Source organism: Pseudovibrio exalbescens DSM 16456 (genome assembly GCF_000422785.1).
Taxonomy (GTDB): domain Bacteria; phylum Pseudomonadota; class Alphaproteobacteria; order Rhizobiales; family Stappiaceae; genus Pseudovibrio; species Pseudovibrio exalbescens.
The window spans coordinates 288,357-346,027 of the sequence record NZ_AUGS01000005.1 but is presented as its reverse complement, the minus strand read 5'-3'; the positions used below and the strand labels follow the sequence as shown (position 1 = coordinate 346,027).

The 57,671-nt window shown below is 54.3% G+C and carries 50 protein-coding genes and 1 tRNA gene (2 of these 51 cut by a window edge); 16 read left to right on the top strand and 35 right to left on the bottom strand.

Annotated elements, in window-relative coordinates; translation table 11 throughout:
- On the bottom strand, positions 1-40 hold the beginning of the coding sequence (gene coaD, locus G512_RS0106470) for a pantetheine-phosphate adenylyltransferase (protein ID WP_028481008.1). The gene continues 461 nt to the left of window position 1, outside the view; the window shows 40 of its 501 coding nt (coding positions 1-40); it begins with the start codon at positions 38-40; its stop codon lies off the left edge, out of view.
- 694 nt (positions 41-734) lie between these two features.
- Here coaD and G512_RS0106465 point away from each other — a divergent pair.
- Positions 735-1,034, top strand: a complete 300-nt coding sequence (locus G512_RS0106465; RefSeq protein ID WP_028481007.1) for a hypothetical protein — start codon at positions 735-737, stop codon at positions 1,032-1,034.
- A 91-nt stretch (positions 1,035-1,125) separates the two neighbouring features.
- Here G512_RS0106465 and gyrA read toward each other — a convergent pair whose 3' ends face one another.
- Complete coding sequence (gyrA, locus tag G512_RS20230) at positions 1,126-3,807, bottom strand: DNA gyrase subunit A (RefSeq protein ID WP_407636262.1); 2,682 nt, start codon at positions 3,805-3,807, stop codon at positions 1,126-1,128.
- A gap of 342 nt (positions 3,808-4,149) precedes the next feature.
- Here gyrA and G512_RS0106455 point away from each other — a divergent pair, with 342 nt between their 5' ends.
- Both G512_RS0106455 and galE read left to right on the top strand, forming a co-directional pair.
- The gene (locus G512_RS0106455) at positions 4,150-4,779 is read left to right on the top strand and encodes a MarC family protein (RefSeq protein ID WP_028481006.1); all 630 of its coding nucleotides are present in this window, start codon (positions 4,150-4,152) and stop codon (positions 4,777-4,779) included.
- A gap of 98 nt (positions 4,780-4,877) precedes the next feature.
- Positions 4,878-5,870 carry a UDP-glucose 4-epimerase GalE gene (gene galE, locus G512_RS0106450; RefSeq protein WP_028481005.1) on the top strand — a complete coding sequence of 331 codons (993 nt, stop codon included), beginning with the start codon at positions 4,878-4,880 and terminating at the stop codon, positions 5,868-5,870.
- A 133-nt stretch (positions 5,871-6,003) separates the two neighbouring features.
- On the opposite strand, the gene G512_RS0106445 is transcribed toward galE, so the two are convergent.
- Complete coding sequence (locus tag G512_RS0106445; protein WP_228130478.1) at positions 6,004-6,333, bottom strand: DUF192 domain-containing protein; 330 nt, start codon at positions 6,331-6,333, stop codon at positions 6,004-6,006.
- Between the two features lie 250 nt (positions 6,334-6,583).
- On the bottom strand, positions 6,584-7,165 hold the full coding sequence (locus G512_RS0106440; protein WP_028481003.1) for a cold-shock protein: 582 nt from the start codon (positions 7,163-7,165) through the stop codon (positions 6,584-6,586).
- Positions 7,166-7,604: 439 nt separating this feature from the next.
- Between G512_RS0106440 and gloA the strand changes: the two genes are divergently transcribed.
- Together gloA and G512_RS0106430 are read left to right on the top strand one after the other, a co-directional pair.
- Positions 7,605-8,045, top strand: coding sequence for a lactoylglutathione lyase (gene gloA / locus G512_RS0106435; protein WP_028481002.1), 441 nt, complete (start codon positions 7,605-7,607; stop codon positions 8,043-8,045).
- A gap of 177 nt (positions 8,046-8,222) precedes the next feature.
- Positions 8,223-8,297: transfer RNA gene (locus tag G512_RS0106430), tRNA-Glu, on the top strand.
- Positions 8,298-8,447: 150 nt separating this feature from the next.
- Here the strand turns inward: G512_RS0106430 and G512_RS0106425 are convergent.
- A complete protein-coding gene (locus tag G512_RS0106425) occupies positions 8,448-8,999 on the bottom strand; it encodes a single-stranded DNA-binding protein (RefSeq protein ID WP_028481001.1) in 552 nt (183 codons plus the stop codon).
- 421 nt (positions 9,000-9,420) lie between these two features.
- On the opposite strand from G512_RS0106425, the gene uvrA reads away from it, so the two are divergent.
- A complete protein-coding gene (gene uvrA / locus G512_RS0106420) occupies positions 9,421-12,357 on the top strand; it encodes an excinuclease ABC subunit UvrA (protein WP_051269042.1) in 2,937 nt (978 codons plus the stop codon).
- Between the two features lie 566 nt (positions 12,358-12,923).
- On the opposite strand, the gene G512_RS20225 is transcribed toward uvrA, so the two are convergent.
- Positions 12,924-13,649 carry a hypothetical protein gene (locus tag G512_RS20225; RefSeq protein ID WP_208974955.1) on the bottom strand — a complete coding sequence of 242 codons (726 nt, stop codon included), beginning with the start codon at positions 13,647-13,649 and terminating at the stop codon, positions 12,924-12,926.
- Positions 13,650-13,783: 134 nt separating this feature from the next.
- Here G512_RS20225 and trmFO point away from each other — a divergent pair, with 134 nt between their 5' ends.
- Positions 13,784-15,187, top strand: a complete 1,404-nt coding sequence (gene trmFO, locus G512_RS0106410) for a methylenetetrahydrofolate--tRNA-(uracil(54)-C(5))-methyltransferase (FADH(2)-oxidizing) TrmFO (RefSeq protein ID WP_028480999.1) — start codon at positions 13,784-13,786, stop codon at positions 15,185-15,187.
- A gap of 77 nt (positions 15,188-15,264) precedes the next feature.
- Here trmFO and G512_RS0106405 read toward each other — a convergent pair whose 3' ends face one another.
- The 5 genes from G512_RS0106405 to yajC form a co-directional block, all read right to left on the bottom strand.
- Positions 15,265-16,125, bottom strand: a complete 861-nt coding sequence (locus tag G512_RS0106405) for a phytoene/squalene synthase family protein (RefSeq protein WP_028480998.1) — start codon at positions 16,123-16,125, stop codon at positions 15,265-15,267.
- 31 nt (positions 16,126-16,156) lie between these two features.
- Complete coding sequence (locus G512_RS0106400; RefSeq protein WP_028480997.1) at positions 16,157-16,555, bottom strand: Mth938-like domain-containing protein; 399 nt, start codon at positions 16,553-16,555, stop codon at positions 16,157-16,159.
- Between the two features lie 12 nt (positions 16,556-16,567).
- Entirely contained in the window at positions 16,568-17,506 is a 939-nt protein-coding gene (secF, locus tag G512_RS22960; protein ID WP_028480996.1) for a protein translocase subunit SecF, read from the bottom strand.
- Positions 17,507-17,521: 15 nt separating this feature from the next.
- Positions 17,522-19,129 carry a protein translocase subunit SecD gene (gene secD, locus G512_RS22955; protein WP_028480995.1) on the bottom strand — a complete coding sequence of 536 codons (1,608 nt, stop codon included), beginning with the start codon at positions 19,127-19,129 and terminating at the stop codon, positions 17,522-17,524.
- 88 nt (positions 19,130-19,217) lie between these two features.
- A complete protein-coding gene (yajC, locus tag G512_RS0106385; RefSeq protein WP_028480994.1) occupies positions 19,218-19,547 on the bottom strand; it encodes a preprotein translocase subunit YajC in 330 nt (109 codons plus the stop codon).
- Positions 19,548-19,828: 281 nt separating this feature from the next.
- Here yajC and G512_RS0106380 point away from each other — a divergent pair, with 281 nt between their 5' ends.
- The gene (locus G512_RS0106380; RefSeq protein ID WP_028480993.1) at positions 19,829-20,716 is read left to right on the top strand and encodes an ATP-binding protein; all 888 of its coding nucleotides are present in this window, start codon (positions 19,829-19,831) and stop codon (positions 20,714-20,716) included.
- A gap of 72 nt (positions 20,717-20,788) precedes the next feature.
- Here the strand turns inward: G512_RS0106380 and G512_RS0106375 are convergent, their stop codons facing one another.
- From G512_RS0106375 to G512_RS0106310, 14 genes are all read right to left on the bottom strand, one after another.
- On the bottom strand, positions 20,789-22,555 hold the full coding sequence (locus G512_RS0106375; protein WP_028480992.1) for a peptidoglycan DD-metalloendopeptidase family protein: 1,767 nt from the start codon (positions 22,553-22,555) through the stop codon (positions 20,789-20,791).
- Positions 22,556-22,645: 90 nt separating this feature from the next.
- The gene (locus G512_RS0106370) at positions 22,646-23,344 is read right to left on the bottom strand and encodes a protein-L-isoaspartate(D-aspartate) O-methyltransferase (RefSeq protein ID WP_036488727.1); all 699 of its coding nucleotides are present in this window, start codon (positions 23,342-23,344) and stop codon (positions 22,646-22,648) included.
- A gap of 41 nt (positions 23,345-23,385) precedes the next feature.
- On the bottom strand, positions 23,386-24,153 hold the full coding sequence (gene surE, locus G512_RS0106365) for a 5'/3'-nucleotidase SurE (RefSeq protein ID WP_028480990.1): 768 nt from the start codon (positions 24,151-24,153) through the stop codon (positions 23,386-23,388).
- Between the two features lie 18 nt (positions 24,154-24,171).
- Positions 24,172-25,446: a serine--tRNA ligase gene (serS, locus tag G512_RS0106360; protein ID WP_028480989.1), complete on the bottom strand. Its 1,275-nt coding sequence runs from the start codon at positions 25,444-25,446 to the stop codon at positions 24,172-24,174.
- 60 nt (positions 25,447-25,506) lie between these two features.
- Positions 25,507-26,298, bottom strand: a complete 792-nt coding sequence (gene tatC, locus G512_RS0106355) for a twin-arginine translocase subunit TatC (RefSeq protein ID WP_028480988.1) — start codon at positions 26,296-26,298, stop codon at positions 25,507-25,509.
- A complete protein-coding gene (tatB, locus tag G512_RS22360; RefSeq protein WP_081657386.1) occupies positions 26,298-26,816 on the bottom strand; it encodes a Sec-independent protein translocase protein TatB in 519 nt (172 codons plus the stop codon). Before tatB ends, tatC begins: the two co-directional genes overlap by 1 nt.
- 84 nt (positions 26,817-26,900) lie before the next feature.
- Positions 26,901-27,158: a twin-arginine translocase TatA/TatE family subunit gene (locus G512_RS0106345; protein ID WP_028480987.1), complete on the bottom strand. Its 258-nt coding sequence runs from the start codon at positions 27,156-27,158 to the stop codon at positions 26,901-26,903.
- Positions 27,159-27,260: 102 nt separating this feature from the next.
- Positions 27,261-28,307 carry an ABC transporter ATP-binding protein gene (locus tag G512_RS0106340; protein ID WP_036488717.1) on the bottom strand — a complete coding sequence of 349 codons (1,047 nt, stop codon included), beginning with the start codon at positions 28,305-28,307 and terminating at the stop codon, positions 27,261-27,263.
- A 93-nt stretch (positions 28,308-28,400) separates the two neighbouring features.
- Positions 28,401-29,144 carry an SMC-Scp complex subunit ScpB gene (gene scpB / locus G512_RS0106335; protein WP_028480985.1) on the bottom strand — a complete coding sequence of 248 codons (744 nt, stop codon included), beginning with the start codon at positions 29,142-29,144 and terminating at the stop codon, positions 28,401-28,403.
- Complete coding sequence (locus G512_RS20215; RefSeq protein WP_051269011.1) at positions 29,137-29,994, bottom strand: segregation and condensation protein A; 858 nt, start codon at positions 29,992-29,994, stop codon at positions 29,137-29,139. The genes scpB and G512_RS20215 overlap by 8 nt, the downstream gene beginning before the upstream one ends.
- A 3-nt stretch (positions 29,995-29,997) precedes the next feature.
- Positions 29,998-31,032, bottom strand: a complete 1,035-nt coding sequence (gene nagZ / locus G512_RS0106325; protein ID WP_228130477.1) for a beta-N-acetylhexosaminidase — start codon at positions 31,030-31,032, stop codon at positions 29,998-30,000.
- 47 nt (positions 31,033-31,079) lie between these two features.
- Positions 31,080-34,064, bottom strand: coding sequence for an SPOR domain-containing protein (locus tag G512_RS0106320; protein WP_028480983.1), 2,985 nt, complete (start codon positions 34,062-34,064; stop codon positions 31,080-31,082).
- An 84-nt stretch (positions 34,065-34,148) separates the two neighbouring features.
- Positions 34,149-35,903 (bottom strand): arginine--tRNA ligase, encoded by a 1,755-nt coding sequence (argS, locus tag G512_RS0106315; protein ID WP_028480982.1) that lies wholly within the window; start codon positions 35,901-35,903, stop codon positions 34,149-34,151.
- A gap of 94 nt (positions 35,904-35,997) precedes the next feature.
- The gene (locus G512_RS0106310) at positions 35,998-37,215 is read right to left on the bottom strand and encodes a deoxyguanosinetriphosphate triphosphohydrolase (RefSeq protein ID WP_028480981.1); all 1,218 of its coding nucleotides are present in this window, start codon (positions 37,213-37,215) and stop codon (positions 35,998-36,000) included.
- A gap of 427 nt (positions 37,216-37,642) precedes the next feature.
- Here G512_RS0106310 and erpA point away from each other — a divergent pair, with 427 nt between their 5' ends.
- From erpA to pflA, 5 genes are all read left to right on the top strand, one after another.
- Positions 37,643-37,975 carry an iron-sulfur cluster insertion protein ErpA gene (erpA, locus tag G512_RS0106305; RefSeq protein ID WP_028480980.1) on the top strand — a complete coding sequence of 111 codons (333 nt, stop codon included), beginning with the start codon at positions 37,643-37,645 and terminating at the stop codon, positions 37,973-37,975.
- A 115-nt stretch (positions 37,976-38,090) separates the two neighbouring features.
- Positions 38,091-38,873 (top strand): exodeoxyribonuclease III, encoded by a 783-nt coding sequence (gene xth, locus G512_RS0106300; protein ID WP_028480979.1) that lies wholly within the window; start codon positions 38,091-38,093, stop codon positions 38,871-38,873.
- Positions 38,874-38,919: 46 nt separating this feature from the next.
- On the top strand, positions 38,920-39,966 hold the full coding sequence (mgrA, locus tag G512_RS0106295; RefSeq protein WP_028480978.1) for an L-glyceraldehyde 3-phosphate reductase: 1,047 nt from the start codon (positions 38,920-38,922) through the stop codon (positions 39,964-39,966).
- A gap of 625 nt (positions 39,967-40,591) precedes the next feature.
- Entirely contained in the window at positions 40,592-42,883 is a 2,292-nt protein-coding gene (gene pflB / locus G512_RS0106290) for a formate C-acetyltransferase (protein ID WP_081657385.1), read from the top strand.
- Positions 42,884-42,978: 95 nt separating this feature from the next.
- Positions 42,979-43,713 (top strand): pyruvate formate-lyase-activating protein, encoded by a 735-nt coding sequence (gene pflA, locus G512_RS0106285; RefSeq protein WP_028480976.1) that lies wholly within the window; start codon positions 42,979-42,981, stop codon positions 43,711-43,713.
- Positions 43,714-43,769: 56 nt separating this feature from the next.
- On the opposite strand, the gene G512_RS0106280 is transcribed toward pflA, so the two are convergent.
- From G512_RS0106280 to G512_RS20210, 3 genes are all read right to left on the bottom strand, one after another.
- A complete protein-coding gene (locus G512_RS0106280; protein ID WP_028480975.1) occupies positions 43,770-44,597 on the bottom strand; it encodes a BKACE family enzyme in 828 nt (275 codons plus the stop codon).
- A complete protein-coding gene (locus tag G512_RS0106275) occupies positions 44,594-45,931 on the bottom strand; it encodes an aspartate aminotransferase family protein (protein WP_028480974.1) in 1,338 nt (445 codons plus the stop codon). Before G512_RS0106275 ends, G512_RS0106280 begins: the two co-directional genes overlap by 4 nt.
- Positions 45,932-46,111: 180 nt before the next feature.
- A complete protein-coding gene (locus G512_RS20210; RefSeq protein WP_036488713.1) occupies positions 46,112-47,470 on the bottom strand; it encodes an MATE family efflux transporter in 1,359 nt (452 codons plus the stop codon).
- Between the two features lie 142 nt (positions 47,471-47,612).
- On the opposite strand from G512_RS20210, the gene G512_RS0106265 reads away from it, so the two are divergent.
- Together G512_RS0106265 and aroQ are read left to right on the top strand one after the other, a co-directional pair.
- Positions 47,613-48,209, top strand: a complete 597-nt coding sequence (locus G512_RS0106265; protein ID WP_028480973.1) for a TetR family transcriptional regulator — start codon at positions 47,613-47,615, stop codon at positions 48,207-48,209.
- Positions 48,210-48,294: 85 nt separating this feature from the next.
- Entirely contained in the window at positions 48,295-48,735 is a 441-nt protein-coding gene (gene aroQ, locus G512_RS0106260; protein ID WP_036488711.1) for a type II 3-dehydroquinate dehydratase, read from the top strand.
- Here the strand turns inward: aroQ and G512_RS0106255 are convergent.
- Together G512_RS0106255 and arfB are read right to left on the bottom strand one after the other, a co-directional pair.
- On the bottom strand, positions 48,719-50,083 hold the full coding sequence (locus G512_RS0106255; protein ID WP_143181406.1) for a hypothetical protein: 1,365 nt from the start codon (positions 50,081-50,083) through the stop codon (positions 48,719-48,721). The two genes, aroQ and G512_RS0106255, sit on opposite strands and share 17 nt — an antisense overlap.
- A 316-nt stretch (positions 50,084-50,399) precedes the next feature.
- On the bottom strand, positions 50,400-50,837 hold the full coding sequence (arfB, locus tag G512_RS0106250) for an alternative ribosome rescue aminoacyl-tRNA hydrolase ArfB (protein WP_081657384.1): 438 nt from the start codon (positions 50,835-50,837) through the stop codon (positions 50,400-50,402).
- 462 nt (positions 50,838-51,299) lie between these two features.
- On the opposite strand from arfB, the gene mazG reads away from it, so the two are divergent.
- Positions 51,300-52,121 (top strand): nucleoside triphosphate pyrophosphohydrolase, encoded by an 822-nt coding sequence (gene mazG / locus G512_RS0106245; RefSeq protein ID WP_028480969.1) that lies wholly within the window; start codon positions 51,300-51,302, stop codon positions 52,119-52,121.
- A 15-nt stretch (positions 52,122-52,136) separates the two neighbouring features.
- Here mazG and hflX read toward each other — a convergent pair whose 3' ends face one another.
- The 5 genes from hflX to ntrX form a co-directional block, all read right to left on the bottom strand.
- Positions 52,137-53,606: a GTPase HflX gene (gene hflX / locus G512_RS20205; RefSeq protein WP_081657383.1), complete on the bottom strand. Its 1,470-nt coding sequence runs from the start codon at positions 53,604-53,606 to the stop codon at positions 52,137-52,139.
- Complete coding sequence (gene hfq, locus G512_RS0106235; RefSeq protein WP_028480968.1) at positions 53,607-53,864, bottom strand: RNA chaperone Hfq; 258 nt, start codon at positions 53,862-53,864, stop codon at positions 53,607-53,609.
- Positions 53,865-54,030: 166 nt separating this feature from the next.
- Positions 54,031-54,903, bottom strand: coding sequence for a D-amino-acid transaminase (locus tag G512_RS0106230; protein WP_028480967.1), 873 nt, complete (start codon positions 54,901-54,903; stop codon positions 54,031-54,033).
- 157 nt (positions 54,904-55,060) lie between these two features.
- The gene (gene trkA, locus G512_RS0106225) at positions 55,061-56,437 is read right to left on the bottom strand and encodes a Trk system potassium transporter TrkA (RefSeq protein WP_028480966.1); all 1,377 of its coding nucleotides are present in this window, start codon (positions 56,435-56,437) and stop codon (positions 55,061-55,063) included.
- A gap of 41 nt (positions 56,438-56,478) precedes the next feature.
- Positions 56,479-57,671 carry the 3' portion of a nitrogen assimilation response regulator NtrX gene (gene ntrX, locus G512_RS0106220; protein WP_028480965.1) on the bottom strand. Its footprint extends 175 nt past the window's final position, so the window shows 1,193 of its 1,368 coding nt (coding positions 176-1,368); the start codon falls outside the window, past its right edge — the gene reads right to left on this strand; it ends in the stop codon at positions 56,479-56,481.

Below are 57,671 nucleotides of genomic sequence, written 5' to 3'. Positions count from 1 at the left end.
TGGGATCGAAAGAGCCGGGGTAAAGAGCAATACGTTTCATTGATAACGCCTTAATTCTTAAAGGGCCACTGGAACCGTTCGCTGGAACATATCAATCAATCACTGGAAATAACAACGGGTAAGCCAACCGGAAATTGTGCGCATGGTGTTTTTCACCAAAGCCCCTATTTGTGACGGTTGTCACAGCAAACTCTTGCCTGTTGTATATAGTCAACACTGCAAGCTGAGAGGTGCCGGTCCGATAAGCCCCTGTTTATCATAGGCGCGGCAAACGCATCCCGATCTTTTAGAGCTGCCCCTAGTCTCTTGAAGATCCCTCGAAGCCAGCTCGTGAGGCGGCGTGATAATTGGAGCCCCCCAATACACGTCAAGGCGCCCTCACAAACGACTGTGACGTTGATGTTGAGCATTCATTCCTGGCGCTTCATCGACAGCTAGTGTCCGAACCCATCGGACCTGTTTAAGAGATAACTTCGCTTTCAGTGAAGTCCCAACCTCCTAAACTCTATTTGTCTGGCGAGGCCTTCGGGCCTCGCTCCCCTTTTTGCACAACGCTCATTCCCGCAAACGGTTTTCCACCATAAATGTGTGCTCTGCAAGCAACACAAATCCAAGCTGATCCGATAGCATCGCATATTTGCGCAGTTTCTAAGGGAAAATGCGGTCTAGGATATGGGGATAAAACCAGTGAGGCGGAAACCGCCCAGAACGGCTAAAAAACGGGGACGCAAGCCATGATCACTGAACGTTCACATCCTCCCTCCTTACGTCATTGCCGCGCATTCAACCGAGCAGTCTGTGCCACAGGCGCAGCACTCAGCTTTGCTGCAAGCGCACAAGCAGCCGATCTGTCTTTGCCGTCAAAAGCACCCCTTTCCGCTCAACCTACAGTCGCGCCAGTTGTAGCCCTTGCAACGAAACAAGACCGTGCGACGGCCCCTCTGGATACCAACACCCGTGATTCATATGTCGTCGAGCTTCGCGATGAAGAGCGCCGCCTGTCGATCCTGATTCAGCATCAGCGCCAAACATAAAAACGGGGCCAGAAGGCCCCGTCCTCCATTCCTCTTCATGTAATCAGGTGGCACTCAGGAGTCCTCTCCCCCCGAGGCAGGCGGGTCCGTTTCAGGAGCCCCCCCCATCGGGACCATCCGGTGCATCACCCTCAACAGCGCCGGGCAGATCGTCGTCGCCGTTGCCTTCCACTTCACTGATCCGTTCCACGGCCACCACTTTTTCGTCAGCGGATGTCTTGAAGACAATAACACCCTGAGTGGAACGCCCAGCCAGCCGAATTCCTGCGACCGGACACCGGATGAGCTGACCACCATTGGTTACCAGCATGATTTCATCGCCCTCTTCACTTTGGAACGATCCAACCAACTGGCCATTGCGCTGATTGACGGCCATTGCCGCGATGCCTTTACCACCACGTCCCGTTGTGCGGTATTCAAACGACGAAGTTCGCTTGCCATACCCACGCTCGGACACTGTCAGAATGATCTGCTCAGCGGCACTCATCTCGATGTAACGCTCCTGACTGATACCTGCCGTGGTATCATAGCCATTCTCGTCTCCCTCCTCAGCTTCACCCCGCATCTGGCGAGACAGCTTGAGGTAGGCAGCACGCTCCTCGGAATCACAGTCGAAGTGACGCAGGATGGTCATGGAAATCACCCGATCATCCTCACCCAGCGCAATTCCGCGAACACCAACGGAGTTACGTCCGGTAAACACGCGCACATCGGTTGTCGGGAAGCGAATACACTGACCAGCTGCGGTGGTGAGCAGTACATCATCCTGCTCTGTACAGGTCGTGACATTCACAATGCCGTCGCCCTCGTCCAGCTTCATGGCGATCTTGCCATTTTTGTTGATCTGTACGAAGTCCGAGAGCTTGTTCCGGCGTACCGTGCCGCGCGTTGTTGCGAACATCACATCCAGTTCGCCCCAGCTTTCCTCATCCTCCGGCAATGGCAGGATGCTGGTGATGTACTCGCCTTGCTCCAACGGCAACAAATTGATCAATGCCTTGCCACGCGCCTGCGGGCTGGAAAGTGGCAAGCGCCAAACCTTGAGCTTGTAGGCAATGCCACGGGAAGAGAAGAACAACACCGGTGTGTGAGTATTGGCAACAAACAGCCGCGTGACGAAATCCTCGTCTTTGGTCTGCATGCCCGACCGGCCCTTGCCACCGCGCCGCTGTGCACGATAAGTATCCAAAGGTACGCGCTTGATGTAACCGCTGTGACTTACGGTTACCACCATGTCTTCGCGCGCAATCAGGTCCTCATCGTCCAGATCGCCACCGCCCTCGGTGATTTCAGTGCGGCGTGGCGTGGCGAAGTCCCGCTTTACCTCTTCCAGCTCCGTACGGATGATCTCCTGTACCCGGGCACGTGATCGCAGAATATCCAGGTAATCCTTGATTTCTTCACCCAGACCGTCGAGTTCGTCGCCAATCTCATCACGGCCGATGGCGGTCAAGCGCTGCAAACGCAAATCCAGGATGGCGCGCGCCTGTTCCTCGGACAGTTTGTAGGTCCCGTCTTCCTGAACGCGGTGCCGCGGATCATCGATCAGCTGGATCAACGGTGTCACGTCCTTGGCAGGCCAATCGCGCTCCATCAATTGAGCCCGCGCTGTTGCAGGATCCGGTGCGGTTCGAATGAGGTGAATAACCTCATCAATGTTGGCGGTTGCAATCGCCAGACCAACCAAAACATGCGCGCGATCACGCGCCTTGGCAAGAAGATAGCGAGTACGCCGGTTGACGACATCTTCCCGGAACCACAGGAATGCCTTCAACATGTCTTGAAGGTTGAGTTGTTCCGGACGGCCACCGTTCAGGGCAACCATGTTACAGCCGAATGACTGTTGAAGCTGAGAAAACCGGTAGAGCTGGTTCAGAATAACGTCAGCAACAGCATCCTTTTTCAGCTCGATGACAACCCGCATGCCTTGCCGATCCGATTCATCCCGGATATCGGATATGCCTTCAATGCGCTTGTCACGAACGAGTTCCGCGATCTTTTCGATCATCGAGGCTTTGTTGACCTGATACGGAATCTCCGTGATCACCAACATTTCGCGGCCACCACGGCCTTCCTCGATATCCACCTTGCCACGCATGACAACGGAGCCACGCCCGGTTTCATAAGCGCTGCGAATACCGCTGCGGCCAAGGATCAAGCCACCGGTCGGGAAATCCGGACCCGGAATGATCTCCATCAGCTCAGGTAAGGTAATATCGGGTCGATCAATCAAGGCAATGGCGCCGTCAACAACCTCACCAAGATTGTGAGGCGGGATATTGGTCGCCATACCCACCGCGATACCGCCTGCTCCGTTCACAAGCAGGTTTGGATAGCGCGCTGGCAGAACTTCCGGCTCTGTCTCGGACTGATCGTAGTTTTCCTGAAAATTGACAGTGTCTTTGTCAATGTCCGCCAGTTGAGCTTGAGCCACCTTTTCCAGACGACACTCGGTGTAACGCATTGCCGCAGCCGGATCGCCATCAACCGACCCGAAGTTGCCCTGTCCATCAACCAGCGGCAGACGCATGGAAAAGTCCTGCGCCATGCGCACAAGCGCGTCATAGATCGCACTGTCGCCATGGGGGTGGTATTTACCCATGACGTCGCCGACTACACGGGCGGACTTGCGATAAGGCTTGTTCCACTCGTAGCCATTTTCATGCATCGAATACAAAATGCGGCGATGCACCGGCTTCAGACCATCTCGTACATCCGGCAGCGCTCGACTCACGATCACACTCATCGCGTAGTCGAGATAGCTGCGCTTCATTTCATCGGAAATGGAAACGGGCTTGATATCGCTGGGGAGCCCACCCTCCGGTGTGCTATTGTCCTGATCTGCCAAGGATTATTCTCGTTAATTTCGTTGAGTTAATTGTGCTCGTTTATAGCCGATTCAAGTCGAATTTCCAAATCAACGCTTGCCCGTAAGGCCAAGTGATCACAGCACAATTCTCCCTCACACCGTTATCCACCGTTTAGAATGTCTCTTCGTGGTTCAGGAAGGGAGCAAAACAGGCAGAATCGGCGCTCTGTATTGCGAGTTTCTTGGGGATTTGCTAGCGAATTGAGACTACTTGGACCCCATCACAAAACACTGAGGAGACAGCACTTGCTGGATTATCTCACCAATGCCTTCGCAATGCTGTTCGTCACAATTGATCCCATCGGCCTGGCCCCCATGTTCCTCGCCGTAACCGCTGGGGCGACTACGGCCCAAAGACGCAGCATTGCTATCAAAACCATTATCATTTCCACCGCGACGCTGCTCGTTTTCTTCGCCGCGGGGCAATCTGTTCTCAGCGTCATGGGTATCTCCCAACCGGCCTTCAAGGTCGCGGGGGGGCTCCTGTTGTTCATAATTGCCGTTGAGATGGTGTTTGAACACAGAACCAAACGGAAAGCCGAGAGCGCCGAGAAGGCAATTGAAGATGATCACGATCTATCTCATGTCGCCGTGTTCCCGCTGTCCATCCCGTTGATCGCCGGTCCTGCCTCCATCTCCGCCTTGATCCTGCTGACGCCGCAGGCGCCGGGCATTTATGGTCTTGTAGGGCTGTTGGGTGTCATGATCGCTGTTTTGATCATCACGTTCATCGTTTTCATTCTGGCGGATAAGATCGAAGCCTACATGGGTGCAACCGTACAAGTCATTTTGACACGGCTTTTTGGTGTGCTGTTGGCGGCCCTCTCGGTTCAATTCGTGGCTGATGGCATTTTTAACCTTATTGCCGTTCACTAAGCGGCCATACTTGACCAACCTTCTGTCTGTTTGAAAAATCTCCGTATTTGAGGTGCCCACGGCACCTTGTGCAATCTAACAATTCAAGGAATTAACCCATGCCCATTCTTGTCACCGGCGGAGCCGGCTACATCGGCAGTCACATGACGTGGCTCCTCAAAGACGCAGGAGAAGACGTCATTGTCCTGGACAATCTTTCCACCGGGTTCGAGTGGGCATTGCCTGGTGATGTACGGCTGGTCAAGGGAGATGTGGGCGATCGCGCGGTGCTGGATGAATTGATGAAAGCCCATGACATAGAGGGCGTGATCCATTTTGCTGGCTCAATAATCGTACCCGAGTCTGTGTCCGACCCGCTCAAGTACTACAAGAACAATACGGCGAACTCTCGCGAGCTTATTGAGGCCTGCGTGCGACACGGCGTGGACAAATTCATCTTTTCGTCTACTGCCGCAGTATACGGCGATCCGGAGACCGTGCCTGTGGCCGAAGACGCGCCTTTAAAGCCGCTGTCGCCCTACGGTACGTCCAAACTCATGACGGAGCTCATGTTGAATGATGTCGCTGCGGCCCATGATTTCCGATATACCGCGCTGCGCTATTTCAATGTGGCCGGGGCTGACCCCAAAGGGCGGACCGGACAATCCACCAAAAACGCAACCCATCTCATCAAGGTGGCTTGCGAAGCCGCTTTGGGCAAGCGTGGTCATCTAGGCGTTTTTGGTACAGATTTTGATACGCCGGACGGCACGGGCGTGCGTGACTATATCCATGTCAGCGACTTGGTTTCCGCGCACTATCTGGCACTCAATCGCCTGCGCGAAGATGGAACGAGTGTGGTGATGAACTGTGGTTACGGAGAAGGGTATTCCGTAAGACAAGTCATTGAGGCCGTCAAAGCAGTTTCAAAGGTGGATTTTGAAGTAAGGGAAGAACCACGCCGCGCAGGTGACAGTCCGAAAGTTGTAGCTCAGAACGCTAAGATACTCACCGAGATAGATTGGAAGCCGCAGTACAATCAGCTCGATTTGATCGTTGAACATGCTTTGAACTGGGAAAAAAACTTGTCAAAGCGCAACAGCCCGAGATAACGGCCAATTGGCAACGCAATCTCCATCGAGGCCTTCGCAGAAGGCCTCGGTTTCCCAGCATTTGAATAAGCCTCGCAAGGATCATCTTGTCAAGGATTGATGCCCCTTCCCGGCATCTGAAACGCAGGCGCACCTACTTTGACGTTGCGTCTCCTAGATCAACTTGATCACCAACACTCAAGCCAATTCGATGAGCGGTACCCGCTTCAAATTCCAGTACATATCGAGCTGGACCGCGCGAGTAGATGACTTTTTCAGAAAAAGGCGTGGCGTGATGATGGATATGGCGCACCGTACCCGTCTCTTGCAAGAAAATGATATCCAACGGCAATGGTGTATTTTTCATCCAAAAATACTGATCTTCGCTGCGTTCGAAGACGAACAACATGCCATGGTTTTTCGGCAGCGAGGGGCGGTTCATTAAACCCTGAGCCCGCGCTTCGGGCGTGGATGCGATCTCCACGGAGAACTCGAAATGCCCCCGGTCTGTTTTCACACCAATGGTTCCGGTTGGCAGATTTTCTGCGATCGCGGAATTCAAACCACCTGCAAGGCAAACCGCGAATGCAAAACATGCCAATAGTGCCGTCAGGCTTGCCTGTTTTTCCGCTCGTAGCCCAAACAAGTCGCTCGATATTCCGCGCAAAGCACTGACGGTCGCTATTAGCCTCTGGACGCCGGTAGCGCACCAGCCTTGATGCGCACCACCAGCTTTAATGCGAGGCCGGGATGTGAGTGCCCGCTCCAACAGGACGCACCTCCGCGGCCATCTTGCCCTTTGGCCCTGAGCCAAATCGCACCTGAACTTTCTGTCCTGGGCGCAGTTCGGTTATGCCGTACCGGCGCAAGGTTTCCATATGGATGAAGATGTCTTCCGTGCCTTCGCCGCGGGTCAAAAAACCAAAGCCCTTGACCCGGTTGAACCACTTGACTTCCGCATCAACAAACCCGCCTTCCGGCACCACCTGCACATGGGTGCGCGACGGTGGCAACTGTGACGGATGAACTGCCGTACTCTCGTCCATGGACAGAATACGCATCGCCTGCAAGCCGCGTGGTCGATTCAGAACTTCGCAGACAACTCGAGCCCCTTCATAAGCTGTCTGATATCCGTCCCGACGCAAGCATGTCACATGCAACAGTACATCCGGCAAGTCATTATCTGGTTTTATGAATCCGAAGCCTTTGCCAACATCGAACCACTTGATTGTTCCGCCGATCTGCAGAACATCCAGTGCGACGTCGTCATTTACATCTTCAACGATACCTGGTGCAGGTGTCGTTTTAATAGTCATGTTAATGCCCCGTAGTCGTTGCCGCATCAAGATCAATCAGACCGTACAGGGAATGCGATCTTGATTGATTCCTCGCTGTCGAGGATATCATCCAGCTACGGTCGCTCCAGACGAAAAATTAAAAAACCCTAAATGATCCCCTGAAGTTTTGTTCATTTTCTGCAAAGTCACACAAGATCCAGTAGGTTTCATGGAGTAGTGATAACAGGACTAGCACATTCTACACCTGAGCTATTGGTGGATAGAACAGGGTAAGTTTGTGGAACAATTAGACCTATCTGCGAACTAATACTCGGATGCCCCAAACGGAACCTTGTGTTTCACTTGGCGTCCCGGTTTTGACCGTCACGTGAACTTTTCCGAGATTGAACTTATATGAACGCCTATTATATTTCCGGAAGCGTAATGCTATCTGCTAATGAAATAAAGGGCTGACTTAATGCGTTATCTTCACACCATGGTCCGCGTTGCTGATCTGGATCAGGCACTCGACTTTTATTGCAACAAGCTCGGCCTCGAAGAAGTGCGTCGCACAGAGAACGAACGGGGTCGCTTCACGCTCGTATTTCTGGCCGCACCCGGCGATAAGGAGCAGGCAGAGCAGACGAAGGCTCCTCTGCTTGAGTTGACCTATAATTGGGATCCGGAAGAGTATGCTGGAGGTCGCAACTTCGGACACCTCGCCTACCTCGTCGACGACATTTACGACACATGTGCCCATCTTCAGGAAAAGGGCGTTACGATTAATCGCCCGCCCCGTGATGGCTACATGGCATTTATCAAATCACCAGACGGCATATCCATTGAGTTGATCCAGAAGGATGGTGCGCTTGAGCCTCGGGAGCCTTGGGCCTCCATGGAAAACACGGGTACCTGGTAATTTAGCTGGGAAGCTCGGTTCTTCTTCCGAGCTTCCCTTTTATATCAAGACCCTAGACTAGAATCTCGACATCTGTGGATTATTTTAGTTCAATTCTTGCCAGTATCGGCGAGAATGAATATAACGCGCCCACACCAACGAACGGGGTGGTCCTAAACACCCATGGTTCGAAAAAGTGCGCCCATCGTCTAGCGGTTAGGACGCCGCCCTTTCACGGCGGAAACAGGGGTTCGATTCCCCTTGGGCGTACCATCTAATTCCCTAAAAATTGAAGTCACGACGTAAGGCTGTTTCACTTTTCGGTCTGGTGATAGACGCGTTCTTGTTCGCAACAACTGAGTAGTAACAAAAAAGCCCCACGAGGGATCGCAGGGCTTTGTACTGTCTGATTGTAACGGGTGCCTAGAACGGAATCTCGTCGTCCATACCGCCACCGCCGGGACCACCAAAGCCGCCTCCACCTTGAGAGCCGCCCTGCCCGCCACTGCCGAAACCTCCGGCTTGGCCACCGCCATATCCGCCGCCGAAGCCGCCACCTTGGTCGCCGCCACCAAAGTCACCACCTTGGGAGCCACCAAAGCCACCCTGGCCGCCGCCGTCATTACGACCATCCAGCATGGTAAGCGTCGAGTTGAAGCCTTGAAGGACAACTTCAGTGCTATAACGGTCCTGACCGCTTTGATCTTGCCATTTGCGGGTCTGTAACTGGCCTTCGATGTAAACCTTGGAGCCTTTGCGCAGGTAGTTTTCAGCGACCTTGGCAAGTCCTTCATTGAACACAACAACACGGTGCCATTCGGTCCGCTCGCGGCGCTCACCAGTGTTCCGATCTCGCCAACTCTCAGATGTCGCGATGCGCAGGTTCACGATCGGTCGTCCATCCTGAGTACGGCGGATTTCCGGATCCGCTCCCAGATTTCCAACCAGAATAACCTTGTTGACGCTCCCCGCCATTCATATCTCCTAGGTACTTGGCAGGTGACCACGGAGCCCCTGCTATCTCATGTTGGCACGCAACCTATCGCGTCCAGCAGGATCAAGCAAACAGGCAGCGCTAACCCGCTGGTCTTGTCCACACACCGACATATATAAACGATGCTGGGCCTTTGGGAAAACGCGGTCACAACACTTTGTTCTCTTATTGTTCCGAACCGTAACCTACTGGTTCCATAACCGCAACACTGATTTTCCGGCAATGCGCCTCCCCGGATGAATTTGTAAAAATGCCTTGCGGGCGCCGGATTGTTCCGTATATGTTCCAGAAAAATTTTCGAGTTCACTTCGCTGACACCTGCTCCTCAGCTCAAACTGACTTAGATTGCGTTTGGAATTGCAAAACGCGGAGCACTACTGCGATATTTCCCGGGAAGGGCAAATGACCACGAAAACCACGGATCCGATGGCCCACAAAGGGGTTTCGAACGGCGACAACAAACTCATTTCTGTTCGCGGTGCACGTGAACACAATCTGAAGAACGTGGATCTTGACCTGCCACGTGACAGTCTGATCGTCATGACGGGCCTGTCAGGTTCCGGTAAATCGTCACTGGCCTTTGACACCATCTACGCGGAAGGCCAACGACGATATGTCGAGAGCCTGAGTGCTTACGCGCGCCAGTTTCTCGAAATGATGCAGAAGCCAGATGTAGACCAAATTGACGGCCTGTCTCCGGCGATCTCCATTGAACAAAAAACGACATCAAAAAACCCCAGATCTACAGTCGGCACCGTCACCGAGATCTACGACTACCTGCGTCTTCTGTTTGCCCGCGTAGGGGTCCCCTACTCGCCGGCAACGGGGCTACCGATCGAGAGCCAGACAGTCAGTCAGATGGTCGATCGGATCATGGATCTGGAGGAAGGAACACGCCTGTATCTGCTCGCGCCGATAGTGCGCGGTCGCAAGGGTGAGTACCGGAAAGAACTGGCCGAGTTGATGAAGAAGGGCTTTCAACGCGTCAAGATTGACGACACCTTCTACGAGATCACCGAGGCCCCGACACTCGACAAAAAATACAAGCACGACATTGATGTAGTGGTCGATCGTATTGTTGTGCGCGAGGATATTACCGGTCGTCTGGCGGATTCGCTGGAGACAGCGTTGCAACTTGCCGAAGGCCTCGCAGTTGCCGAATTTGCAGATCAAACAGATGACAAGGGCGACCCGAAACAACTCGTTTTTTCGGAAAAGTTCGCTTGTCCCGTATCCGGCTTTACAATTCCCGAAATCGAACCCCGGCTGTTCTCGTTCAACAATCCATTTGGCGCATGCCCAAAATGTGATGGTCTGGGAACGCAGTTGGCTTTTGAGGCGGACCTCGTCGTCCCCGACCCGAACTTGAGCTTGCGCGGCGGCGCCGTTGCCCCTTGGGCCAAGACCGGTGCCACGTCACCGTACTATACTCAAACGCTTGAAGCCCTGTGCCGCCATTTCGATCAGTCTATGACCACTCCTTGGAGCAAGCTGCCGCCGGAATTCCGTGAGAAGGTTTTGCATGGTACCGGCAAGGAGAAGATCGAGTTTGTATACGACGATGGCACTCGATCCTATCGCACATCGAAACCATTTGAGGGCGTGATTGGGAACATTCAGCGCCGTTGGCGAGAAACCGACTCGCAATGGGTGCGCGAAGAATTATCCCGCTACCAGACCGATCACGCATGCGACGCCTGCAATGGATACCGTCTAAAGCCGGAAGCGCTGGCCGTAAAAATCGACGGGCAACACATCGGCCAGGTCACTGAACTGTCGATCAAGCATGCCTACAAATGGTTTGACGACATTGATGATCGGCTGACGACCAAACAGAACGAAATCGCTTACCGGATTCTCAAGGAAATCCGGGAACGACTTAAGTTTCTGAATGACGTCGGTTTGGAGTATCTTTCCCTGTCGCGCGCGTCCGGCACGCTTTCGGGCGGTGAAAGCCAGCGCATTCGCCTGGCATCTCAAATCGGATCCGGTCTGACCGGCGTGCTTTATGTGCTTGATGAACCGTCCATCGGCCTCCACCAGCGAGACAATGCCCGTTTGCTGGAAACGTTGAAACACTTGCGAGATTTAGGCAATACGGTCGTTGTCGTCGAACATGATGAAGATGCCGTTCTGGCGGCAGATCATGTGGTGGATGTAGGTCCGGGCGCGGGCATTCATGGCGGGCGCATCGTGTCTCAAGGCACCCCTGACCACATCATGAGCGATCCTGCTTCCCTCACCGGCCAGTATCTAAGCGGTGCTATGGCTATTCCCATGCCGGACAAGCCACGCAAGATCAATAAAAAGCGTGCTTTGAAGGTGGTCGGCGCATCCGGCAACAACCTCAAGAATGTGGAGGCAACCCTGCCTCTGGGCACCTTTACCTGTATCACGGGCGTTTCAGGCGGTGGCAAATCAACGCTTCTCCTTGATACCGTATACAAGGCGGCAGCCCGTCACCTCAATGGTGCGCGGGAAAATCCGGCCCCACACGATCGCATTGAAGGTTTTGAACATCTCGACAAGGTGATCGATATTGACCAAAGCCCGATTGGCCGCACCCCGCGCTCAAATCCGGCAACCTACACCGGCGCCTTCACCCCTATACGTGAATGGTTCGCCGGAATGCCGGAAGCCAAGGCACGCGGCTACGCGCCTGGACGTTTCTCGTTCAATGTCAAAGGTGGACGCTGTGAAGCTTGTCAGGGCGACGGCGTGATCAAGATCGAAATGCACTTCCTGCCAGATGTGTATGTGACGTGCGACGTGTGTAAAGGAAAACGATATAACCGCGAAACACTCGAAGTTCAGTTCAAAGGCAAATCCATTGCCGATGTTCTCGACATGACAGTCGAAGAAGCAGCGGACTTTTTCAGTGCAGTCCCGTCCATAAGAGACAAGATGGAAACGCTGGCGCGAGTGGGGCTTGGCTACATAAAGGTTGGCCAACAAGCGACCACTCTTTCTGGTGGTGAAGCTCAGCGGGTCAAACTGGCAAAAGAGCTTTCAAAAAGATCCACAGGACGCACACTTTACATTCTGGATGAGCCAACAACCGGCCTGCACTTTCATGACGTGGCAAAGCTGCTGGAGGTACTTCATGAACTTGTCGATCAAGGCAACACCGTCTTGGTGATCGAACACAATCTGGAAGTAATCAAAACCGCCGACTGGGTCGTGGATCTCGGCCCGGAAGGCGGAGATGGTGGCGGGCAGATCGTAGCCTCAGGACCACCGACCGAAATTGCCAAAACGCAAGGCAGCTATACAGGCGTATTTTTGGCGGAACTGTTTGATCGCCGAGGCAAGGCAAGAGCACGAAGCGCAGCAGAATAAGCTTCTCGCCACAACGTCTAGCCTTCAGATTCACAACATCACCTATAAAAATCCTGGTCAAAAGCCAGGATTTTTTATTTCGCAGGAGCGAACACAAAAATCTTCACAGCTTGAAAATGTTGTCAAAAGGCATCGATTACTGAGTTCAGTCATGCATAATCAGTATCCGTATTTTGTTGTATTTCCTTGAAAAACTGCGGAATACCACCATTTGTCGCAGGTGCAGATATTTCAATAATCACCCCGGCATGCACAAGATGCATATCTGTCATGCGCAATGATGTGGTGCACAATAAAGCAAACTAAGCTATATAAAAAATCAGACGCAGCGGGGAACTCCTCCCAATCCCCAGCGTCCATTAAATAGCCTGAAGGTGATCTCCTCCCACACTGGACGGCAACCCGCGCGATGATACCTCCTCCCAATTTCATCGTGCACGAGTTACGCCCGCCGATTCCTCCCAACGGCGGGCGTTCACTCGTTTGGACCTCCCCGAATACATTTTCAGATGACATCAAAATACTGTTTGGAAAGGCAACAAACGAGCGAAGCGTCTTTGCGTTGCCTAACCGTTTTCCATGTCGAGTCGATCAAGATCTCGCGATCGTACACGAAACCAGCGGTCCAGCAGCATGACATCGGGGGCTTCCGCGTTATCTCGGCGCCAACTGTCAATTGCCCATTGAAGACCACTCTTCTTTTCGGTGATCACCGCGCTCGCGTGGGGATATCGTCCGTCAATAAAGAAACCACGCGCAACGGGTCGGCCAACGGTGTGATGTCGCAATAAACTGTTATTCTCAAGATACAACAACAAGCTGGTCGTGTTGGTTGCTTCATCAATGCAATCCATTTGCCCACGGACACCGGCATTTTTCAAATCAAGTCCGCCAATGTCATTTGATGAACCAATGGCCCGCCCCACCCTCTTCTCTTGCCAGACAACCGCTTTTGATAAAGCAGCCCGCTCAGCCTTAGCAGAACCTCGTCCGGCTCGAAGAAAGCGAGCCAACCGGCGACGATCAGCTCGGGTAAAATCGACCCGATCCGTATAAGCACACCCAAAACCATGGCATATGTAGAGGCGGTCCCCCGAAGGCAGCCTTCCCTGCATCGTTTGATACCACGTTCCAGGGTCATCACCTGCCAGGGAAACACAGCCAGCTAGCCCCATCAGGGCGCCAATAACACTCCACTTGGCAAAATGAAACTGCATGGACAAATCGTCTCCAAACTTGACTTGGGCGGGCACGCGCAGCATATCGGCAAGAACAGCTGGCGCGTATTGCATGCGCCAGCATTGCACGCTAATCAAGAGCAATGAACAAAGGCTCTACATAAAGCCGAAGGTAACGTGAGCGCAAACTACGTAGCACGTTTGATCGGGTGTAAACCCGCTTTACTCAGAACCAATTTGGAACAGGAATGACCGAGAAACCAATTCATGTGATCGGCGGGGGTCTTGCCGGTTCGGAAGCCGCATGGCAGATCGCTCAACACGGGCACCCTGTGGTGCTGCATGAGATGCGTCCGCACCGCAAGACAGACGCACACCAGACCGATGGACTGGCTGAGTTGGTGTGCTCCAACTCCTTCCGCTCGGATGATGCGGAAAACAATGCCGTAGGCATGTTGCATGCTGAGCTGCGCATGGCCAACTCGCTCATAATGCATGCTGCAGATAAACATCAGGTTCCGGCTGGTGGTGCTCTGGCAGTTGACCGGGAAGGTTTCTCAAAGTCTGTAGAAGCAGCTCTTCAAGAGCATCCCCTGATCGAAATACGCCGTGAAGAAGTGCCTGGCCTCCCTCCTGTTGACTGGGGCTCCACAATTATCGCAACAGGTCCGCTTACATCACCGGCTTTGAGTGAGGATATTCTCAAGCACACAGAAACTGATGCGCTGGCCTTTTTCGATGCCATTGCACCAATCGTCCACAAAGATAGCATTGATATGGACGTCGCTTGGTATCAATCCCGCTATGACAAGGTTGGCCCCGGCGGAACAGGGAAGGATTACATCAACTGTCCCCTGTCGAAGGAGCAATACGAGGCCTTCATCGACGCCCTGATTGCGGGCGAGAAGACCAGCTTCAAGGACTGGGAAGAAAACACACCCTATTTTGATGGATGTCTGCCCATTGAGGTAATGGCAGAGCGCGGCCGCGAAACCTTGCGTCATGGTCCCCTCAAGCCCATGGGACTGACAAATGCTCACAACCCAGACGTGAAGCCGTACGCGGTCGTTCAACTGCGTCAGGATAATGCGTTGGGCACTCTCTACAACATGGTGGGCTTCCAGACCAAATTGAAATATGGCGCCCAAACTGACGTTTTCCGTCTGATTCCGGGGTTGGAGAACGCGCAGTTCGCGCGTCTGGGCGGCTTGCATCGCAACACCTTTCTCAACTCTCCCAAGGTGTTGAATGAACAGTTGAAGCTCAAGGCCGCTCCCCACGTCCGTTTTGCGGGCCAGATTACAGGATGCGAGGGCTATGTTGAATCCACTGCCGTTGGCTGCATGGCGGGTCTGTTCGCTGTACATGAACGGATGAACAAAACGATTGATCTTCCGCCGGCTACATCTGCAATGGGTGCCATACTAAACCACATCACAGGCGGTCACATCTCTCGTAATGACGCAGAAGGGCCGCGATCGTTCCAACCGATGAATATCAACTTCGGTCTGTTGCCTCCCCTCGAGGAAATGCCAAAGACTGTCGATGGCAAGCGCTTGCGCGGGAAAGAAAAAACCCGAGCCAAGAAGCAGGAAATGTCACGTCTCGGCCGAGAAGCCTTCCAGAAGTGGATCTCAGAGGTTGGTCACTGATTCAGCTTTTTTAGAGGAGCCCCGCAGAATAGCGGGGCTCTTGCCATTTGATAGCTTTCTAGCCAACAACCAAGACATTAGGCAGGTTGCATTACAGAACGTAGCCGCCGCGCTGCGCGCCACATTGAAATATGGCTGCGCAATGGCCCCTCGGATTCAAGTGGTTGCAGATAGTTCATTTTTTCGCGAGACAAGCGATCAATCTGTTTGGGAACCAGCATCACCGGTAAAAAAGCGGCACCAGCCTCAATGGATACTGACGCCATGGCACTAATGGCCTTGTCGTAATGCATTTGTGCGTGAACCAGAACTTCTCGAAGGGCAGCACCCAACTCCGGTGTCATTTCTCCGCGATGCATCTGCACCATTGAAACACCATGGCGCTCAAGCAGATCTTGAGGCAAAAAACATTGTTGTCTAGCAGCATGCCAAGGAAGGGCTCTGACCAGGCCCACCATTGCATAGGCAACGCCGCCATGGCCGCAGGAATCGGCAAAGACAGTACCAGAAAGCGTTCTGTCGAGGATCAAAGCTGCCAGTTGTATAAGACTGGAACTGGTCTCTCCTGCATAACCTTCCAGCGTCTCCTGATCAGGCATGGGGTCATTGAAAAGATCAAACTCCCGCGCATCCAGAAGGTTCAGCATTGGCTCTCGGGGCAGATCGAAAGCGCCGATGGTCTCCAAAAGCGCGCCTGCCACAGGATTGTCCTTTACGGCCCCATGGCCTTCACCAGTCAATGCGTCACGCCACCATTGCAACCGCATTTGCCCCGGAAGCGCTTCACTCACCAACTCCCGTATGCGCGCAACTTCCAAGGAAAATGCATAGATGGCGAGCAACCCCGCTCGCTTGTCGCTCGGCGCGTAAAGAACACTCAGATATCTTTGGTAGTCGAATTTACGCACCAATTCGGCACAGTACGTCGCGTGGTCCATCTGCCCTCTTCACGTGAGCGGCCGAGCAGTCTTATTCCACGGCCAGAAAGGCTGCAGCAACAGCCCGCTTCTCGGAAAACAGTACGTTGAACGTGCGTACAGCAGCGCCCGTGGACATGCTGTCAACCATGATGCCACGCTCGCGGAACGGCGCCTTGAACGCGTCACTGAATGGTTGAAGCTGTGAGCCGGTCCCGATCAGGAGCACCTCAATCTCACCGGCTTCTTCCAAGACGCGGCCCAACGCATCTGAAGTGATATCATCCACGCAAGACGGCTCCCAGCCATAGGTTCCCGAAGGAACACTAAGCAAGGAGCCGCGATGCGACATGTCGGCAAACCGGAATCCACCATTGCCGTAGGCCGAAATCTCGACCTGTTGGGGCAAATGAGCATTACGCACGAACACCGGTTCACCTCTTTTAGCCAAAACAGCTCTCCGTTATGCCTTTACAGCTTTCTTCTCTTCTTCTTCCTTGTTGAACGCGGAAGGCCGCAAGTTCAGCAGGATCAGAAGCGGGCTGGACAGGAAGACGGTGGAATACGTGCCGATAACAACACCGAAAATCATGGCCAGTACGAACGACTGGATGACCTCACCGCCAAACGCATACAGCGCAAACAGAGCAAGCAGTGTCGTCACGGACGTGTTGACCGTGCGAGACAGTGTTTCGTTAATCGACCGATCGAGCAGGTCTTCCAACGGCATCTTCTTGTAGCGCCGCAAATTTTCTCGAACGCGATCATACACCACCACCGTATCGTTGAGGGAGTAGCCCAGAATGGTCAACACTGCCGCGATACTCGACAATGTGAAGTCGAGATGCAGCAGAGAGAACAATCCTATGGTCACGATAATATCGTTCAATGTGGTAATAATCGCGCCCACGGCAAAGTGCCACTCAAAGCGGATCCAGATGTAAATGAGGATCACGACCAGCGCACCGACGATTGCCATTGTGCCGGCGCGGGCTAACTCACCGGAAACACGGGGACCGACAATCTCAGTGCGTCGGAACTCAACCCCACTGCCCAAGGTCTGCTGGATACCGGAGAGAACTTCCTGTTGGGAGGTCTCCTCATCCCCTTGATGCTCAATGCGGATGAGAACCTCTGACGGAGATCCGAACTCCTGCACCTGCACATCGCCCAAGTCCATACCGGACAATTTGGACCGGATATCACCAATATCCGCAGGCCCTTCCAGCGTCTTGATCTCAATGAGTGTACCACCCTTGAAATCGATGCCGTAGTTCAAGCCAACGGTAAAGAACATGAGGATGGAGGCCAAGGCAATCAGGGCAGAAACCGGATAGCTGATCTTGCGCCAGCGCATGAAGCGCAAATTGGTCTTCTCTGGGACCAGTCTTAAATATTTCATCGTCGTGTCTCCAGATCAGATGGGCAACTTCGCTGGTCGCTTGCGGCGATACCACATGGCGATCAGGAACCGTGAGAACGTCACCGCCGAGAAGACGGTGGTGAAAATACCCACCATGAGGGTGACAGCGAACCCTTTCACTGGTCCAGAGCCAATGAAGAACAGGATCAAGGCAGCCACAAGCGTGGTAATGTTGGCATCGAGAATGGTGCCCATGGCGCGCTGATAGCCCGCGTCAATCGCACTGACAGCCGAACGACCGGCCCTCATCTCCTCACGGATACGCTCGAAGATAAGCACATTCGCGTCCACAGCCATACCAACAGTCAACACGATACCCGCAATGCCGGGCAGTGTCAGCGTTGCCTGCAACGTTGTTAGAACGCCAAACAGCAACACCACGTTGGCAAACAGCGCCACGTTGGCAAAAGCACCAAACAAGCCATAGGTGATGAACATGAACACAACAACCGCAGCCATGCCGATGTAGGAGGCCATTTTGCCGCTTTCAATCGAGTCCTTACCAAGGCCCGGACCAACGGACCGCTCCTCGATCACGTCCAGCTTGGCCGGCAACGCACCGGCGCGCAACAACACGGCAAGGTCATTTGCACCGTCAACTGTAAAGCTTCCGGAGATCTGTCCGGAACCGCCTGTAATGGGCTCACGGATCACCGGCGCGGAGATGACTTCGTTATCGAGCACAATGGCGAATGGCCGATTAACGTTCTGCCGCGTAACGTCCGCAAACTTGCGAGCGCCAGCGGTATTAAAACGGAAATTGACGACCGGTTCGTTGGTACGCTGATCAAATGCTACCTGCGCATCTTGAAGCTCCTCGCCGGTCAACAGCGGGTTTTCTTCGAGCAGGTAGGGCAGCTCGTCTTCCACGCCATACACGACCATGGACCCTGCTGGAGGGCGTGACTGTAGCGCTTGCGCTGGCGACATGGAGTCATCAACCAAGTGGAACGTCAACTGAGCCGTCTGGCCGACGATATCTTTCAAACGCTGCGGGTCGCTTTCGCCGGGAGCCTCAACCAGAATACGGTCCGTCCCCTCACGCTGAATGCTTGGTTCGGTCGTGCCCAGTTCGTCAACGCGGCGGCGGATGACTTCAATTGACTGCTCAACAACCTTGGAAAGACGCTGCTGCAAGCCTTCTTCGGTGAAGGAGAAGCGGAACAGGCCGTCACCTTCGTTTTCAAGCTCAAATTCATTGACTGGCTGGCCGCCGAACACTCCCTGATTCAAGGGGTTCAGTTGTTGAGAAAGACGGCGTTCTGCTTCCTCTATCTTGGCCGCGTCACGAATGCGAACCTGTACCGACTCTCCCTGGATGCCAAGACCGGCATACCCGATACGAGGGCTTTCACGCAGAGCCTGCCGAACGTTGCCCACCAATTGTCTAAATTGCTTTTCCTTGTAATCTTCGCTGTCCACCTCATAGAGCAGATAAGCTCCGCCTTGGAGATCAAGGCCCAGAACAACCTGGCGCTTCGGCAGGAAGTCCGGCCACGCTTCCAACGTGGACTGTGAAAAGAAATTTGGCAGTGTTGCCAATACGCCAGCTAGGACGACGAGGAGGATCAATGTGATCTTCCAGCGCGCGAAATAAAGCATGTTTCTCTGCCTGGTGTTCAAGCTCCCCGTGTACCAACGACAGCGCGCCTGGTAACGGAGAGCTTTTCGGTTTCAATCAAGAAGTGGCTTATTCGCCGTCTTTTGCCGGTTCCGATTTGGACCGAACTTCTTGAACCATGGCACGGGCAACGCGAACGCGAACGTTTTCAGCGATGTCCACCTGGATTTCTGCGTCATCAATGACTTTGGAAACCTTACCAATAAGCCCGCCAGAGGTCACGATGGTATCGCCACGGCGCAGATTGTTCACCATTTCCTGATGAGCCTTCACGCGCTGACGCTGCGGCCGAATGATCAGGAACCACATGATGACGAAAATCAGGATGAATGGAAGGATGGACATGAGCATGTCCGGTGCGCCACCAGCACTCTGAGCGTAGGCGGGGGTAATAAGCATTCTCTTCTCCTTGGCCCGGGTCTGCGAAATGCAGCGGGAAATCAAACCACCGATTTATGTAAAGGCTTTAGTTGCCCGTTCAACCGAAAACGGTAATTTTGACGCGGACTATACAAGCCAACAGCGCGTTTTCAAGAATTAGCGACACCACCACGGACTTTCCCCAAGTGCTAAAGCCATGCTAGTGGTTATTTCATCGCAATTCTGCCTAGGGTTGCTTGACCGCGGCAAATGCGCAAACTCGTTCCCAAAAATTGAAATAAACAAAGACTTCCAGACCAATGACAGAACCCTCGCCCGAGTTCGAGAGCCTCACACAGCGGCTCGATCGCCTAATCTCTTTGGTGGAACGCGCCGTCCCACCGGCTCCGACGCCAACAGACATGTCGAGCGCAGATGCATTTGTATGGCATCCCTTGCCGAAGGGACTTGTAGCTGTGCCACAAGTCAACCGCATTCCGCTTCAACTTCTGCAAGGGGTAGATCAATGCAAATCAGAACTTCTTGAAAACACAAAACGATTTTCCAACGACCTTCCAGCAAACAACGCCTTGCTATGGGGGGCTCGCGGCATGGGAAAGTCATCTTTGGTCAAGGCGGTCCACGCTGAAGTCAACGCAAGCTTGCCTCACACAGTAACGCCACTAAAGCTCGTGGAAATTCACCGAGAAGATATATCCACCCTTCCCGATCTTCTGACCACCCTTCGTGCATCTCCCTACCGGACAATCATCTTTTGCGACGATCTATCGTTTGACGGCGATGATGCCTCTTACAAAAGTCTGAAGGCAGCACTGGAAGGCGGAATCGAAGGACGGCCCGAGAACGTATTGTTCTACGCAACATCCAACCGCCGACACTTGCTGCCCAGAGACATGATGGAGAACGAACGCTCTACAGCGATTCACCCTGGAGAAGCCGTCGAGGAAAAAGTGTCCCTGTCGGATCGATTCGGCTTATGGCTCGGATTTTACAAGTGTTCTCAGGATGAGTACCTCGCGATGGTTCAAGCGTACGTTGCCGAATTTTCACTCAACGTTTCAGAAGAAACCCTGCGCCAACAGGCACTGGAATGGTCTGCGACCCGAGGTGCTCGCTCTGGACGGGTGGCATGGCAGTTCATTCAGGATCTTGCAGGCCGTCTCGGACAACGTCTGGATGGGAACTAACTCGTTTGGTGAGTAACAATACAAGAAAGGCGGCTCTGAGGCCGCCTTTCGGGATTACCAACGGAACCTGCCTCATGAACTGGGCAGATGGCGCAGCGGATCCACCGGCTTGTTGTCCTTGCGTAATTCGAAATGCAGTTGGGGCTGAGATACGGAGCCTGTGGCCCCCGCCTTGGCAATGATCTGTCCCCGGCTCACAGAGTCCCCGCGGCTCACAAGCAATTCACTGTTGTGGGCGTATGCTGAAACCCAACCGTTCGAATGGCGGATCAAGACGAGATTACCGAAACCCTTCAACTCGTTACCAGCATAGACGATGGTGCCATCTTCTGTCGCCTTGATCTCAGTTCCTTCCGGAACCGCCAGATTAATACCGTCATTGTGTGAGCCCCCCGGCTTTGGTCCAAAGTCCGAGATGATCCGCCCACTCACCGGCCAACGGAAATACCGTGTCGCTTCACTACCCTGCTTGGGGTCAACCGAGGCAGTCTGAATTTCCTTCTGTGCGGAGGCCGTCGCCGTGGCTTCCTTGGCTTGCTGAGCAGCCTCGGTTTCTGGCGCTGAACGCTGAGGAACAGATTGAGTTTTCACAGAGCTGGTACTGACCTGCCGAACGCCCGCTTCCTGCCGCTCAACGGGCTGTGCGGATGCAACCGATTTTTCGGGATCCGCAGGTGTGGGCTTGGAACCTGAGCTCTGCGAGCTTTGCAAATGCGCGGTCTGCTGTGGTGCACTTGCACTTGGCACCGAACCGACCTTCTTCGGTTCAGGAACTGCGCTCACCCCTGCCAGAGAAATGGTCTGCGAAGCCGCTTGCACCGCTCCTTGCGACGCGACAGCGGTATTGCTGGGCATCGACGGCGTTACAGATGGTTTGGCCACCGGTGTCGCAGTTACCTCGGGGGTCTGAACCGCTTGCTGCTGATAGCCAGGCTGAGCCTGCGTACCGGGCTGACGCCCCTGTTGCAACTGATAGGTTGGTTGCAACGGTTGGCGCTGAACCGGTGCCTGCTGGACCGGCACCTGATTTTGAGGCGGTTGATAGTAAGGCTGGTTCTGCTGGCGAGCATTCGCCGGCTCTCCAACGTTACCGGGTGGCAAACGCAATTGAGCCAGTTTTGCGCCAAATGCCTTCCGATCTGCTTTGATCTGATCGGTATCCGTTGCAGCGCTCAAGGATGCGGTTTCTGCACGAGGCACGGCACCGGAGTTGCTTGGCCGCGTCTGAGCCGACTTGCTTTCAAAAGCCTGCAGTGTCTCAACCCGCTTCGGAATAATGACGGAAGCGCCAGGTCTGAAAGCAGCGCTGGACGTTACCCCATTGGCATGCATCAACGCTTCTTTCGGCACGCCTGTATCCCGAGAGATTGTCTGGAGGGTATCTCCCTGCTTCAACTGCATCACGCGACCGCCACGGGCGGTCCATCCCAAAGATTGTGTAGGCGCTTTCGCTAGGCTGGCAGGTACTCGCTCACCCGACCGTCGTTGAATTGTTTCTGACGGAAACCTTTCGCCGCGACTGGTGTCTGCAGGCGCATAACTGGACGAGTAATCAGGTTGCCAACTTTGCTGTTGTTGAGGTTGAACAGGGGCAAGCGAGGCCGTACGCACGGGTTGATTGGGGTCAGAGGCTGGAGGCAGGGAAGCCACGCTTGAACTACCACCTGTCAGCTCTGCAGCCTTTGCCTGCGCGGCAGGAGGTAACGACTGCTCCTGATACTCAGAGACCTCGAATCTGTCGACGCGAGAGCTGCATCCTGCCAGTCCGGTTGCCACGAGCACGGCACAGACAGCAACACCCTGCTGCAGTTTCTTGATGGAATCGTTCTTGGAAAGCATAACCGCCCCACACAAAACTAGAAAAGGCTTATTCCCTGTCTGTGTAGTCCAACTACGGTTGATAATTGCTTAATTTAAGGAGTTGTTTAGCTAAAGCTTTGCCGCAATCCCCGGCGTCAGTGGCAAAAACCGAAAGCCCCCCAGGGCCTTCTGTTCGGTGGAGCGACCGGCCTTTTCAAATACGGTAAACACTGGCAGGCGCTCATTTCCGCGCAAGGGGAGGAAGATTTTGCCCCCTGGGTGCAGGTCATCGAGAAGAAAGGCTGGCAACCGATCAACGCTACCGTTCAGGATGATGCGGTCGAACAGTCCCCGCTCCTCCTCCTCATCCACAGCAGACAAACCGTCTCCATGAATCACTGTCACGTTGGTAATCTTGGAACTCCGAATCCGGTCCTCAGCCAACTCGGCAAGCGTGCGATACCGCTCCAGTGTCACAATCTCACCAGCGAGTTTGGACAGGATCGCGCTTTGATAACCAGATCCCGTTCCAATTTCGAGAATACGGTGATCCCCTTTCAGCTCCATGAGACCGCAAATCTTGCCGACCATGGACGGGGCCGTACTCATCTGCCCACAATCTATGGGAAATGCTCGATCTTCGTAGGCGTGAGACTGATGTTTGGCGTAGAGGAACAGCTTCCGATCGACAGCTTCAAGTGCGCCGAGCACAGCATAGTCCGAGACACCGCGAGAACGCAGGTCCATAACCCAAGCCGCGCGTCGCTCGCGCTCAGCCTCATAGGCTTCCGCTGCGCCGGGAATCTCTTCGAGCTGCCGCTCATCCATGCAATTGGCCCCTAACCTGCCATCAGCCCCACTTGCAAAGCCTAGTATCGGCCGCGCAACGTTTCATCCAAAGATGCCATCAACTCACGTGCAGTCAAATTCAGATGTAGCGGAGTTACGGAAATGTAGCCTTTTTGAATGGCTTCCATATCCGTTCCGCTGTCGCCGGCAGCCCAGCGATTATTGAATGCAAGCCAATGATAAGGGTTGCCACGTCCATCTCGGCGGCTGTCGATATACATCGAATCTGCCGGGCGTTTGCCCTGTGGCACGACCCGCACGCCTGCGACTTCCTCAGGAGAACGCTTCGGGAAGTTGATGTTGATCAGCACATCCTTGGGGAGATCATAACCCACAAGCTGCTTTAACAGACCCGGACCATGAGCTTCGGCAGGTGCATAATCAGGAGCAGGATCCTCACCAAAGTGGTAATGCTGTGACAAGGCAATGGACGGAATTCCAAGCAACGTGCCTTCCATAGCCCCAGCAACAGTGCCCGAGTACGTGATATCGTCAGCGATGTTAACGCCTCTGTTGATGCCGGACAGCACAAGGTCCGGCGGCGTATCCAGGACCTTTTTCACGCCCATGATGACACAGTCTGTCGGCGTTCCCCGAAGCGCGAACTTGCGCTCCGAGATCTCCCTCAACCGCATGGGATCGTTCAACGATAGCGAGTGCGACACACCGCTCTGGTCGGTTTCCGGCGCCACCACCCACACATCATCGGAGAGCTGACGCGCAATGCGCTCCAGAGCCTCCAAACCATCTGCATGGATGCCATCGTCGTTCGTAATCAAAATACGCATTGTGCGTCAGTCCTTGAGTTATCCGATTTGTTCCAGGCCATTCATGTAGGGGCGCAGGGCCTCTGGCACCACGATTGTGCCGTCGGCTTGCTGATAGTTTTCCAACACGGCAATCAAACACCGCCCGACAGCAACCCCGGATCCGTTCAGCGTATGAACGAACTGAAGCTGTTTCTGGCCTTCCACCCGATACCGAGCGTTCATGCGTCGTGCCTGGAAGTCACCACAAACGGAGCAGGAAGAGATTTCACGGTAGGCGTTCTGGCCCGGTAGCCACACCTCCAGATCATAGGTCTTGCGGGCGCTAAAGCCCATATCGCCTGTGCACAGGGTCATCACCCGGTAGTGCAGGCCAAGCAACTGCAGAACCTTTTCTGCGCACCCGCGCATACGCTCCAATTCATCCAGAGAACTGTCTGCATCTGTAATGGAGACCAACTCGCACTTTTCGAATTGGTGCTGGCGCAGCATGCCACGTACGTCACGCCCGGCAGATCCCGCTTCAGAGCGGAAACAATAGGTCAAACCGGTGACCCGCAGCGGCAACGCCGCTTGGTCTAACGTTTCGCCCGCCACCATGTTGGTCAGCGGCACTTCAGCGGTCGGAATCAGCCAACGCCCTTCCGTGGTGCGGAACTGATCCTCAGCGAACTTGGGTAACTGGCCTGTGCCGAACAGCGCCTCATCACGGACCAACAGCGGCGGAGAGACCTCCAAGTATCCGTGTTCCTGAGTGTGCAAATCGATCATGAATTGACCAAGCGCACGGCCGAGCCGTGCAATCTGGCCCTTAAGGAGAGAAAAGCGCGCGCCAGACAACTTGGCAGCGGTTTCAAAGTCCATGCCGCCCAACGCTTCCCCGAGCTCATAATGCTCCTTGGGATCGAAATCGAAACTCGGCTTTTCGCCCCACGTGTGAAGTTCGACGTTCCCGTCTTCATCCTCACCAATCGGCACGTCAGCCAATCCGGTGTTCGGAATAATGCTGAGCGCCTCTTCCAAGGCTGCTTCAAGCTTGCGTTGCTCTTCCTCTCCGGCTTGGATGAGCGCCTTGATCTCGGCGACCTCCTTCATCAGGGCCTGAGCCCCTTCCTCATCACCGGAAGCCTTGGCCTTGCCAATTTCCTTAGATGCGGAATTGCGGCGCTGCTGCGCCTCCTGAAGTTTGGTGACATGAGATCGACGGGCGTCGTCCAGCGCAATGAGTTTGGCGGCGCGAGGCTCTTGACCGCGAGCTTTCAGGCCTTCGTCAAAAGCCTCCTGGTTCTCGCGTATCCATCTGATGTCAAACATGGCTAATTTGTCCCGGCAGGATTGGTAGTAGTGCCCGCCGGGAACAAACGTGGAAACAGGTCAGGCAGACGTTTCTGCCTCTTTATCCCTTTCCTCTCGCTTCTTCTCGACGAGCCGAACACAATAGATTGAAACTTCGTAGAGAAGCAAAGTGGGAAGCGCAAGGCCGATCTGCGAAATCGGATCGGGAGGTGTTAAAATCGCAGCCGCGGCAAAGGCAATAACAACGGCGTATTTTCGCTTGGACTTGAGGGTATCAGCACTCACCATGCCGGCACGTCCCAACAATGTCAGAACAACCGGAAGCTGGAAAACCAGCCCGAACGCAAAAATCAGTACCATGATGAGACTCAGGTACTCGCTAACCCTCGGCAACAGTTGAATGGCGGCCTGACCGTTTCCCCCTTCCTGCTCCATGGACAGGAAAAACTGCATGGCCATCGGCATGACGAGAAAATAAACGAGCGCAGCACCAATCAGAAACAGGATGGGCGTTGCAACCAGATACGGCACAAACGCGCGTTTCTCGTTCTTGTAGAGCCCCGGCGCAATGAACATGTAGATCTGCGTCGCCACAATCGGAAACGAGATAAACAGCGCCCCGAACAGCGCCAGCTTCATCTGTGTGAAAAAGTATTCCTGAGGCGCGGTGTAGATCAACTCGATAGTACGCGACGCACCTGCAGCCTCTTCGTAGGGCCAGATAAGGATGTTGAACACATCGGTTGCAAAAACAAAGCAGATCACGAATGCAATCGCCAATGCGATGACAGACTTCACCAAACGCGAGCGCAACTCGATAAGATGCTCAATCAATGGCGCGCGGGAAGCTTCGATTTCGTTTTCACTCATCAGTTCTTCCCCCCCGCCGTTTTGGGTTCATCAACCGGCGTTGGAGACTGTGCCACAGAATCAGCAGTGTTTACCTCCGGCGCGGGAACGGCCACCGGGTGCACCGATGGAGCCTCCACTTCGTCATTCGCACCTGCGGCATCTGATGACGGAGGTGTTGATGAGGTATCCGAGGCATCAGCTTCCTTGGAACCCGTTGCTGAGGCGGATGGAGGGGTTGGCGCGTTCATGTCCTTTTGCAAAGCGCGCTCTTCGTCCGCAAGGGACTTTTTCAAATCCCCCAATGGATCAAAGTTTTGCGCTGCATCAGCTTGCTTGCGCATTTCATCAATGCCTGCCTGCTGCTCCGCTTCCCGGATCGCGTCATTGAATGTGGATTGGAACTCCCCAGCCATACGGCGCACCGCACCGATGGTCTTGCCAAGCGTTCTCAGCATGCCGGGCAGTTCTTTGGGCCCCACCACAATAATTGCCACTACGCCGACAAGCAGCAACTCTGTCCAAGAGATGTCGAACATAAACTAAGCCGTTTCCATGAAGATGCCAAAGTGAAACCTGAAAGCGAGACATGATCTACTGCCCTGCCCGCGATGCAGATTCACTCAGCTTGCTTTGCTCTGATCACTTGAATTCTCAGAGGTGGACTGCGGCGAAACAGTCTCTGACTTCTGGTGGTCGATAACCTTCGTCTCGGCGTTCTTTTCCTCAGCCGCTGCATCGGCGTCGTCTTTCAGACCCTTCTTGAAGCTGTTTATGCCTTTTGCAACGTCACCCATAAGGTCGGAAATCTTTCCGCGACCAAATAACAGCACGACAACAACCGCGATAATGATGATCTGCCAAATACCAATAGAGCCCATCCACTTTACTCCTGCTTCTAGGACTGATGAAACGCCTGAGTGAGTTGATCGATCACCAATTTCTGGCTCAGCCGCCCGCCCAAACTGTTACATCTAGATTTCTCAGGAATGCCTTGGAAATACAAGTACATCCCGTTGATCTACGGCGAAATTCACGTTTTCGCCTGCAGAAAACTGCAATACATCACTGGTTCGAACACGAATTGGTCGCTCCAATCCTTCGACCCTGACTTCTAACAGGTCAACTTCACCTGCCATATTCCGCTTTAGTACTGTGCCTGATCCTGTAGCTCCCGTCGAATTTCGCAGGGTCCGCACATGGTGTGGACGTACACAGATCGTCACATTATCACCTTCAGCCAATCCCGGTGTCTCGAACTCACCGAGAGGTGTTATCACACGGCCCTGAAAAACCTGTGCGAACGTCTCGTTCAAATCCGAAAAGAACCGTGCACAAAACAGATTGACCGGATGGAAATAGATTTCTTCCGGAGTGCCAACTTGCACCACTTTGCCTGCCCGCATCAAAGCGATGCGATCCGCAACCCGCAGCGCTTCTTCCGGATCATGTGTCACGACAACGGCTGTCGCGCCCTGCTGTCGGATCATTTCGAGCGTCTGTCGGCGAACATCATCACGCAAACGGCTATCAAGCCCGCTGAACGGCTCATCCATCAGCAAGGTGTGAGGCTTTGGCGCCATGGCGCGTGCTAGTGCGGCGCGTTGCTGCTCCCCACCGGAAAGCCCATGCGGGTATTCGTTCGCGTAACGCGCCAATCCAACCATGTTCAATGCAGCCATCGCTGTTGAACGGGCCTCATCTTTTGGCAGCTTCTTCAACCCGAACAGCACATTGTCGAGAATAGTCAGATGAGGGAAAAGCGCGTAGTCCTGAAACATGAGGCCGACCCCGCGTTGTTCAGGGGGCAAATACGCAGTTTCATCCGCTACTATCTGATCATTGAGCAGAACGCGCCCGTGTTCTTGTCGCACAACCCCGGCCGCAATTCGCAACAAGGTCGTTTTCCCACAGCCCGAGTGCCCCAACAGGCACAGCACCTCTCCACCTGCCAGACTCAATGAAACATCATTGACGGCAGGCAACGTACCATAAGAATGGCTGATGTGTTCAAACGCGAGGCGCGCCATTAACAATCGTCCTTGTCCTATTTGGATTCAGTTGATGACCAGAAGCGTTCATACAGCCTTCGAGCGTGAAACGCACGGAATTTCATCAACAGATCAAAGGCTTCCGTTATCCTGTTGTGGGGAGACCTCGCCTCCCTGATCATCCGCCGTAAAAAGGTCGTCTTCATCCAGCGGGTCTTCATCCTCTGTCAGATCGCTCGTGTCGTCAGGAACCGGAACCTGAAAGTTGGCAGGCACGGCACTGTCCAGTAACCCCGATCCTTTCAGCTCTTCCAGACCGGGCAAATCTTTGATGCTCTCGAGCGCAAAGTGATCAAGAAACTCGACTGTGGTCCCATAGGTCACCGGGCGCCCCGGTGTTCGCCTGCGTCCACGCATGCGAACCCACCCCGTTTCCATCAGAACATCCAGTGTCCCCTTGGATGTAGACACGCCTCGGATTTCTTCAATCTCTGCACGCGTCACAGGTTGGTGAAAGGCAATGATGGCCAAGGTTTCCAGCGCCGCGCGAGACAAGCGTTTCTGCTCCACGGCTTCACGATGCAAAACGTGCTTCAGATCATCTGCAGTTCTGAAGGCCCATCGATCTGCAACCTTTCGCAGAACGACCCCGCGCTTGGCATAATGGTCCACCAGCACATCAAGCGCAGCGTGGACATTCTTGCGCTTTGCACCCAGCCGCTCGCACAGCTCCTGCGTACCTATGGGTTCTGCAGAAGCAAACAGCATGGCTTCGATTTTTCGCTGAAGATCCAAAGCCTCAAAGAAGGCTTCATCATCCAGCGGCAGTTCGAATGCGTCGCCGGCCTCAACTGTGCTGTCCGGTGCATCACTCATGGCTTAGCTCTTGTTCCATTTCTTCCGTCGTAGGGCGAGGTTTGGAGCGCACATAAAGGCGAGCGAATGGGGCCGATTGTTGCAACTCGATCTGCCCCTCACGAACCAGTTCAAGGCTCGCGGAAAAAGTGGAAGCCAGAGCCGTCACACGCTCCTTCGGGTCATCCATGAATCTGATCAAAAAGCGATCAATCGGCGTCCAATCAGCCGCTCCGCCGATCAGACGCTGCAACAACTCGCGAGCTTCTTGTAGAGACCACACCTGACGTTTTTCATAGTTTACAGAGGTGACGGAAGTACGCTGGCGCTGCGCTGCGTAGGCCGTCAACAACTCGTAGAGACCGGCGGACCACACATTTGTGCGTTCAATGGAAACGGTCTCCGGTGCACCTCGGGCAAATACATCTCGCCCCAAACGATTAAGGTTCATCAGCTTTGCCGCAGCTTCACGCATGGCCTCCAGACGCTGCAAGCGAAAGGCAAGCGCGGCGGCAAGTTCCTCGCCCGTAGGTTCCTCATCATTGGCCTCCACCGGCAGTAAAAGCCGAGACTTTAAATATGCAAGCCAGGCAGCCATGACGAGGTAATCTGCCGCCAGTTCCAAACGCAACCGGCGGGCCTCACGCACAAACTCCAGATACTGCTCGGTCAGCTGCAGAATGGAGACCTTCGTGATATCCACTTTCTGTGAGCGTGCGAGGGTCAGCAACAAATCCAGTGGGCCTTCATATCCTTGAACATCCACGTGCAAGCTTGGCTCGGAAAGGCCGGTCTGCGTTCCGAGGGACGAGCCCAGCAAGTCTTCCTGCTCCAAAGTTGCACCTTGATTGTCGTCGGATGTTTCAGCCATGGATCAGGACACCGCCTCGGCTCGCTGGATCAAGTCAACAAGTTCATGCCGCAAATCTGCCCGTTGTTGATCAGAAACAGAGACCACGCGCCCCCACTGCAGCGCTTGCTCTGCCCTGGTCTGGCGCAGCTCGTCGACTTCCGGGACAGAAGCGGCAACCTCAACCATTTCGTCAAGATTGCCATTGCAGTGCAAAACGAAATCACATCCCGCATCGACAATTGTGGTAACGCGGCTGGACAGCGTCCCACCCAAAGCTTTCATGGAGATATCGTCACTGAGCAAGCAGCCTTTGAAACCAAGCCGCTCGCGAATAATACTGGATATGGCAGTGGCCGATTGGGTTACGGGTCGCTCTGGATCGATGGCATCGAACACGATGTGGGCCGTCATTGCCATCGGACAATCCTTCAAGCGTTCAAACGGCTTGAAATCCCACGCCTCCAGCGTTTCCAGATCGACGGAAACACGTGGCAGCTCAAGATGACTGTCCACCAAGGCTCGCCCATGGCCAGGAACATGCTTCATGACCGGTATGACGCCCGCATCAAGACATCCTGCAAGGACATCCATCCCCAGAACCGAAACGACCTCAGGATCCTCGCCCAACGCACGATCGCCAACGATATCACTCGCCTCACGCCTGCGCACATCGAGTACGGGCAGACAATTGACAGTGATGCCCAAGTCTTGCAGGTCATGACCCATCAATCGAGATTGAAGATAAACAGCGCGCCGTGCCTGATCTGGGTTGGAGCGCCACAAACCCGCAAGCTTGCCCATTGCTGGATAGTCAGGCCAATGGGGCGCCCTCAATCTGCGAACTCTGCCACCTTCCTGATCTATGAATACAGGTGCATCATGTCGCGCGACACAACGGCGAAAATCACCAGTAAGCTGACGCAGCTGTTCGGGGCTTTCGATGTTGCGAGCGAACAGGATCAGGCCCCAAGGGCGCTGAGTTGCCATGAAGGATTGCTCTTCATCCGAGAGCACAGGCCCGGCGCAGCCGGTAATGAAGGATTTATACAGCATCATCTGATCGGGTAGCTTGACGTGGCGACCACGTCAAGCACTGCCTCGGATCAGTTCCGGCGAACGAAACAATCCCCACCGGCATTTTTCAAATCTGTGCAGAACTGATTGGCAGAGGTCGATCCAGAAAACGGAATCCGAACACGGTAGAAGATGCCCCGATCCCCGAGATCCGCACGAACCACCACAGGATCAACACCCGACATCAACGTGGGAAAGCGATTGCTCAATGCGCGTATCTCACCCTGCGCTTCTTGTTCACTGCGTACGGAAGAGACCTGAACCACGTAAGTACCGGAGGGAATCGTTCCTGCAGACGATGTTGCGGGCTGCGATGGTGTTGCAGGCGCCGCTGCATTGGGTGTCAGCACCAATGGACCGGAAGATGAGCTGTTCGCTGAACTGGTTGAAGCCACATTGAAGCCGGCCGGAGCATCTGGTTTTTGCTTCGGCGTTACATCAACGACCGCCTCTGGCGTTTGCTCTGCACCAGTTTCCGGATTTGCGGGCGGGGTAGCCGTAGCGGACCCATTTTGCGCCGGACGGAGCGTGCTTGTTTCAACAGACGCCGCGCCATTGGCGTCCCCGCCAAAGGTCCCAACAGGAGGCTGGCTTCCCGCATCAGAACCAAACCCGTTTTGATTGCTCAAAGACGCCGTTTGTTGCTCTGAAAGCAGGCGATCACCACTTGCATCCGCCCCCTCTGAAGAACTGTCGGCGGAAACAATAGTTCCATCAGGGCGAACGACCACTGTGCGCACGCGCTTGGACGCGTTTACCATCATTGCGTTGCTCTCCGCTTCCGCATCAGGCGCTGGCGGCAACGGATCCACTCGGGCAGTATCTCTTGGCAGCATTCGTTCCCCTTCGGGCGCAGCCGCATCATCGCTCGGCATCAAGATTCGGGCCGAACTTTTCTGCGAAGGCTGGTCTTCCGGATTGGGAAACTCTTTCATTGGCGAGTTGTCGGCAACGATCAGGCGCGGTTCAGCATCGCTGATTGCATCTGACCCAAGTCCAAGCACAAAATACCCGGCACCGCCAACCACGAGAACCGCGCCAATACACGCGGCAGCCAATACCCCGCGTTTGACACCAAACACCCGGTTGTCCTTGTACGCAGCCTCCTCAAGTTCCTCTGGCGCGCTGTACGCCACAGTGCCAGCCGGGAGGATGCCTTCTCCATTCAAGGAAGGATCTTCAGCGCGCATCGCCTGTGCAACAGCGTCGAGATCATAACCTTGCGGCGGCGGTGTATAATCTTCCTCCTCGTCCGTGTAGGCCTGCTGTGCCAGACGCTCCGCGGCAGCCGGCCAGGACATTTCGTCTATATCATTTTCAAGGGCCGCACCCCTGTGCTGCGTATAACCGGGCAACTCGCCATTCGGTGAACCCGCAGCAAAAAGGTCATCATCGCTACCCGGCTCATTTGCGCCGCGCAACGCTGTGTGGTTCATGGAAGCGATCAGTTCATCCTCAAATGACGGCTCAGACACCGAATCCGCTGGCGATGCTGCCGGCATGTCGGGTCGTGACACGGCAGAAACTACGGACGGCTCTAGGGAAGGATCGCTCGGCGCACGATCCGCATGTCGACTGTTCAGTTCAGCCAGCAGGTCTGCTTCAAAGCTATCAAGCGAGCTTTGATGGGCCAAGTTGGTAACCGGGTCTTCGTATGCAGCGGTTTCGGACGGTGCCGGTGGCTCCGCGTTCGCCCCCATCGTATCCAGTTCAAACTGCGTCAAGTCTGGCATGAAGCCACTTGACGGCGCAGGCGTTGGGTCGTCGTGAGTGATCGGCTCGGCAGCCTGTACAGCTTCCGTCCTTGCCTGATGGCCAACGCCGCCCTTGGGCACGTAGCTGGAAGCTTTCGGCTCAAATGCGGGCGCTTTTGCCGCCGGCACGCGGGCAGATGGGTCCACGCCGGAGCCAAGATCATAAGCCCCTTTGACATCACGACTGCCAGCCGCCGCACCTGCGCCTGGCACTGCATTGCGCGGAACAGATGAAATGTCGGGAGCCGCCGGTGATGGCGCTACTGGAGGAATGGGCGGAACAGCCCATTCTGTTTCAGCAGGAGCAGAACGGCTCTGATTCAGGCTCGCCGCAAGGCTCGCCTCCAGATCGTCCGTCAAGCTGCTTTCAAAATCAAAATTCGGCTCGTGTGTCCGCGCCGGAGCCACTTCCGGTTCTGGTGCATAGCTTGGACGGAGTTCGTCCTCTGGCATGTCCGGGATCTGCTTAGAAGATGGCCCATCGCAGTTCGGTTCCGATGGCACCTCGGCTTGTGAACCGCTAAATTCAGCGGGGTCCACTCGGAACTCCTCCGGCGTGAAAGCTGCATAGTTCTTGGGTTCGCTCATCGGGTCCGGATCAACAGACGGAGCCGGCTCATGAGCGGGGTTGGAAACCCGGCCCAACTCTGGGGCACTCGGCCGAACAGCCTCTTCCTGCCCCAACTCTACAGACGGCGCCTCTGCAGCCCGCTTGGGCTCATCAATCGATGGCGCGTCAAAAGCCCCTTCAGGAACGAAGGTTTCGGGATTGAACGGCTCGCCATCTTCCACAGGCGGCACGAACGGCGCGGCCTTTCGTTCGGCACGTGCGGGAGCGGATGGTTGCTCCATCACAGGCTCAACCGGCACCTCCGGGGTGACCCTTTTGTTTGGCGTATCGTAAGGACGTTCTGGCGTGGGTGTCCACTCAGGGGATGGCGCATCCGCTGTTGGCGCAGAGCCTCGCGTTGCCTCGCCCATATTTCTGAAGGCTTCATCCAGGGCTGCGAAAGGATCATGCTTTTGCGGTGCCTCTTCGCTTACAGGCGGCGCTTCAGGCGCGGGCGGCGAAGGCAATACAGGATCGGGGGTTTCATCTTCCAAACGCGAGCTTGGCCGATACCGTGTCGTTGTCTCGCCCACGATACGCGCCAGTTCCACCAGCGGGTCTTCATCAGGCACCCAGCCTTGCGCCCCCTTGTTTTCTTCAGGTGCAGGTTGCGCGCCACCCGGCATATCGTAGTCGGAGCGTTTGGACATAGCAGCGAAGTCTTCCCCTAAAGCAGAGGCCCGCGACGCCGGCCGCGAACCTCTGTACTCTTTTACACTAAGTCGTTGACCGCGTTAGCGCATTTCCTCAGGGGCGTCCACACCGAGAACGGTGAGACCGGACGCCAGCACCTGCGAAACCGCGTAAACCATCGCGAGTCGAGCCAAGGTTAATTCTGGCTTTTTATCATTAATAAAGCGTAATTGCGGCTTTTCCTTGCCTTTCGACCAGTGTCCATGCAGTGCACTGGCAAGCTCATATAGGTAAAACGCCAGTCTATGAGGTTCGTGAGCTTCGGCCGCGCCGTCAACTACACGAGGCCACTGAGCAAGTTTAGCAATAATACCCTGTTCGCCTTCATCTTCGAGCAAAGAGAAGTCTGACTTCATAAGCGCCTCAGGCGCAACAGAAATTCCATCTAACTCTTCGGCAGCCTGTCGCAAAACAGAAGAACAACGGGCGTGACCGTACTGAACATAGAAGACCGGATTATCTTTAGACTGTTCAGTTACCTTCTGAAGATCAAAATCCAGGTGCGCGTCATTTTTCCGGTAAAGCATCATGAAGCGTACGGGATCTCTCCCCACTTCTTCCACAACATCGCGAAGTGTGATGAACGTCCCTGCCCGCTTGGACATCTTTACGGGCTCACCAGCCCGGAAAAGCTTAACCAACTGACACAGCCGGCAAATGACCTGAGCGCTACCGCCGGATACGGCCCGACCGACCGCTTCCAGACGTTTGACATAGCCCCCGTGATCTGCCCCCAGAACGAAAATCATCTGCTTGAAGCCACGATCAAGCTTATCCTTCAAGTAGGCAACATCCGCCGCAAAGTAGGTGTAACTTCCATCTGACTTCACCAACGGGCGGTCGATGTCGTCACCATAGGTGGAAGAGCGGAACAACGTCTGCTCCCGGTCTTCCCAGTCCTCTGGGACCTCTCCTTTCGGCGGCGGCAAGGTGCCTTGATAAACCAGATCCCGCTCACGCAAGGCTTGCAGGGTTTGCGCAATTGCAGCCCCTTCGCCGTGCATGGTCTTTTCAGAGAAGAACACATCATGATGAACGTTGAGAAGCTCCAGATCCGCACGGATCATGTCCATCATTTTGTCTACAGCATAGCCCTTCAAGAAGGCATGACGCTCCTCTTCAGGCTTGTCTTTCAAGCTCGGGCCGAACTCATCCGCCAATGCCTTGCCTACTGGCTTGAGATAATCGCCAGGATACAAGCCCTCTGGTATGGCGCCAATATCTTCACCCAGCGCTTCCAGATAACGCAGATAGACCGATTTCGCGAGCACATCAATCTGCGCCCCGGCATCGTTGATCAGATATTCGCGTGTGACGTCGTAGCTGGCAAAAGCCAGCAGATTGGCCAGAGCATCTCCAACCACCGCCCCTCGTGTGTGCCCCACATGCATAGGACCAGTCGGGTTAGTGGAGACGTACTCCACATTGACCTTGACGCCGTTACCACGCTGGGAACGTCCAAAGTCCTTGCCTTGCTCGAACACCGATGCCAGCACGCGGCTCCAGATAATTGGATTGACTCGGATGTTGATGAAACCGGGCCCGGCCACATCAACAGCAGAAACGTCGCTGTCAGCCCGAAGGCCCTCGGCGATCTTCTCCGCCAGATCGCGCGGCTTCATCTTCAGGGGCTTTGCCAGAACCATGGCGGCGTTCGTTGCCAAATCGCCATGAGCCGGGTCGCGCGGCGGCTCAACCGTGATGCGGGAAAGATCAAGCTGCCCCTCTTCCGGTTTAAGCTCCAGCGCAGCAACAACCGCACTCACACGCTCAGCAAAATCTGCGAAGATGTTCATTTTCTCTAGCCTAAATTAAGTGTCTACCGTCCTGCGGCCATCCAAGGGTCACGCGGCGCAGCCCGACAGGTCAGGAATTGATTGCTGCGCGGCACTAGCGCAAATCGGGCGTATCGTCAAATAGTCTGCGATGTTCATCGATGGCATAACGGTCTGTCATCCCTGCGATAAAATCGCAGACACGGCGTGCCCGCGTAGTCATGTCGGAGTTTTCTACCCCGTCACACCAAGGACCGGGCATGTTTTCTGGCATGTCCATGTAGGCTGCAAACAAGTCCCGTGTGACTTGCGCGACACGTTTGCGCACTTCCAAAACATCCGGATGTCGGTACAAGTGTGAAAAAAGAAAGGTTTTAAGCTCTTTTTCCTGTTTTGCCATGACCCCGGAAAACGCAATGACAGCATCCGAAGCAAAGCGGATTTCGTCAACACGGCTGGGCGCAAGATTCTCCAACCGGCGGATGGACTCGGAGATAACATCCTCCACCATGCGGGTTATGCAGCGACGCACCATTTCATGGATCCGGCGCGCATCTTCCAGCCCCGGATGCAGTGTGTCTACCTCTGTCAGAATATCGTGCAAAAGCGGCACTTGGTCCATCGCGTCAAAGCTCAGTAGCCCGGCCCGCAACCCATCATCCAGATCATGGGCATCATACGCAATATCATCCGCAATGGCGGCCACCTGAGCCTCCGCACTCGGCCATGACCACAACATGAGGTCCTGCTTCTTGGCGTATTCAGTCACGGCAAACGGCAGGCCAGTCGTCGCCAGTTTCCCAATTGCACGCCCATCCCGATCCACAAGCGGGCCGTTGTGCTTTACGAGGCCCTCCAAGGTTTCCCAAGAAAGGTTCAGACCGTCAAACTGTGCATAACGGCGCTCAAGATCCGTGACGATCCGAAGAGACTGGGCATTGTGATCAAAGCCCCCGTAGTCGGCCATGCACTCGTGCATGACATCTTCCCCTTCATGGCCAAACGGCGTATGCCCCAAATCATGCGAGAGGGCCAAACTCTCGGCTAGATCCTCATCCAGCCGCAATGCTCGCGCCAAAGAGCGCGCAATCTGGGAAACCTCTATTGTATGCGTCAAACGGGTGCGAAAATGATCGCCTTCATGATAGACGAAAACTTGGGTTTTGTGCTTGAGACGGCGGAAAGCGGTAGAATGAATGATCCGGTCCCGATCCCGCTGAAAAGGCGTGCGTGTTGGGCTCGATGCCTCAGGAAACAAGCGCTCCCTTGTCTGATTGGGATCAACAGCATAGGCGGCGCGTGGCTGCGCTCCGTAGCCAAGAGTAACGGTCATGTTGGTTTCATCCCCCTGCGCCAACGCCAGTTTAACAGCATCAGCACATCAGTTTTTAAAGTACACCAGCTGAAATAGCTCATGAATAAAACCGAGCAGTGACAGCCTCCTCAGTAATCCGAGGCGAGTTGCGCTCAGATAAAACAGAAACAGCCGGGAACCACAAGACATTGGTGCCATTTACTTGGCAGCACCTCTCGCTGACACTCACCATGCCGAAATCATCCAGAAAAATCGGTCGGCTAGTTGCAACTAAGAGGCATTGACGCTCACACCTGCCACGAATACCTATATAAGGAGTTCATCAAGAAAGAACGTGGTGCCCGCCTCCCCTAAATAATCCAGTTCGGCGGCACCCTGTGAATGGTATTGTACCGGGCGCACCACAATGACTGCAGGCAGCGCTGCCTGTGACGGGAAAACGAAAATGAGCGAGCTACCAGTTGACCTGACAGACAACGCCGTAAAGCGCGTTGCAAAAATCCTGTCCAATGAGCCGGAAGGCACCGTTCTGCGTGTCAGCGTTGAAGGCGGTGGATGCTCCGGTTTTCAGTATAAATATGATCTGGTGACCGAACGCGAAGACGACGATCTCGTCCTCGAACGCGACGGTGCGGTTGTTCTGATCGATCCGATTTCGGTTCAATACATGGAAGGCTCCGTGATTGACTTCGTGACAGACATCATCGGCCAGTCCTTTCAGATCAAGAACCCTCAAGCCACCGCTGGCTGCGGGTGCGGCACCAGCTTCTCCATTTAATGCCGAAACTGCCCGGTGATATCAGCCGGGCAGTTCACCCAACCACCTTTCGCCCTCTTTAAAAGCCGTGGTAGAACAGAGACCAAATCAACCTACCTGCCAAACGAGGGCCTCCATGAGAATTGCCAGTTGGAACATCAACGGTGTCAAAGCACGTCTTGAAACCGTTCTGGCCTGGCTGAAAGAAGCCTCACCGGATGTGGCCTGCTTTCAGGAAATAAAGTCGATTGATGACAAGTTCCCCAAGGCCCCCTTTGAGGAGCTTGGGTACCATGTTGAAACACATGGCCAAAAAGGGTTTAACGGCGTGGCCCTTCTGTCCAAACACCCCTTCGAAGAGGTCAACCGACGTTTGCCCGGTGATGAGGAAGACGAGCAGGCCCGTTATATTGAAGGTGTCGTTGCCGGGAAAACGCAACCACTGCGCTTCGGCTGTCTGTACCTGCCCAACGGCAACCCGGTTGAGAGCGAAAAGTTTCCTTACAAACTGAAATGGATGGACCGCCTGATCGAACACGCACGCGACACGCTTGCGCGTGAAGAAGCTTTTGTTCTGTTGGGAGATTATAATGTAATCCCGCAGAAGGACGACGCAGCGCGCCCACAGGACTGGGTGGAGGATGCGCTTTTCAAACCGGAAAGCCGCGCACGCTTCAGGACGCTCATGAATCTGGGCTTTACAGAGGCGATACGTGCCACGAACAAATCATCTGGCATCTACACCTTCTGGGATTATCAAGCCGGCGCGTGGCAGAAGGACAACGGTATCCGCATTGATCACCTCTTGCTGTCTCCAGAGGCTGCCAGCATCCTTACAAGTACAGGCATCGACAAGCACGTCCGTGGCTGGGAAAAGCCTTCGGACCACGTACCTGTTTGGGCTGATCTTAGTGCTTGAAAACCCGCCACTCAGTTATTGACCGAAAATGATTAGGGAGAACGCCATGAGTTGGGCACCATCAGAAAACCGTTACGAAACCATGGTTTACAACCGCTGCGGGAAGAGCGGTTTGAAACTCCCGGCAATCTCGTTGGGCCTTTGGCATAACTTTGGTGAAGACAACACTCACGCCAACAAACGTGCCATTTGTCGCCAAGCCTTCGACAGCGGAATCACCCACTTCGACCTCGCCAACAACTATGGTCCGCCCAAAGGCTCCGCCGAAGAAGCCTTCGGCAAGATCCTGAAAGAAGACTTCAACGGATATCGTGACGAACTCATCATCTCGTCAAAAGCAGGATACGACATGTGGCCCGGTCCCTACGGAGAATGGGGCAGCCGCAAATACCTGATTGCAAGTCTCGATCAGTCCTTGAAACGCATGGGTCTGGACTATGTCGATATCTTCTATTCCCACCGATTTGATCCGGATACGCCGCTTGAAGAAACAATGGGGGCGCTCGACCAAATTGTACGCCAAGGCAAAGCGCTCTATATCGGCATTTCCTCCTATAACTCGCACAGGACAAAAGAGGCCATTGCCATTTTGAAAGAGCTGGGAACCCCCTTGCTCATTCATCAGCCGAGCTACTCCATGCTGAACCGGTGGGTTGAAGAAGATGGACTGCTGGATACTCTTGAAGAGAACGGCATTGGTAGCATCGTGTTCTCCCCGCTCGCGCAAGGCATGCTGACCACCAAATATCTCAATGGTATCCCGCAAGGCAGCCGCGCCACGCAAGGCAAGTCCTTGCCGCAAACTTTCCTTTCCGAAAGCACTCTGGCGTCCATCAAAGCCCTGAACGACATTGCTGCCGATCGAGGTCAGACACTCGCACAGATGGCTCTTGCCTGGGTTCTTCGCAACGGGCGGGTCACCTCAGCCCTCATTGGCGCCAGCCGCCCAGAACAAGTAACGGATTGCGCCGGCGCAATCGGAAACCTGACCTTCACTGAAGCGGAACTGATCGAGATCGATAAATTCGCGCAGGACGCGAACATCAACATCTGGGCACAATCTGCGGAACGAGAAGGCCCCACTCGAAAATAGCACAGTCTTTTCAAGAACAACCTGCAAGCTTTCGAAACCGGCCACAGGCCGGTTTCTTTGCTTTTGAAGATATTTCAAGCACTCGCGATTCAGGTTCTAGCTCAACAGCTTAGGTATTCTTACGTCTAATTTTCCACGCCTTCGTTCCACTAGAGGCTTCCTTAAAGATATTTCAGATTTTGCATAGCAGATCCGCGCCAAATGCATGACACAATTTTGCGTGAACATACGTACCCTAAAACCTTTGAAATTTGATTTTGTATACACTAGAATTCGCGAAAATGAGGAAACTTCCAGTTTATAACGGCTCTACTCCAAGTATTAACACTTATATTTTTTCTTAATCTAAACTGAAAAACCGCAGAAAATCGCCATTTTTATTCAAAAACACTTTTGAACTGAAATAAACAAGGCGGAGTTCAGCTAGTTTGGTATTGTTCTGATCTGCATTTTTCGCAAACCTGCTACCCGGTTCGGCGTTGACCTAGATCAAGTTATAAGGGCCGCAGAAGCGTAGATTGGAGTCACCAAGCATTGGAACGCAGCTAAGGCGTTAGAACTACAGGTCCGAGGATGGTTGTCTTGTGGTCGATTTCGCCGAACTGCAAACATGAGGGAAAGTAAGATGGGCCTCCATCAAGACATCAACAAGGTACAAGACAGCAGCCTGCCGTTCCTCGAGGACGACACCCCTGCAGCCTACAAGGGGTTCGTGAAGGGCGACTGGAACAAGGAAGTTGACGTTCGTAACTTCATCCAGTTGAACTACACCCCTTACGAAGGTGGCAAGGACTTCCTCGCTGGCCCAACCGAAGCGACCACCAAGCTTTGGGACCATGTTCTCGAACTCATGAAGGAAGAGAACAAGAAGGGCGTTCTGGACGCTGACACCGAAGTTGTCTCCACAATCACCTCTCACGCTCCTGGCTACCTGAACAAGGAGCTGGAAAAGATCGTTGGTGTTCAGACCGATGCGCCTCTGAAGCGCTCTCTGATGCCATACGGCGGCCTGAAGATGGCTGTGGCTGCTCTTGAAAGCAACGGCTACGAAATCTCCAAGGAAACCGCGGAGATCTTCAAGAAGCACCGCAAGACGCACAACGACGGCGTATTTGACGTTTACACTCCGGACATCCGCGCAGCCCGTTCTGCCGGTATCGTGACCGGTCTGCCGGACGCTTATGGCCGTGGTCGTATCATCGGCGACTACCGTCGTGTTGCTCTGTACGGCATCACCCGTCTGCTCGAAGACAAGAAGGCACAGAAGGCTTCTTTGGACGGCAACGTTCTGACCAACGACGTAATGCGTTTGCGTGAAGAACTGTCTGAACAGATCCGTGCGCTCAGCGAACTGCAGGAAATGGGTCAGTCCTACGGCTTTGACCTGTCCCGTCCGGCTGAAAACGCACAGGAAGCTGTGCAGTGGCTGTATCTTGGCTATCTGGCAGCAATCAAGGAACAGAACGGCGCAGCCATGTCTCTCGGCCGCACCTCTACCTTCCTTGACATCTACATCCAGCGTGACCTGGACGCCGGCGTTCTGACTGAAGAACAGGCTCAGGAACTGATGGACCACTTCGTCATGAAGCTCCGTCTGGTTCGCTTCATGCGTACGCCTGAATACAACGAACTGTTCTCTGGCGACCCGGTATGGGTAACCGAAGCAATCGGTGGTATGGGCATTGACGGTCGGACTCTTGTAACCAAGAACTCCTTCCGCGTGCTGCACACCCTGATTAACCTCGGCCCTGCACCAGAACCGAACCTGACAGTTCTGTGGTCTGAACATATGCCGAAGGGCTTCAAGGACTTCTGTTCTCAGATTTCCATTGAGACTTCTTCTGTTCAGTACGAGAACGACGATCTGATGCGTTCTTACTGGGGCGACGACTACGGCATCGCATGCTGCGTATCCGCTATGGAAATCGGCAAGCAGATGCAGTTCTTCGGCGCTCGTGCAAACCTTGCCAAGGCTCTGCTCTACGCCATCAACGGTGGTGTTGACGAAAAGTCCGGTAAGCAGATTGGTCCGCGCATGAAGCCGATCACCAGCGACGTTCTTGATTGGAACGAACTGGAGCCGCTTTATGACCAGATGATGGACTGGCTCGCAAAGGTCTATGTGGACGCTCTGAACTGCATCCACTACAGCCACGACAAGTACAACTATGAACGCATCGAAATGGCGCTTCATGACCGTGACATCCTGCGCACCATGGCATGTGGTATCGCTGGTCTGTCCGTGGTGGCTGACAGTATCTCTGCGATCAAGAACGCAAAGGTCAAGGTGATCCGCAACGAAGCTGGCCTGGCTGTTGACTACGAAGTGGAAGGCGACTTCCCGACCTTCGGTAACAACGACGACAGCGTAGACAGCATTGCAGAAAACCTCGTGAAGAAGTTCATGGGCAAGATCCGCAACCAGACCTTCTACCGCGACGCAATGCCGACCCAGTCCATCCTGACCATCACGTCCAACGTGGTGTATGGTAAGAAGACCGGCTCCACTCCGGACGGTCGTAAGGCTGGCGAGCCATTCGCACCGGGCGCAAACCCGATGCACGGCCGTGACAAGAAGGGTGCTGTGGCTTCCATGAAGTCTCTGTGCAAGCTGCCTTACGAAGACAGCCAGGACGGTATCTCCTACACCTTCTCCATCATTCCGAATGCTCTCGGTAATGATGAAGCAGAGCGGATCGAGAACCTGTCCAACCTGCTCGATGGCTACATGCACGACATGGGTCACCACATCAACGTGAACGTCTTCAATCGTGAAACCCTTGAAGACGCAATGGAACACCCAGAGCTGTACCCACAGCTGACGGTTCGTGTATCCGGTTATGCTGTGAACTTCATCAAGCTGACCCGCGAACAGCAGCTGGATGTGATTAACCGGACGTTCCACGGCCAGCGTTAACAAAATACAGCACCAAGTGCTCTAAAGCGGGGGGCGCGGTGAATATTCATCGCGCTCCCCGTTCTTTTAAGCCCCATCAGCTTTAAGGTGCCAATATGCAAGACGTCGAAGGCTATGTACATTCAGTAGAAACGGGCGGCAGTGTCGATGGACCCGGCCTGCGCTACATCGTGTTCGTTTCGGGATGTCCGCTTCGCTGCCTGTACTGCCATAACCCTGACACCATGAAAATGAAACGGGGCAAGAAGACCTCGGCCTTTGAAATTCTCAAGGATGTCGCAAGTTACCGAACCTATTTCAACACTGGCGGCGGTGGACTGACGGTCAGTGGCGGCGAGCCCCTCGCTCAGCCCGAATTCTTGAAAACCCTGCTTTTGGGGGCCAAGAAGATGGGCGTTCACACAGCGGTTGACACCTCAGGTTATCTCGGCACGAAAGTGGATGATGAACTGATGGATCTGATCGATCTGTTTCTGCTCGATATCAAATCCTGGGTTCCATCGACCTACAAGCACGTGACCGGTGTGGAACTGGAGCCAACGCTCGCGTTCGCGAAACGCCTCGCTGAACTGAAAAAAGAGGTATGGGTGCGGTTCGTTCTCGTACCGGGCCTGACAGACGCGACCGAAAACGTTGAAGGCGTCGCCAAGTTCGTTGCCAGCCTTGGCAATGTAACGCGGGTGGACGTGCTGCCATTCCACAAGATGGGAGAAAACAAGTGGCAGGACCTAGGTATGAAGTACCAGCTCTCAACAACGGAGAGCCCGACACCAGAGGCCACAGAAGCCGCGCGCGACATGTTCCGCAAGTACGGGTTGAACGTTCACTAGAACGTCATCATCATTGAGTTTTATAAAGGCCGGATAAAATCCGGCCTTTCCTGCTTTTAGGGCCTGCCAAGCAAAGCCAGAACTGCATCTCGATCAGGTTGAACATCAAACCCGAGGCGCTGACGAATGTCAGCAACAGACGCTACCCGCTCCGCGTTGTCTCGGGCTACCCGGCCATTTGCATGCCACAGGCTGTTTTCAAAACCAACGCGAGCATGACCACCGAGAGTCATGGCAGCGACAAGGCAGGCGGTTTCTCCCTGTCCAAAGGCGCAGACCGTAAACGGCCCTGTATCCGCAAGGCGCCGCCCCTCCCGCTTTACCTTTAGAAAATCCAACAAATCCAGAGGACTGCTCTGCTGTCCCTCAGAATAGCGGCCAAGAACAAACAGATGGGAGCCATATCCATTGGGTACGATGCCATCTTCGTGCAGGCGTGCCAAATTCAGCAACTCTTGTGGGCTGTACAGAATGTGCTGAACCGCGATATCTGCTTCCGCAGCAAAGGCGTAAAAGCGCTTTGCCACGTCCATGTCTTGGCTCATCTCAGCGATTGATACCGAAACCGCCTCCGGCATCACGGCCGCAACCACGTCCGCCTGTTCTTGAGGGGAATAAATCCCCACCGCTTCAGTTGTAATTTGGCACGGGATGTGCGGCACACGCTCCTGGAGGCCTTGCAGGAGCTCCTTATACCGTCCCGCATCCAGCACGTGGTTGCCGTTTTCATCTCGCACATGCAAGTGGAGAGCATTTGCGCCAGCCGCAACTGCTGAGATGCAGGTTTCTATCGTCTCTTCAACGCTGATCGGCACCGCTTCATGATCGTCTTTCGTGCGTCGGGCACCATTGGGCGCGCACATGATCATTCTGAAGCCTGTCATGGCATACCTGTTTCGCTCAAACTATCATTGATCGCCTGCTCGAGACGGTCAACGATCTCTTCAATCTGTTGATCTTCGACGATAAAGGGCGGCGCCAACATGACATGGTCTCCGTGCTTGCCATCAATCGTTCCACCCATAGGATAGCAGATCAAACCATGCTCAAACGCGTTCTTCTTGATGCGTGCGTGGAGACGAACTGCAGGCACGAAAGGCTCCTTGGTGTCCCGGTTCCAGACCAGCTCCAGACCAAGAAAGAGGCCTCGCCCGCGAATGTCGCCAATATGCGGGTGATCGGCAAACCTTTCACGCAACAAAGCCATTAGCTTTTCACCGGATCTGTTGATCCGTGGCATCATGTCCGCGCTGGTCAGTTGCTTGACAACAGCCAACGCTGCGGCAGCCGCCATCGGGTGACCAACATACGTATGACCATGCTGAAAGTACCCCGACCCCACCTCGATCGCGTGGTAGATTTCATCGGAGCAGATCATCGCCCCAACTGGCTGGTAACCTGCGCCCAACCCTTTGGCGATACAAACAATATCGGGTCTCACATGCTCCGCCTCAGAGGCGAACAGCGTCCCGGTACGCCCCATGCCACACATAACTTCATCAAGAATTAGAAGCACACCATACTTGTCGCAGATTTCACGTATCCGGCGAAAATAGCCAGGTGCAGCCGGTACTGCGCCCATGGTTGCGCCCACGACAGGCTCGGCCATGAAAGCCGCTACGGTTTCAGGGCCAACCCGTAAAATCTCGTTTTCCAGCGCATTGGCGGCTCGAATGCCATAATCTTCAAGGGATTCATGCACGCCCTTGTAGCGATAGGCATAGCACGGCTCAATGTGTGACATATCGAGCAAGAGTGGTTCGAACGGCTCTCGCCGCCACATGTTACCACCTGCCGACAAGGCGCCCAGTGTATTGCCATGATAGCTCTGCTTTCGGGCAATGATGCGCGAGCGCTCTGAGTCCCCTTTTTCCAGATGATATTGCCGCGCCAACTTGATTGCCGCCTCAGTTGTTTCAGATCCACTGGAGACGATATAGACGCGGCCCAAACCTTCAGGTGCAACCTCAATCAGAGCATCGGCCAACTCTTCGGCTGCGGCACTGGTAAAATAGGCTGTATGGGCAAACGCAATCTCGTCAAGTTGCGCGTGCAACGCTGCGCGCACCATTGCATTTGAATGGCCGAGGCACGAAACCGCCGCTCCACCGGAAGCGTCGAGATAACGTTTACCGTTCTCATCAATTATATAACTACCCTCACCTTTTACGGCGCGGGGCAAGCGCATGGCTGTATGCCGGGGGAATATGTGACTCATTGTCTTGTGCTTTTCGACTCGCAAGTCATACGTGTTTACACGCGGATATAAGCCCATATCATTTGCCAACAACAAGCCAATTCGACCCTGCTGTACCCAGATCACAGTGAATTTACGTCAACGACACCGGTCATAACGTCAACTGTGATCAACACCGGATTGCCACAATCTGTAAATCTCTCAGGAAAGCGCTGGAACAGCCAAGCCAACGACCCGCGATGGCGACTTGCGCCGCACCAGATAAACAGCAAGCAACAGGGTCAACGCTTCAGCCACTGGCAAAGCAATAAAGGCACCTGCCGGCCCGAACATGTGCACACCAACAAATATGAGAGGGATTGGCAATACCAAAGCCCGTGTAATGGCAACGAGCGCAGACTGACGCGCACATTGAACACCCGTAAAGTAACCGGTCAGCGCAATGTTGAGACCATTGAACAAGAACACCGGCCACACGTAAGCAATGAAGGAAAGCGTCAAAGCGGTTGTATGCTCGCTTCCCTCCTTGAGGAATACTTCAATTAACGCCTTCGGATATGCCAGAAGGACACCGACAATCAGAAGGCCAACCATCAAGTTTGTGGCCGCGCCAAGCGTCAGAAACTGCTTGATCCTGTGTGGTTTGCGGGCACCGTAGTTTACGCTCACCAGCGGCCCCAGCGCATCGCTCACGCCATAGCTCATCATGATTCCGATCGCCAGAATGTAGTTCACGATGGTAAAGGAGGCGACGCCCGGTGCCCCGAATTCCAGCATGAGCACCCAGTTGAACACGAAGGCCACAATGCCCGCCGATGTTTCATTTACAAACTCTGAAAAGCCATTGTAGGCCGCCCGGCCCAAGACGGACCAACTGCCCTTCGGACGCACAAATCTCAGGTTGGCATCACGTTTGAAAAGATGAACAATCAGAATACTGGAGGTCGCGATCTGAGAAGCACCGGTTGCAAGTGCTGCGCCCTTGATGCCAAGCCCGAGCTCTGCAATCAACACGTAATCCAACACCACATTGAGGCCGGCACCGGCCAACATGGCGCCAAGCGACAGCATCGGACGACCATCAACCCGCACGAAAATCATCAAGGCAATCGCCAGAGCAAAGAATGGCAGAAAGACAGATACATAGCGGATGTAGGTCACCACCAGTTCTGAAACCTCTGCATTGGCCCCAAGAAGAGCCGCCAACGGTTCCGCCCCTGCAAGCACCAAAGACATGAACAAGACTGCAAAAACCAACAAGACCGTCAGCGCCTTGGTGAACACCTGCGCAGCCAGCGTTGCACGCCCCTCTCCGATGTACTTGCCACAAATGACAGCAGCTCCGACAGTCAACATGATTGTGATGCCCATGAAAACCGCCATGAAGGGCAGCACCAGGTTAATCGCTGCGAGTGCGGCCGGCCCCACGTAGTTCCCGACGAAAATCCCATCCACCATGAACGCCGATTGCGCCGCGAGCAGGCTGAGCACGGAGGGAAGCGCAAAACTGGCAAACAGCACTACCGGAGAGGCTGATATGATTTTATTGTCTATTTTCATTGTGTTGCGCCTGATAACTATGCAAATTGAGCATCAACGATTTGGATTGAAGGGATATGGCGGTTTTTAAATTTGAACATTCGTTCAAGTTGAATTACACTTACCCTCAAAGTAAAATTTGGTCAAGCTTTCAGGAACTGAAATGTCGTACATGCCTCGGGCCGAAAGACGCCAGGCCATCCTTGAGGCCACATTGAAGCTGGCAACAGAAAATGGATTTGCAGGTCTGACTGCCAGAGCCATTGCCAGGGAGCTCGATGCGGCAACTGGCATCGTGCATCATCATTTCGAGTCATTGGAAGATTTGAAATGCGCCGCGTTTCGATATGCCAATGAAAACGGCTTTCACAAGCATTTGGAAAAAGCGCGATCAATGCCGCCACGAGACGGCATCCAGTTCATTCTTGCCTCATACCCTGAGCATGGAGAAGAGTTTGAAATTAGGATCTGGATGAGTGCGGGTGATGAATCTCTGCGCTCGGAGCAGATGCAGCAGGCTTTTACCGAATGTTACAACAGCACTCAGCAAGTGCTGACCGACATTATCGAAGCAGGACGGACACAAGGCGCATTCTCGCCCCGTCTACCCTCCGAGAAAGCCGCATGGAAACTATTGGGACTATCCTTCACACTCATGGATGTATCCTATCTCAAAGGCACCAACTTGGACCGACAAACTGCCCTGGAAATCATCTCCAGTGAAATTGACGAGACGCTCGGGGTTGAGCGCACCGAATAAGGCGAGACGCTAAAGCGCAAAAAGTGGTATCTAGACAGTTCGGCCCAATGCCCTAATTGGGCCGTTGGCATCAGGGGCAAAACCTATGAAAATTCTTATCTTGAATGGTCCCAATCTCAATCTTCTTGGCCTGCGCCAACCAGAAGTGTACGGACAAACGACGCTGGACGAAATCCATCAGGCCTGCCAAGCTCACGGCAAAATGTTAGGGGTTGAGGTGAAATGCGCACAGTCCAATCACGAGGGCGAGTTGATCGACTGGATCCACAAGACCCGCGCAACACCAACAGGGATCGTTTTGAATGCCGGGGCTTACACCCATACCTCCATTGCATTGATGGATGCGATCGCCAGCGTGGAGCGTCCAGTGGTTGAGGTCCACCTGTCAAACATTCATCAACGCGAAGAGTTCCGACATACCTCCTACATCTCCAAAGTGGCACGCGGCATGATTTGCGGCCTTGGCCCACATGGCTATGTGCTAGCCATGGACGCACTTGCCCAAGTGCTCAAGAATGAGAGTTGACCTGCCTGCGTTCGCAAGCGGCATTGCTCACGGAATACGTCGCAATTTCTTCGCTCTTCAAATCCCTTAGAGCTGGAGCCGCATTGGGCTTTTCGATGGAACATGAACCGGCCCCATCCGAGAGCACGGACCGATCTTGGGCTATTGGAGCCCGTGACCAGTAAATCAGGCGTGACAAAAACCAAAGCCCAACGGAGTGAGCCATATATTGCAGCATGCTTGAGCCCGTATGGCGGAAGGCTGCCATCCATTGTCCAAGGTTTCTCGCCTTGGCGCGCGGCCGGAATGTACACCAGTCGCCCACCATTTCCGGCAGAGCATTTGAGTGGTCTGCACTGAGCTTTCTGGTGAAGAACTGTTGCAATTGCCGCTGATTGGGGCGGCCATACCTCTTGGCGCGCATGTAGGCCAACTTGAAGTCAGAGCGCACCGATTGCCAATTCCCAGTCATGATACCACGGCGATCAAGAATGGCATCCACCGAAAGCCCTTTGAAAAGCCGGTGATGGGTCTGCCGGATTTCATCCGTTCCGTCATCGGCAGAACAGGCGGAAAGGCCAGTCACCAATACTTGCCGAGCACGCCACGCCTCAACTTCTTGTTCAAGTTGCCGCAATCGCCCTTCCTCAACAAGTTCAAGGTTTTCATCCAGCACATATCGGCTCTCTGTGACACCCGCCTGATGAGCCGTTGCAATCAAGGGCTCCGACCACGCGTCACCAAGTGGCCGCTCAACAATGACTTCGGGGCCGACCTTCTGTCCTTTTGAAAATCGGCGCTCCACCAGCCATTCAAAAAAACTGGCCCACGGCACACCCTCCGATGTGGTCGCACGGATAACACAGTGTTTCACAGCCATTGCTTCAAAAAGGCAGAGTGCCGTACTGACAGACGCTCGCTGCGCCTCGAACTCGCAACCGGGTCGCAGGTCGATGACTGGCCGATCCCAATTCCGGTCGTCTCCGTCAAGCGCAGCAGTCACGTTGTTCACGTCACATGGATAGTCAGGACGAATGGTGCCGCAATGCACATCCTCCAGTATTTCCTCCAAGTCCGCCTCCAGCGGCTCCCCCCAAACCACGGCAACATCAAGTGCCTGTGCCGCTTGGCGCAAATCATGCAGCCTTGTGCCTCCGGACTTCGCAAAGGCTGCCGGCACGACCCACATGGACGAGATCCGCCCCTGTTTGAAACGCCGGGTTAGTTCCTTGGTTCGGCAAAGTGTCTGGGGTGTCACCCCATAAAAAAGTACAAGGCCATCAGAGAATGCGCGCCACCAGTTTCTTGAGATCCTGCGTACAGGTACGGGGGAATGATGGTCTGAATACTTCGAGAGGTAAATTGCCATGGCCGGACCCAGGGGGCACCGGTCTTGGCACACTTGCAGAGCTCCATATAGCCTCTCAAGCCCTACGGATGGCGGCGCCCCGTGTTTGTACCGCCTGTACAACTGATCTGTGTGGCTATCACACGGCCGTATCACGCACACATGAAACCGGCTTCGTGTCATGGCGACCGCCGCGTAATACGGATCCTCCAACAACGCCATCACGCTCCCCCCAGTAGGACCATGGTGTTCCGAAACTTCGGACTACTCGTCGTCTCAAGGGTAACGTGCTATGCCGGGTCCCGAGCAGCTCTCTGATTATCGGGCTTGACTACAGCTAGTACTCAATCGTTTTCCGACTACGCATCTTTTTCGTTGAGGATCTTTGCTTTTTGCCCTCCAGCCGCCGTCGTTTTGAAGCCAGCGTGGGCCGAGTTGGCTTGCGCTTTTTCGGTACATAGCCCGCTCTTCGTATCAGGTCAAACAAACGCTCCAACGCGTCTTCGCGATTGCGCTCCTGTGTGCGAAACCGATCCGCTGTAAGAACCACCTCACCTGCATTGGTAAGACGACTACCTGCCAATGTTGCAAGACGTTTTTTGTGGGCCTCTGTCAGGGTTCGGTTGTGCTGCAAATCAAACCGCAGTTGTACCGCCGTCGAGACCTTGTTGACGTTCTGACCACCCGGCCCTGATGCCCGAATGAAGTCCATGTGAACATCATCCTTATGTATCGAGAAGCCATCGCCAGCGTCCATGTTTGGCCGATCAGTCATTGCAACAAAGGTCCATTCCCCATCACGTTCTCACAACGGTCTCCGCAGTCTGACAGCACGCATTGGCAATGCGTTTGCCAGCAAGAATACCCCGAAAAACCGCAGATCAGCCCCACAATACGGATATGATGGATCAGATCAACCCTCGCTCCGACCATCGACAACGGCTCGATTGCCCGCCAATCCACAAGCGCCTCTCACAAATAACATCAACATAAAGAAGCAAGACACTCAGTACGCGAGGTAAGGCTAGCAGATCACGGTTTCCCTATCTCGATCAGGAAAACGAATTCTGATCAAATGCCAATGCAGAACTCAAACAAAATACCATAAGATATTGAATAATATACCTTATTAACTTTCTTGTTTTACTCAGTTCTGGGTCACGCAACAGACTGGCTCCCACGTCTTGTTGCTGCTAGTGTGTCCACTTTCCCGCACACCATGAAGCAGACCAACCCCATGACCCCAAGCCGCGATATCACCCGTCTTCTTGAAATCATGCAGGCCCTGCGCACCCCTAAGACGGGTTGCCCCTGGGATCTGGAGCAAACGTACGAAACCATTGCTCCCTATACGATCGAGGAAGCCTACGAGGTTGCAGAGGCAATCAAGAACAACGACAGGGATGAACTGCGTGAAGAGCTGGGCGATCTTCTTCTTCAAGTAGTCTATCACGCACAAATTGCTTCCGAAGAGGATGCGTTTTCCTTTCCCGATGTTGTGGAGGCTGTCACAACCAAAATGATCCGCCGTCACCCCCATGTGTTCGGCGATGCTACAGCCCGGTCGCAAGGCATGGCGAAAGGCATGTGGGAACGGATCAAAGCCGAAGAACGCGCTGAAAAGGAATTACGTCGCCGCCAGAAAGGGCTGCCTGACAAACACCCCCTGTATTTGGACAGTGTTCCCAGTGCGTTCCCGGCGCTTACAGAAGCAGATAAACTCCAGCGCAAAGCCTCAAAGGTAGGATTTGATTGGGGCACTGCCGGTCCGGTTCTTGCAAAGATACGGGAAGAAATAGACGAACTGAGTGAACACGTGGAAGCCAACGAACCGGATCGCGACAAGCTGGAGGATGAATTGGGTGACGTGTTGTTTGCTGTTGCGAACCTGGCACGCCATTTGGATATATCACCGGAGCAAGCCTTGAAGCGCACCAACCAGAAATTTCGGAAACGGTTCGCCGCCATTGAATCCGGTGCAAAAATAGAAGGCCGCCCACTGGACGACCTGTCTCTTGATGAAATGGAAGCCTACTGGCAGGCAGCCAAAAGGCTTTGACGACCAAGCGCAATGCTACAGGGGCGAGAAGCCTTTCGACGAATCCTCACCGGGCTGGCCCGGCCCGGCAAGCGTTTGGTTATCATCAAAGTAAGTCCCGAACCGCTCGCGAACCGGCCCTCTATGGGCCTCAGGAACACGCACAACCATGTGAATGCCCTCTTCGTGATCGTCTCTCTCAAGCACCTCACAATGCTGATAGAGCCATGCCAACTCAGCTCCAGCACTGAGCGGCAACGTCAATGCAACGCTATCCAGCTTCTCGGTCAATCGGGCTTCAATACGCTCCAAAAGCATATCAACGCCCTCGCCGGTAATGGCGGACACCGCCAATGGCCCTTCGGTATCATTGCTCTCCTCAAGCAACTTTTCCCGATAGGCCTCATCGAGAAGGTCAATCTTGTTCCAGACCTCAATCACATGGTCAGCTTCGGATATGCGCAACCCCAACAACTCGAGGGTTTCGTTCACATCAGCAGCTTGAGCCCGCGTATCCTCGTGAGCGATATCGCGCACATGCAACACGATGTCCGCCTCAATCACCTCCTCAAGGGTGGCGCGAAAAGCGGCCACCAGATTGTGCGGCAACTCCGATATGAAACCAACCGTATCAGAAAGGATCACTTCTTTGCCATGAGGCAGTTTGAGCCGCCGCAAGGTGGGGTCAAGCGTTGCAAACAGCAAATCTTTTGCAAACACCTCGGACTGGGTCATCCGGTTAAACAGCGTGGACTTGCCGGCATTGGTATACCCGACAAACGCCACCACAGGGTGTGGCACCTTTTTACGCTGCTTGCGGTGTAATGCGCGGGTGCGCTGAACCTGTTCCAGTTCCTTTTGCAGGCGAGCAATGCGTTCTTGAATGATGCGTCGGTCCGCCTCAATCTGCGTTTCACCCGGCCCGCCAATAAAGCCCAATCCGCCTCGCTGGCGCTCCAGGTGCGTCCACGATCTGACAAGACGGCTCTTTTGCCAGGTAAGGTGCGCAAGTTCCACTTGCAACCGCCCTTCCTTGGTCTGAGCACGCTCGCCAAAGATTTCAAGAATGAGGCCAGTACGGTCGATAACCTTGGCTTTCCAGGCACGTTCAAGATTTCGTTGCTGGATCGGGCTCAAAGGATGGTCCACCACGACCAACCCGATATCCTCAACCTCGACCTGCAGGCGGATCTCTTCCACCTTACCGGAACCAAGCAATGTGGCGGGCTTGATGGTATTCAGCTTCACCAACCCGGAAGAAACGATATCCAGCTCAATGGCAGCCGCCAGACCTACAGCTTCTTCCAGACGCGCAGAATCGCTACGACCGGCACCGAATGGCCGGTCGTTCGATCTCGCGGAGCTATAAGCACCAGCATTTATAACGGGCACAACGACCAGTGACCGGGTTCCCCGGGTCACTTCGGTTTCACCGGCCTCCAAATTTGCGTCCATATCGGAACGATCACGATGAGGGCCGGTGTCTTTTTGGGATTGGGGCTTCAATCAGCCTCCTGCTTTCTCGCCTTCTTCGTCCTGCGGATCGAACAATTGTACAGGAGTGTTTGGCATGATTGTGGAGATTGCATGCTTATAGACGAGCTGGGAGTGCCCGTCGCGCCGCAGCAATACGCAAAAATTATCAAACCATGTGACGACGCCCTGCAGTTTGACGCCATTAATGAGGAAAATCGTAAGCGGTACCTTTTGCTTACGGACATGATTCAAAAATGTATCTTGAAGATTTTGAGCGCGGTCAGCCATCTCTCTTATTATCCTGTTTCTCGGCGGACGCGGCCGCGGCATCCACCGTGTTTAATGTTCCCATCCTCAAACGGTTCCTCTGACACCAACAAACACATGATTGCCCGAGTAAGATGTGAACCGCCCAAATGCCTGTCTTTGACTAATGCCCCCAAGAGCTTCCGCTTCAGGCAGCCGTGAGTTTAATCAACTCAGCTGCCTCATGAAACGTTTTTCTAAGCTCTATTGCAACCGGTCCCGGTGTCCCATCACCGATCACCTGATCGTCGATCTTGACGACCGGCATTACAACAAGCGAAGCCGAAGTAACGAAAGCCTCGCGTGCACTCTTGGATTCTTCTACGGTAAAAGCACGTTCTTCAACAGAAATTCCGTGTTTTTCTGCCAGTTTCATGACAACAGAGCGTGTAATTCCGCGCAAAATGCCGTGATCCGCAGGACGCGTTACAAGTTTCCCGTCGTTGAGAACAATCCACGCATTAGTAGAACCCCCCTCTGTAACGTAACCATCTTTATCCACAAACCATGCTTCTTTGGCACCGGCTTCCTTCGCCTTTTGTTTAGCAAGAACATTAGGCAAAAGTCCTACCGTTTTGATATCGACCCGGTCCCAACGATTCTCTGGCGTTGTAATAACGCTCATGCCCTTTTCTGCGGCCTTGAGCCCTTTTTCAATGGAAACGGACTTTGCGGACATGATCACGGAAGGGGCCACTTCTGGCCCGGGGAAAACGTGATCTCGCCGCGCCACACCACGGGTTACCTGAATATAAAGCAGACCATCGCGAACACGGTTGCGCGCGACGACTTCCTTCATGACCGTAACAAAGGCGACACGCGTCATGGGATGGCGAATGGACAGTTCATCCAAGGATCGATCCAGCCGATCCAGATGCGCTGTCAGATCAACGATCTGACCTTTCAAGATCTCACAGACTTCATAGACCCCATCAGCAAACTGGTAGCCTCTGTCTTCAATATGCACTGCAGCCTGCGAGTGCGGCACGTAACGGCCATTCACATAAGCCACCCGGCTCATTGTTCTCTCCTGTTTTATTATTGGGCCTCAGACAACATTGGGGGATGCAGGGCCCAAACGCGCCACACCCTGCACCATGATCCGAGTTACCACCTCTGCGCGAAGCAGTTTATAAGAGAACCATCAAATGTTTTGCTGCGTTCCGCTCATCCAACTCCTAGAAAAACTCAAGTGACACGCGGAACATCTGCTCCACCTGACGAACGCGTTCGGCAAGCGCGAAAATGACCACTCGGTCATTGGCCCTTATCTTGTCTTCACCGCTGGGTGTAATCACCTCGCCATTTCTGAAGATGGCCCCGATGCGAATGCCTTCCGAAAGCTCCACTTCGCGTAGTGGTGCGCCAACCAGGGGTGATGTCTCCAATGCCTCCGCTTCGATGATTTCCGCCGCGCCATTTTGAAGGGAATGCACCGACCGAATTCGACCACGCCGAACGTGTTGCAAAATCTTGGAAATCGTTACCTGTCGGGGATTTACGAATGTATCAATGCCCAATGCATGAGCGAAGGCGGGATAACTGGAGTTGTTCAACAACGTCAAATTGCGCTCACAGCCCAACTTTTTGGCCATCACGCAGGACAGAATGTTGACCTCATCCTCATTGGTCAAGGCAACCATCATGTCAGCGTCCTGAACATCAGCTTCCTGCAACAGAACCTGATCCAAGGCGCTGCCATGCAGCACGACCGTACGCCGCAGTTCGTCGGCAATGCTCATTGCCCGATCACGAGACTGCTCAATGATCTTGACCTTGGTCCGGACTTCACGGCCCTCGAGGCGTCGCGCGACATAAGCGCCAATATTGCCGCCCCCCGCGATGATGACGCGGTTTGCCTCGGGCTCTTCATGACCGAAAATCCCGAGTGTTCGGCGTACCTGATCCCGCTTGCTGCAAACGTAGACAAGATCACCCTCGCGCATCATGTCGCTGCTGTGCGGCACGAAAATTCGCCCATCACGCCAAACACCGACAACAACAGACTTCAGATCCGGAAAAAGATCCGTCAACTGGCGCAGCGGTGTGTCGATCACCGGACAATCCGCATGACAGTCAATGCCAACAACGACCACATTGTCGTCGGCAAACCGAACCGTCTCCATGGCACCGGGCAAAGACAACCGCCGCAACACCATTTCCCCCACCTCGATTTCCGGAGAAATGATCACGTCAATCGGCATGTTCTCTCGCGAAAACAGGTCTCGATAATGGGACTCCAGATAGCTTTGTGCGCGTACACGCGCGACCTTGGTAGGCACGTTGAACAAAGAGTGTGCCACCTGGCAAGCCACCATGTTGACCTCATCATACAAGGTCACGGCGATAATCATGTCCGCGTCAGACGCACCAGCCTGTGCCAACACGTCCGGGTGCGCGCCGTGGCCGACAAAGCCGCGCACATCCAGTGTATCGCGGATATTGTTGACCAACATGGGCGATGTATCGATAACCGATACGTCGTTTTGCTCCGACGCGAGCTTTTCGGCAATGCCATAGCCAACCTGGCCTGCACCGCAAATCACGACTTTCATGGTTCAGTCCTAGTATCCGCTCAAATTCGTCGCGCAGCCTATCACGAAAGGCCCAGAGATTTCAGCTTTCTGTGCAAGGCCGACCGTTCCATGCCCACATACTCTGCCGTTTTGGAGATGTTTCCACCAAAGCGGCTGACCTGCGCCTTGAGATATTCACGTTCGAATTGTTCACGCGCCTCGCGTAGTGGCAACGACATCAACTCCGTATTGGCACCTGATCCCGGCATGCTCGGCAAGGTCGACGCCACCTCCGACGGCAAAAGATCGGCCGTGATTACGGCATCCGGCTCACCGCGCGTCAAGATCATCAGTCGTTCCACATTGTTACGCAATTGGCGGATATTGCCGGGCCAGTCATGTGTCTGCAAAACAGCCATGGCGTCCTCGCCAATACGGCGCATGGGCAAACCCGTTGAGTTGGAGATTTGCTGCATGAAGAAGTGAATCAACTGCGGGATGTCCTCCCGTCGCTCTTCCAGTGCAGGGACGCGGATGGGTACAACGCCCAGCCGGTGGTAGAGGTCTTCCCTGAAACGCCCCTCGGCCACTTCTGATTCAAGATTGATTGCGCTCGACGAGAGAATCCGCACATCCACCTTCACCTTGGAGGAACCACCAACGCGGGAGAAGGTCTGATCCACGAGAACACGCAGGATCTTGTTCTGGGTCTCGCGCGGCATGTCGCTGATCTCATCCAGATACAACGTGCCACCATGGGCTTCCTCAAGCGCGCCAACCTTGCGCGCCTGTGTTTCGGTTTCCTCGATCCCGAACAATTCCTCTTCCATGCGTTCTGGCGTGATGTTTGCCGCACTCATGATGACGAAAGGCGCCTTTGACCTGGAAGAGGCCTCGTGAATTGTTCGAGCAACCAGCTCTTTGCCCGCGCCGGAGGGTCCTGTTATGAGCACCCGGCTATTTGTAATGGCGATCCGCTCAATCGTGTTTCGCAGGCTGTTCATGGCCGCTGACGATCCCACCAACTGGGCGGCATCCGTACTGCGCTGCTTCAGCTCCTTGATCTCGCGCTTCAAGCTCGACGCCTCAAGAGCACGCTCGGTGATCAACACCAACCGGTCTGCCTTGAACGGTTTTTCTATGTAGTCATAGGCTCCGCGTTTGATGGCGGAAACCGCTGTCTCGATATTGCCGTGCCCGGAGATGATCACCACCGGCAGATCCGGGTTCTGCTCCTTGATCACATCCAGAAGTTCCAGCCCATCGAGGCGGC

Excerpts from the sequence above, each read along its gene's own strand:
- G512_RS0106465 (WP_028481007.1), top strand. The coding sequence starts at position 735 with ATGATCACTGAACGTTCACATCCTCCCTCCTTACGTCATTGCCGCGCA.
- gyrA (WP_407636262.1), bottom strand. The coding sequence starts at position 3,807 with ATGAAGCGCAGCTATCTCGACTACGCGATGAGTGTGATCGTGAGTCGA.
- galE (WP_028481005.1), top strand. The coding sequence starts at position 4,878 with ATGCCCATTCTTGTCACCGGCGGAGCCGGCTACATCGGCAGTCACATG.
- G512_RS0106440 (WP_028481003.1), bottom strand. The coding sequence starts at position 7,165 with ATGACTATTAAAACGACACCTGCACCAGGTATCGTTGAAGATGTAAAT.
- gloA (WP_028481002.1), top strand. The coding sequence starts at position 7,605 with ATGCGTTATCTTCACACCATGGTCCGCGTTGCTGATCTGGATCAGGCA.
- G512_RS0106425 (WP_028481001.1), bottom strand. The coding sequence starts at position 8,999 with ATGGCGGGGAGCGTCAACAAGGTTATTCTGGTTGGAAATCTGGGAGCG.
- uvrA (WP_051269042.1), top strand. The coding sequence starts at position 9,421 with ATGACCACGAAAACCACGGATCCGATGGCCCACAAAGGGGTTTCGAAC.
- G512_RS20225 (WP_208974955.1), bottom strand. The coding sequence starts at position 13,649 with ATGCAATACGCGCCAGCTGTTCTTGCCGATATGCTGCGCGTGCCCGCC.
- trmFO (WP_028480999.1), top strand. The coding sequence starts at position 13,784 with ATGACCGAGAAACCAATTCATGTGATCGGCGGGGGTCTTGCCGGTTCG.
- G512_RS0106405 (WP_028480998.1), bottom strand. The coding sequence starts at position 16,125 with ATGGACCACGCGACGTACTGTGCCGAATTGGTGCGTAAATTCGACTAC.
- secF (WP_028480996.1), bottom strand. The coding sequence starts at position 17,506 with ATGAAATATTTAAGACTGGTCCCAGAGAAGACCAATTTGCGCTTCATG.
- secD (WP_028480995.1), bottom strand. The coding sequence starts at position 19,129 with ATGCTTTATTTCGCGCGCTGGAAGATCACATTGATCCTCCTCGTCGTC.
- yajC (WP_028480994.1), bottom strand. The coding sequence starts at position 19,547 with ATGCTTATTACCCCCGCCTACGCTCAGAGTGCTGGTGGCGCACCGGAC.
- G512_RS0106380 (WP_028480993.1), top strand. The coding sequence starts at position 19,829 with ATGACAGAACCCTCGCCCGAGTTCGAGAGCCTCACACAGCGGCTCGAT.
- G512_RS0106375 (WP_028480992.1), bottom strand. The coding sequence starts at position 22,555 with ATGCTTTCCAAGAACGATTCCATCAAGAAACTGCAGCAGGGTGTTGCT.
- G512_RS0106370 (WP_036488727.1), bottom strand. The coding sequence starts at position 23,344 with ATGGATGAGCGGCAGCTCGAAGAGATTCCCGGCGCAGCGGAAGCCTAT.
- surE (WP_028480990.1), bottom strand. The coding sequence starts at position 24,153 with ATGCGTATTTTGATTACGAACGACGATGGCATCCATGCAGATGGTTTG.
- serS (WP_028480989.1), bottom strand. The coding sequence starts at position 25,446 with ATGTTTGACATCAGATGGATACGCGAGAACCAGGAGGCTTTTGACGAA.
- tatC (WP_028480988.1), bottom strand. The coding sequence starts at position 26,298 with ATGAGTGAAAACGAAATCGAAGCTTCCCGCGCGCCATTGATTGAGCAT.
- tatB (WP_081657386.1), bottom strand. The coding sequence starts at position 26,816 with ATGTTCGACATCTCTTGGACAGAGTTGCTGCTTGTCGGCGTAGTGGCA.
- G512_RS0106345 (WP_028480987.1), bottom strand. The coding sequence starts at position 27,158 with ATGGGCTCTATTGGTATTTGGCAGATCATCATTATCGCGGTTGTTGTC.
- G512_RS0106340 (WP_036488717.1), bottom strand. The coding sequence starts at position 28,307 with ATGGCGCGCCTCGCGTTTGAACACATCAGCCATTCTTATGGTACGTTG.
- scpB (WP_028480985.1), bottom strand. The coding sequence starts at position 29,144 with ATGAGTGATGCACCGGACAGCACAGTTGAGGCCGGCGACGCATTCGAA.
- G512_RS20215 (WP_051269011.1), bottom strand. The coding sequence starts at position 29,994 with ATGGCTGAAACATCCGACGACAATCAAGGTGCAACTTTGGAGCAGGAA.
- nagZ (WP_228130477.1), bottom strand. The coding sequence starts at position 31,032 with ATGATGCTGTATAAATCCTTCATTACCGGCTGCGCCGGGCCTGTGCTC.
- G512_RS0106320 (WP_028480983.1), bottom strand. The coding sequence starts at position 34,064 with ATGTCCAAACGCTCCGACTACGATATGCCGGGTGGCGCGCAACCTGCA.
- argS (WP_028480982.1), bottom strand. The coding sequence starts at position 35,903 with ATGAACATCTTCGCAGATTTTGCTGAGCGTGTGAGTGCGGTTGTTGCT.
- G512_RS0106310 (WP_028480981.1), bottom strand. The coding sequence starts at position 37,215 with ATGACCGTTACTCTTGGCTACGGAGCGCAGCCACGCGCCGCCTATGCT.
- erpA (WP_028480980.1), top strand. The coding sequence starts at position 37,643 with ATGAGCGAGCTACCAGTTGACCTGACAGACAACGCCGTAAAGCGCGTT.
- xth (WP_028480979.1), top strand. The coding sequence starts at position 38,091 with ATGAGAATTGCCAGTTGGAACATCAACGGTGTCAAAGCACGTCTTGAA.
- mgrA (WP_028480978.1), top strand. The coding sequence starts at position 38,920 with ATGAGTTGGGCACCATCAGAAAACCGTTACGAAACCATGGTTTACAAC.
- pflB (WP_081657385.1), top strand. The coding sequence starts at position 40,592 with ATGGGCCTCCATCAAGACATCAACAAGGTACAAGACAGCAGCCTGCCG.
- pflA (WP_028480976.1), top strand. The coding sequence starts at position 42,979 with ATGCAAGACGTCGAAGGCTATGTACATTCAGTAGAAACGGGCGGCAGT.
- G512_RS0106280 (WP_028480975.1), bottom strand. The coding sequence starts at position 44,597 with ATGACAGGCTTCAGAATGATCATGTGCGCGCCCAATGGTGCCCGACGC.
- G512_RS0106275 (WP_028480974.1), bottom strand. The coding sequence starts at position 45,931 with ATGAGTCACATATTCCCCCGGCATACAGCCATGCGCTTGCCCCGCGCC.
- G512_RS20210 (WP_036488713.1), bottom strand. The coding sequence starts at position 47,470 with ATGAAAATAGACAATAAAATCATATCAGCCTCTCCGGTAGTGCTGTTT.
- G512_RS0106265 (WP_028480973.1), top strand. The coding sequence starts at position 47,613 with ATGTCGTACATGCCTCGGGCCGAAAGACGCCAGGCCATCCTTGAGGCC.
- aroQ (WP_036488711.1), top strand. The coding sequence starts at position 48,295 with ATGAAAATTCTTATCTTGAATGGTCCCAATCTCAATCTTCTTGGCCTG.
- G512_RS0106255 (WP_143181406.1), bottom strand. The coding sequence starts at position 50,083 with ATGGCAATTTACCTCTCGAAGTATTCAGACCATCATTCCCCCGTACCT.
- arfB (WP_081657384.1), bottom strand. The coding sequence starts at position 50,837 with ATGACTGATCGGCCAAACATGGACGCTGGCGATGGCTTCTCGATACAT.
- mazG (WP_028480969.1), top strand. The coding sequence starts at position 51,300 with ATGACCCCAAGCCGCGATATCACCCGTCTTCTTGAAATCATGCAGGCC.
- hfq (WP_028480968.1), bottom strand. The coding sequence starts at position 53,864 with ATGGCTGACCGCGCTCAAAATCTTCAAGATACATTTTTGAATCATGTC.
- G512_RS0106230 (WP_028480967.1), bottom strand. The coding sequence starts at position 54,903 with ATGAGCCGGGTGGCTTATGTGAATGGCCGTTACGTGCCGCACTCGCAG.
- trkA (WP_028480966.1), bottom strand. The coding sequence starts at position 56,437 with ATGAAAGTCGTGATTTGCGGTGCAGGCCAGGTTGGCTATGGCATTGCC.